This is a genomic window from Streptomyces sp. NPDC018964, from assembly GCF_044390325.1.
GTDB lineage: Bacteria > Actinomycetota > Actinomycetes > Streptomycetales > Streptomycetaceae > Streptomyces.
Genome location: NZ_JBIRYZ010000016.1, coordinates 57,672 through 113,112, shown reverse-complemented (window position 1 = coordinate 113,112; position 55,441 = coordinate 57,672). Strand labels below are relative to the sequence as shown.

Here is a 55,441-nt window from a genome sequence, read left to right as displayed (position 1 = left end):
TGTGCCTGCCCGCCGCCCCGCCAGGCCGGAACGACGACGTGCCGGGCCGTACGGGCCGCCTGCTCGGCCCCCGCGTCCGAACGGATCATATGCAGGCACATGTCGATTCCCGACGCTATTCCCGCCGACGTGAGGATCTGCCCGGTGTCGGCGAACAGTACGGAGGGATCCACGTCGACGGCCGGGTACATGCGCGCGAGCTCGTCCGTCCACCGCCAGTGAGTCGTCGCGCGTACCCCGTCGAGCAGCCCGGCGGCGGCCAGGGTGAACGCGCCCACGCAGATCGAGGCGATGCGGTTGCCCCGGGCGGCGGCCCGGAGCGCTTCGCACACCTCTTCGTCCGGTGCCTCGTGGAACCGTGCCGTGCCCGGAACGATGACGAGGTCGGCCTCGACCACCGCGTCGAGATCGTACGGGGTGCGGATCTCGCTCTCACCCCAGCCGTTCACGGTGGTGAGGGACCGGCCCTGCGCGCAGAGGCGTACCTCGTGCCGAGGGGCGGCAGACGTCTTCATCCACTCGGTCGTAGCGTCGCGGTCCGCGCTGTTGGATCCGTTGAACTGCTCCGCGGTGTTCGCCATGCCGAAGACCTGGCCCGGAGTCATCAGCTCGAATCCGATGGCTTGATCAAGAGCCAGCACCGTGACGACTATGGCCATGGCCAGATCTTAACGAATTGCGGCATTCCGTCTGCTTGAAGGTGCGGACCGGCGCGCACAGACTGCAGTCAAAACCGTTCGAGTGATGTCTCACCCCCCGAACGCCTGCTCGTGAAAAAGGAATGTCCGCCATGCCCAGAGAGACCGACACGCCCTCCGACATAGCATCGATCGTGGTGTCCCTGACGGCAGAAGCCACCGTCCTGGAGGCTCGTGTCCGCGTTCTCCTGGAGGAGCTTCAAGAGGTCAGCGCTCAGACAAGACGGGTCTACGACTCTCTGCACGCTCTGAGCGGCTCGCCGGCCGGCGGGAGCGCGCACGGCGAGTGACCCACTGTCGGCGCCCGGTCGGACCGGGAGTGCCCGGCACCTCGTCGAGGCCCGTCCGTCCTCCGCCGGTCGACGGAAGCGATCCACGACCCTTCTGAAGGGTGACCACACGTGCTCCCGGACCACAGGCGCCGGACGGCGTCCCACTGTGTGGTGCAGGGGGATCTCCGCGGTCGAGTGCGCGGGTTCCGCTCCCCCGGGTGCGCCGTCTGCCGGTGTCCGCTCCCCGCTCGCCTGGCAGATCACCGTGCAACTGTCCGGAACGAACGGGTAGTTCGGATTCAGGGGGTGCACGGTGGCCCTGTCCCGGCACGACCTGCTTCGCCTGCCTGGAGGGCACTACTGCCGTGGTGGCTCAGTAGGCCTTGTACGGCAGGAACTTGCCGTTCAGAGTGATGCCGACCCGGTCGCCCGCTTCGTCTTCATGACGAACGACGTCCATACGGAAGTCGATGGCGCTCATTATCCCGTCGCCGAACTCCTCCTGGATGAGTTCTTTGAGGGTTGTGCCGTAGACGCTGACAATCTCGTAGATCCGGTAGATCAGCGGGTCGGCCGGAACGGCCGCGTCGAGCGAGCCGCGCATCGGTGGTACCTGCAGCAGTGTGACCGCTTCAGGAGGCAGCTCGAAGATGTCGGCCACTTTGGCGGCTTGGTCGGCATCGAAGGCCATCTGTCCGAGGCAGGCCGCGGTGGCCCATTCCTTGCTGGCGCCGACCTGTTCGGCGACCCAGAGCCACTTGATGCCCTTGCGGTTCTTCGTCTCGACGATCAGCTCGGTGATGTCGTGCCTGTTCATCGTGTGTCCCTCTCCTCCGAGCAGTAGGGGTCACGCCCGGACGGCGGCCAGCTGTTCCACTGCCTCCTCGGTGGACCAGACGGCGCTGGCGAGGAAGCGGAAGTTGGTGACGGCGGCGGCGTACCCGTCTCCTTCGGGGAGTCGGGGCCCGGCCGTCGCGTCGTGCACGACAACCACCTCGAAGCCCTGCTCGAGCAGTTCCCGCATGTGCCCCTCCGTGCACAGGTTGGCCGCCATGCCGGCGAGGATCACCTGCTGGACACCGCGCTTGCGCAGCTGAAGAACCAGATCGTTCGACTCGGGTCCCACGATCTTGTGCGGGGAGGTGATGACCGTCTCGCCGTCGAGGATGTGTCCCTTGTACTCCTCGAGGAAGTCCGCTCCGGAGTCCGTGAAGCCGTCGAGGGTGAGCGGCCCGGTGCGGTTGAACATACCCACACTGTGCATGAACTGCTCCAGCGGGCCGCCGAACCGCCATTCCTCGTCCGAGGGATAGAAGTAGTGCGGGGAGACGAGGACCTTGATGCCGGCCTGCTTGGCCGCGGCGAAGAGCTGCCCGATGTGGGCGACTGTGCCGTTCTCGATGATGTTGGGGCCGAAGACCTCCCAGGTGGCACCCGCGGGGCTCAAGAAATCGATCTGCGGGTCGGTGACGACCAGGGCCGAGCGCGTGAGGTCGAGGGTGAAACCGCTGTGGGGAAGGGCCGGGCTGTACGGCTCTGCGGATCGGACGGCATCGGACATGACGAGTACTCCTCGTACTGCGGGGCATGGGAACGCCTCGATCATATGTGACCAGTCGTCTATAAATTCTCCTCAGGAAACCGTCCGCCAGAACTGACGGAAAATCGTCTACGCGTCGCGGGCGACCGGGGTGCCGAGGAGCCGTGGCACGACCACAGCGGCGAACCGGTCGTACGGATCCCGCCGCTGCAGGATGCGCCCCTGCATGACGGCGCCTTCCCACGCCTCGATGAGCGCCGCGGCGAGGTCCTCCGCGGTCCCGTGACCGTCGGGGAAGCCGACGCCGGCTTCTCGCAGGCACGCGGAGATCCGTGCGGTCCAGCGGTCCATGATGTGCGCCAGTTTCGCTCTTGCCTTCACACTGTGGTCGGCGATCTCAAGCGCCAGGTTGCCCACCAGGCAGCCGACCGTGAAGTCGCGTCGCGCGTTGTCTTCCGTCATGGCCCGGAAGAAGGCGGAGACGCGATCCAAAGGAGCCAGCGACTCGTCCTGCAAGTGCTTGCCGAAGTCCCGCTCGATGGAGACCCAGTAGTGTTCCAGCACCGCGACCGCGAAGTCGTCCTTGCTGGAGTAGTAACTGTAGAAGGAGCCCTTCGGCACGCCGGCGTGGTCGGTGATCTCCTTGACGCCGCACCCGTTGAAGCCGTTCGCACGGATGAGTTCGAGCCCTGCGGTGAGGAGGCGCACACGGACCTGGGGATTGGATGGACGCGGCATTCACCGATGATAACCAGTCGGCCGGTCGGCGATAACGGCCCCGGGGCGGTTCGCCCGTTTCGGGGTTGAGTCACCGGGATGGCTAGGATCACACTGTTGGATATTGGGTCGCGCTGTGTCTACTTGACGGCAACGGGCCCGTCGTCGCAGGGAAAACCGCTGGCCGGTCCAGATGCGAGAGCGTCAGTGTCGACGGCGTCACGCCGGACTCGGTCTTCATGCTGGTGCAATGGGGTGTGATGTCCGCTTCATCCATGAGTTCGGTGTGTTTCCAGGTTCCCGGTGAGATCGCGTGGTCGGTGAAGCATCTGCCCGACGACGTGCAGCGGCTGACCGCCTTGCTCCAGTACTTCGAGCAGTCCGTCGGGCCCGGTGAGACGCGGACACTTCTTGAGGACGGGCGGGTCGTCCGGCAGTCGTCACCCCCAGCCTCGCCGCCCGACGCTGAGACCGGGCGGCGTGCCTCCGCGGCCCCGGCCCGGGAAACCCCGCACGACACGGACGAACTCGGCCGGCGTCCCGGTGACGCCGCGCAGGGCCCGTCCCCGGTCGTACGCATGGCGCTCGCTCAGGACGCGCGCGTCCAGGAACTGAACCGGAAGATCCTCCGCGAGGAGGTGGACCGGCTCCGGGCGGCCGATCTCCGGTACGCGCGCCTGCGGGCCGTACTCGCCTCGTACGACTCTCCCGCGTCACCTGACGAGGCGGTATCCTCCGACGGCACGGAGACCGGCCGGGCCGCCGGCGGCCCGCCCCGGTCGGTGGAACCCGCCGGGTTCCAAACGGTCCTCGCCGGCCTGGACGGCTTCGGGGTGTACCGGACGGACACCGGTCCCTCGGGGACCGCGTGGAAGGAACCGTAGCCGACCGAGTCCGGTGTCAATCCCTCACCAGAGGTTCCGGGTGACTGCGGAACGATACCTTCCTTGCGTTCTTCCCCGACGGAGACCGCGGCGGCCTCCGGCATGCTCGACCGGGAACTCCGGGAACGACCGGCGGCCGATCGGCGGACGGCGCACCGTGGCCCGTGAATCGCGGCCGCCCGTCTTCGCGGCGGCGCTGCGGATGCCGTCGGACATGCCCAGGGCGCGGATCAGCGCTCTCCTGGGATTCTCCGACCAGGCCGTCCTGAGCCGCTGCGCACGGCGCTGGTGGGGATGCCCGCCCACCGGCGTGAGGCCGTGAAGGGGCGGACCCTTCCGGCGTCGTGGGAACGTCCCGGCCGGCGGCCGCGGGGGACACGGCCCCGCTGACCGGACGGGCCACCGGCACGGACCGGGCGCCGCCCCGCGCCGGGCGGCCCTTCTCCCCCGCCCGCGCCGGTCACGCCGCGGTGTGCTCCTCCCCGGGCAGGGACAGGCCCAGCCGGATCTGGCTCTCCGCCGTGGCCACGATCGTCTCCTCGACGCCCCGGGGATTCCAGCCCAGTACGGACCGGGCCTTGTCGTTGCTGATGACGGGGATCCGGCCGTCCAGGACCGCGGCCTCCCGCAGAGCCGGTTCGCTCCTCGCCTCCTCGCGCATCTGCTCGATGGTCAGTTCCGCGGAGGGCAGCACACCGGCCGCGGCGGGGAAGTGCTCGCGCAGGATCCGGGCCATGCCGAGGAAACTGATCGACGGTCCGCCGACGGCGATGAAGCGCTCACCCGCCGCCTCGGGATGCAGCATCGCGCGCAGATGCAGGTCCACCACGTCACGGACGTCGACGACACCGAAGTACATGAGCGGTACGACCGGCATCCCCCCGGTCAGCATCAGCCTGACCAGACCGGCCGAGCCGGACGGCCGGTCGGTCAGCTGCGGACCGAAGACGCCGGTGGGATTGACGACCGTCAGCTCCACGCCCCCGTGCGTGCGCACGTGGTCCCAGGCCGCGCGCTCGGCGAGGACCTTGGACTTGTGATAGGCGGGCAGGCCCACGGTGTCCGGGTCGGTCCAGTCCTCCTCCGTGTAGTGGTCGCCGGGCTTCACCGTGTACCCGACCGCCGCGTAGGACGAGGTCATCACGACGCGGGGGACACCGGCCCGGCGAGCCGCGGAGACGACCCGCAGCGCACCGTCACGGGCCGGGCGGACGAGTTCGTCCTCGGTCTCGGGCGGGGTGAGCGGGAAGGGCGAGGCGTGGTGCAGCACATGGTCGACACCGTCCATCACCTCGGCCCAGCCGCGGTCGGCGCCGAGGTCGGCGACGGCGAACTCCAGCCGGTCCGCCGGATCGACCCCGGCCTGACGGAGCGCCGCCCGGACCCCGTCCCGCTGTCCGGAGTCCCGGACCGTGACGCGGGTGCGGTATCCCTCGCCCACCAGCCGGGCGACGGAGTGGCCGCCGACGAAGCCGGTGCCCCCCGTGACGAGTACGGTCCCGCGCTCCGCGGAGGAAACGGTGTGTTCCGGTGTGGTCATCGTGTGATCCTTCATCGGGTGAAACGGTCCATCAGGCGTACGGCGTCCTCGGCGGCGCGCTCCTCGGCGGCTGTGTCCCCCCGGTGGCGGGCGTCCCACAGGTCCGCCTTGCGGCGCAGGTAGGCCAGGCGCAGCCGGAGCTGTTCGATCTCGGCGGCCAGTTCGTCGGCCCGTGAGGTGAACAGGTCCCGCTGTTCGGCGGCCGCGGCGTCACCACGGGCGAGCAGGTCCAGGTAGCGGCGCATCCCGCTGACGGTCACCCCCGCGGAACGCAGGCAGGCCAGCGCCACCACACGTTCCGCCGTCGCCGGACCGTACCGGCGATGGCCACTGGACTCGTCGCGCGCGACCTCACCCAGCAGACCGATCTTCTCGTAGTAGCGGAGCGTGGGCTCGGTGAAACCCGACCGGCGAGCCATCTCCTGGATGGTCAGATCCATGCCGTGTCCTGTCCTTACTGCTGCCGTACGAAGAGCATCCGACAGTTGAAGCGCTTGAAGTCAACCCGGTACCCGGAGGGTGTGGCGCATGCCCCGCCCACGGGACAGTGGAACGGCCGGGCACGGCTCGCGGACGGCCGGACGGGCACGGATCTCCTCGACGGCTGCGGCCGGCCCCCTGGACACCGACGGCATCGGCGTCCAGGGGCCGGCCCCGCGGTTGTCCGGACGTCCGTCATGGACGCCGCGCGGATCGACCGCCGTGACCGGTCTGGAGCTGATGACCGCGCTGCACCCGCCGACGCGCGCCTCCGAGCCCGACGCCGACGGCAAGCGGCACTCCGGGCACAACCCCGGCTCGTCGGGCAAGGACCCGGTCGACCCGGCGCCGTGCGAGGCCCCTGACGGCCACCCGGTCCTCGAGGACCTGCCCCGGTTCCATGTCCGCGGTCCGGCGGAGAAGCCGTTCGAGGAGGCGTACGACCGGGCACGGCCGATGACCGATGCCGAGTGCACCCTTCGGCACCTGGTCGGCATCGACGTGAACACGGCCTTCGCCGTCGGCGCGAACGGTCTGAACGTCGGCCTCGGAGCCCCGACGCATGTCAAGGCCCCCGCGTTCGATGCGAAGCTGCCCGGCTCGTGGCTGGTCGACCTGTCGAGGGCGAAGGCCGGCAAGGAGTGGGGGAGGCTCGCTGCCGCCTTCCCCGTTTCACGCCGAAGGGCGAGCGCCCCGAGGGCCCGGCCTGGTACGCGACGCCCACCGTCGCCTACACGGTGGAGCTCGGCTACGAGGTGCAACCGGCCGAGGCATGGGTCCGGTATGAGAACGGCCGTCACCTGGACGGCTGGTACCAGCGGCTCCGGGACGCCTGCCTGGCCACGATGGCCGGCCTCGGTGTCGACGCCATCGGTCCGAGGCGGTGCCTTCAGACGACCGGCAGGAGGGACAGCGATCGGAGGCCGGTGTGACTCTCGGTTCCCGGTGTCGCGGTGTAGACCACGAGCCGCTGGGACTGGTCGGGGTCCACCAGCGTCTGGCAGTGCAGTTCGAGCGTCCCGGCTTCCGGGTGCCGGAAGCGTTTGGAGGCGCAGTACGGCCCCAGCACGGGGCGTTCACGCCAGATGGCGGCGAACTCGGGGCTCTCCCTGTTCAGTGCGTCCACGAGCTCGGCGGCACGCGAGTCACGCCCGTCGCGGGAGTAGGTGCTGTGGAGGTCCGCCACCATCAGGCGGCTCTGCTCGGCGTGGTCGCCCTCGGGGTGGACGAGGCGGGCATCCGGTTCCGTGAACCAGCGGTAGTGGGAACTGCGCGCCAGTCCGGTGTAGGCCGTCTGGTCACCCAGCAGCGCCACCGCAGGGCGCGTCTGCCTCATTGTCTCGCCCAGGCCGTTCATCACCTGGGCCGGAGTGTCCGCGAGCCGGTCGAGGATGCGCGTCATTCCCGGAGTGATGTGGTCGCCGCGCCGTGCACGGCGTGGCAGCGCATGACCGGCGAGCTGGAAGAGCAGATCGCGTTCCTCCAGCGACAGGCGCAGTCCGCGGGCGATGGCGGCGAGCATCTGCTCCGAGGGGTTGGGGCCTCGCGGCTGTTCCAGCCGCCTGTAGTGATCAACCGATACGTCGCAGAGTGCCGCGACCTCCTCTCGGCGCAGCCCTCTGGTACGTCTGCGGCGTCCGCGGGGCAACTCGACGTCCTCAGGCCGGAGGGCCTCGCGGCGGGCCCGCAGGAAGGCGGCCAGCACTGCCCGGTCTGCCATGGTCGTCCTTTCGCGAGAACCCGCCGTCCCGGACGGGACGCGCCGGAGCGCGATCGTCCGGGACCGGCCTGCGCACGGAGAGGGCTTCCGCGACGCGCACTCCGCCGCGACCACGGATGCCGCTCAGTGAGTCAACGTCGTGAACGTTACGACCAGGCTCCCTCATTCCCCGCGAACAGTGTGTTCTTCGATGTGATGCCGACGTGTCGCGTCAGCGGGTGATCGCCTTGGTCTCGAGGAACTCTTCAAGACCGGCGCGGCCCATCTCCCGGCCGTTGCCGGACTGCTTGTACCCGCCGAACGGGGCCTGGAAGTTGTGCCGTCCACCGTTGACGTCGACTTGACCGACGCGCAGACGCCGGGCGATTGCCACGGCATGGTCCTCGTCGCCGGTCACCGCGGCGTTGAGCCCGTAGATCGTGCCGTTGGCGATCTCGACGGCGTCATCGTCGTCGTCGTAGGGGATGACGACGAGGACGGGGCCGAAGATCTCCTCCTGGGCGATGGCCGACTCGGGGTCGACGTCGGAGAAGATCGTGGGTTTGACGTAGGCGCCCGTCCCGAAGCCCTCCGGGCGGCCGGGGCCGCCTGCCACGAGCATGGCGCCGTCGGCGATGCCACGCCGGATGTAGTCGTCGACGCGCCGGCGCTGGGTCTCCGAGGCGAGCGGGCCGATCCGCGTGGCCTCGTCGGCGGGATCGCCGACCACGTACTCCTGGGCCGCCGTCCGCAGTTTGTCGACCACCGTCTCCTGAAGACTCCTGGGCACGAGCATGCGCACGTAGGCGCCACAGGCCTGACCGGCGTTGGCCCAGGCGACGGCCAGCCCGCGAGTCACGGCGGAGTCGAGGTCGGCCTCGGGCAGGACGATGTGGGCCGCCTTGCCCCCCAGTTCGAGTGCGACCCGCTTCACCGTTCCGGAGGCGGCGACGGAAACGCTCCTGCCGGCGCGGGTGGACCCGGTGAAGGAGATCATGTCGATCTTCGGATGACGGGAGAGAGCCTCGCCGACTACCGGGCCGGTCCCCTGTACCACATTGAACACACCGTCCGGGACACCCGCCTCAGTGACGATCTCGGCGAACATCCGGGCGCTGAGGGGAGAGATCTCCGAGGGCTTGAGGACGACACTGTTGCCCGCCAGCATCGCGGGGACCACCTTCGTCACCAGCTGCTGCAGCGGGAAGTTCCACGGGGTGATGGCCCCCACCACGCCGATGGGCTCGCGGACGACGAGCGAGTTCTCGATCACTTCCGTCCACTCGAACCGCTCGGCCGATGCGACCGCCGCCAAGGTCGACGCGACCGGGAATCCCACCTGCGCCTGCCGGGAGAAGGTTATCGGGGCGCCCATCTCCAGGGTGATGGTGGCCGCCAGTTCCTCGCTCCGCTTCTGCAAGCCCTCGGCCAGGTTCCGCATCACGTCCGCGCGGTGCCGTGGGGGCGTCGCCGCCCACCCGGGGTAGGCGGCGAGCGCGGCGTCCACCGCCATGTTCACGTCCTCGACCGTGCCCTCGTACACCTGGGCGATCACCGATTCGTCTGCGGGGTTCACCACGTCGATCAACGGCCCGGACCCGCGGACAGCGCGGCCGTCGATCCAGTGGGACGGATCCGGGAATGGAGTCTTGACGCTTTCGTTCATGCCGCCAAGAGAACATCGCTCGTCGCAGGACATCCATGCCTTCCCATGCCCATGATCCAGGTCACGCGGCAGCGAGGCCCTCCACCTTGATCGTGGACACCTCGACCGGGCGGCCGGTGGATGAACCCGGTTCCGTCCTCGAAGCGGATGTATCCCCCGCAGGCCGCCCGAGTTCTTTTACCTCCGCCCGGGCCGCCTCCTTCCACACGGTGACGGCCCGCTCGTCGCGCTCGACAACCCCGCGTGCGGGGACCTGCGGGCTGAAGCCGAGCCGGTGCATCAGCCTCGTCACGCACGGGACGCCGTAGGAGACGTGGAACTTCCGGCCGGTCGGCATGGCCACCCGCGCCGCGGTCCACACCTGGTCCTCCACCCAGCCGTGCGCGGCCGGACCCTGCTCCGGATAACCCGGCGAGCTTCTCCGGGCAGCGCGGCGACGGACGGCATCGCGACCCGCTCGGGCCGCGCGAGGCCAGAGCCTCACGACCATCGAGCCCGCCCTCCCCCGGCTCGGGTACTTCAGACGCCGTGTCCTCCGGCTCCCGCCTCATGACCGCGGCAGTCGGCCGGACGGCTGTACGCCAGGAGCGCGCCGGCCGAAGTCGTCGATCCGCGCACCCTGGAAGCACGGGTGAAGGGCTACAGAACCGAACGTTCGGAGGGCGGCCCGCCGTCCAGCGCGATGCGACAGTCCGGGACAACGCTGCCTCTGTGGACGGGCCCGGCACCGGCCGCTAGGGAAGTGAGGGAGCGACGCGGTCGGCCGAACGCTCGAACGCCCGGAGCTTGTCCGGTGCCAGCACGTAGTACAGGTCCTTGACACGGTCGCCGCTCACCGTGAGGGACACGAGCGCGCGAAGAGTCCCGCCCTGGAAGACCAGTACCACCGGCCGGCCGTTCGCCTCGGCGTACCGGTACTCGGCCCCGGGGACGAACTTCTCGGAGAAGGCCGCGATCTGTGCGACGCGGTGCACACCCGTCACCACGATCTGTGCCACCCCCCGCATCCCGTTGCCGTCGGAGTAGGAGGCGGCATCGGCCGAGAGCAGCTTCTCCAGCGTGGCGATGTCGCCCGTCTGGGCGGCGGTGACGAAGGCCTCCAGCAGCCGCCGGTGCACCTTCTCGTCGACCGGCTGCGTCTCCCTGCGCTCCGCCGCCAACCGCTTCCTGGACCGGCTGACGATCTGACGGACGTTGTCCTGCTTCAGATGGAGTACGTCCGCGATCTGGTCGTACGGATAGTCGAACGCCTCCCGCAGTACGTACGCGGCCCGCTCCACCGGCTTCAGCTTCTCCAGCAGGAGCAGCACGGCCAGCTCGACGGCCTGCCCCCGCTCGGCCCCGACCTGGGGGTCCACCCCGGTGTCGACCGGTTCGGGCAGCCACGGGCCGATGTACGCCTCACGGCGGACCCGTGCGGACTGTGCCACGTTGATCGCCAGGCGGGCGGCGACCGTTCCGAGGAACTTCCCCGGATCGGTCACCACGCTTCGGTCGGTGCCCTGCCAGCGCAGCCAAGCCTCCTGGACGACGTCTTCCGCCTCGGACACGCTGCCCAGGATGCGGTAGGCGATGCCGAACATCCGCGGCTTGTGACGGAGGAACTCGGTCGTCGCCAGGGCAAGTGAGTCATCGGTCGGCTGGTAGGGCGTGTCCATGATGCCGATGCCTCCGCGAATAGCAGCCTCACAGTGCGAGCAGCGGGAACGTCCGGCTCGCTCAGGAACGGCCCGCTTACCGCGATCCTAGCCCCGGGAACCTTTCGGCCTCCGGCAGGGCGATCTCCTCGACGAACGCCCCGGCACGGTTTCGTGGCTGCCGGCGTCATGCCGGGAGAGGCCGACTGCCTCCCGGCGTTCGTCCCTCTCCGCGGTGGCCATGTGTGCGGGATGCCCGGCGGGGAGGGGACCCGGGCCCGGCCGGTCACGGAGACGGCCGCCGGGGAGAATGTCACAGCGGACGGGGAAACCGCGGACCAGGAACGAGTGGCGCGGAGGCGCGTCAAGTCGTTCCGGATCAAGAAGGTGTCGTGACGGGCCCGACGGTGCTCCTCCAAAGTGTTTACCCTGGGCGGCGCAACAGTGTCACTGTTGGATCGAGATACCGTGTGTCATGGTGATTGACGCTGGATAGCGGCATACCACTATTTTCTCCCTATATGGAAAGAACGACTGCACATGACCGACAGCCGTGTCGTCTGGCTGCCACGGAAGGTCGACGACGAATCGTTCGGCGGGTCCCTCGACGTCCATTACTGGGACGGCGGCGACGTGTTCCCCTCCGATCCGGCGAAGGTGGGCTTCCTCGCTCCTCCGCTCGAGCCCGGCCGGGAGCGAACCGTCCTGAAGCGCATACTTCCGCGCGTCGGCGGAATCGAAGTCCTGCAACTGCTCAGTTCCGGTTACGAGTACCTGCGCCCCTTCCTTCCCCTGCTGCCTGCGGGCGCCCGGGTGGCGACCGGACGGGGCGTGCACGGCCAGGCCACGGCCGAGCACGCCACGGCACTGCTGCTGGCGATGACGCGCGGCCTGGACGTCTTCCAGCGCCGGCAGCAGCGGGGTGAGTGGCGGCCTTCCCGCTTCTCCACCCTTCTCGGGAAGACCGTCCTGGTGCTGGGGCAGGGGGCGGTGGGGGGTGCCGTCGCGAGTCGGCTGGCCCCGTTCGGGTGCCACGTCGTACGTGTGGCGCGTTCCGCGCGGGACACTTCGGAGGGCCGCGTCCACGCGATCGCCGAACTCCACGACCTGCTTCCCGAGGCGGACGCCGTCGTGGTGTGTGTTCCGCTGGCGGCGGGGACCCGCGGCCTGCTCGGTTCCACCGAACTGTCCCTGCTGCCCGACGGCGCCGTCGTCGTCAATGTGGCCCGCGGCGAAATCGTGGACACCCCGGCCCTCGTCGAAGAGGTCGCGACGGGGCGGCTGCGGGCCGGGCTGGACGTCACGGCACCGGAGCCCTTGCCGTCCGGTCACCCCCTTTGGGGACTGCCCGGCGCCCTGGTGACACCGCACACCGCGGCTTTCACGGACGCCTTCGACGCCGCCTCGGCCGCCTTCCTGAGCCGGCAAGTTCACCGCTACGCGAGAGGTGAGGCGCTGTTGAACGCCCTCACGCTCCCCGAGGCCGCGGAAGAAACGCCCTGACGGACGACACGGCACGAGCCCGGCACACGGGTCCCCCGGTCGGGCCGGCCGCACCGCGGAATCCCCGCGGCATCGCGGAAAGAGTCGGCCGAGACACGCGAACCGGCGCCCGGCTCGTAGGTTCTCTCCCTTCCACACGCTGGATGGCGAACATCCGCGAGTCGGCCCTCGAAGGTCTCGACACCGCGGCCCGCGGGAGCAAGCACGGCGGCCGGCCACCCGCCATCATCGACGACATGCTCCACACCGTGCTCCGGCGACGGGCGAACGGCGAGTCCGTCGAGCGGATTCAGCCCGGCCTGATCACCCCCACCGGCAAGCGCAAGGGACAGAACCCCTCGGCCGCCGGCATCCACCGCGCGCTCACCGGGCACGCCAAGCACGAGGCGTACCCCGAAGCCGGCGAACAGGCCCACGCCGACTTCGCCGCCCTCCGGTCCGACGTCCCCGGACCCCGCCTCGCTTCCGATCACGTCCGTCGTTCCAGGGGCCGGACCGTCGGTGTTTGTCCGAGGGCGACACTCCCTCCAACCACCGAGAACGTAGAACCGCCAGTGTGTTGACACGGCGAGGGACGGCATACATAACATGTATCTAGAGGATGTCACAGTACGTCATGCCACGAGACCAGTGCCGAGCGCGTCTTGAGGTGCCTTGCGCAGTGAGGGGAAACGCATGTCCGGAGGCGGACAATACCTTGTCCGCCTCCGGACATGCGATCCACCGAGGGGGGTGCGTCCAGTGATCCGTCAAGAAGAGTGTGCGCGGTACAGGCCACGTCCCGCCCGCTGGATGCGCGAGGTGCCGACCAGCCGGTCGAGCGTGCTGCGCACGGCGTTGATGCTCCCGGCGTCGGTGTCCCGGCCGAGTGCGGCGGCGACGTCACGCGCCCGGACGGCAGTTCCGCCGGTGCCCGCGAAGAACTCCATGATCTGTTCGGTGAGCCTGCCGTACTTCCCCTGTTCCTGTGCGGTCCTCTCGGACCCGCGCCGGACGGGACGCACACGTTCCGGTGCGCCTTCGTGTGCCCCTGTCCGGTCATCGGCCACGGCCGGTGCGGCCGCCGGGGAGGCGGGTTCAGCCGAGCCGGCCGGCTCGGCCACGGGTGCGTCCACCACGGGGCCGGACGCCGCGGGGCGGGATGTCGCGGGGAGAGCCGTCTCCATCAGTCCCTGCAGCGCCGCCAAGGCCTGCTGCACCGACCCCAGATGCGCCGTCACCGCGGCCAACTCGCGTTCGAGAGCCTGCCGCTGGGCCTCCAGACGGTGCAGTTCCTCCTGCAGGTTCTCCGCGGTGATCTCAATGTTCCGTGTCTTGTGGGTTACCGCGACCATGTGTCCCTCTCATCCTGAACCCTTCCTACCGCGCATCCGCACGCTTCGTTTCCGCGCCCGTTCAGCCACAGAAGTGAACCTTGTGCACAATACGCAGTAGCTCATCCGGGATATAGATTAGTACGGCGGTCGGTACACAACCGATGGGCAGCGTGACACACGTGCGTGGTTGCTGCACAGTGAGATCCGCACTTTGCCCGAGATCGTGGCGGATCCGGTAGGGGATGCCGCGCAGCCGGACCCTCATGACTCCGGGAAACGCGGCTCGGCTGACACTCCATACCGGTCATTGTCGGCACCGCTTGCTGTGAAACGCAATGGGATCCGAAAGCGCGGCGGGCGTCATGGGTCTCCGACGAGGCACCCGGCGCACGGGATCCTCCGGACGCGGTACGTGCCCGAGCCGCGAGGGACGCACGGGGAGCCCGGACCCGGCACCAGGGGATCCGGCGTGACGGCCTTGAGTATCACGTTCGCCTGTTCCTCCGCGTGAGCCGATGGATGCCACTGTTGCTTCGGCATCTTTATCATGCTTCCGACGTGTTGTACCCTTCCCGTCGACGACGCGTTGTCGTAATGGGAGCTTTTACGTGCATCGTCCGCCCCTTGCCGGGCCGAGTCGGGCAGGAGTCATGACAACCTTGTGTTCGGCGTCATACACTCATGGAGTGCTCGACTCCCGATGCCGGAGTTCTCACGAGGAGGGCGGCTCCATCGCCTTCGCGGCGTTCTCCCGCCCCGTCCGCAGCAGTCCGAGTTCGGCCTCCGTGAAGGAGGCGTCGAACCCTCCGCGGGACCGCCGGGACGCCGCGTGCGCCCTGGACACCAGCCGCCTCTCCTCCGCGGTGAGACCGTCGATGCTGGAGGCCGCCCTGATCCAGGCGGGCAGCGCGGACAGCCCCTCGCGCTTGGCGAACGTGATCGCCTGCTCGCCGCTGAGGGCCCAGCTCAGTATCCAGAAGCGGCGGTGTGCCACCTTCTGGTGATCGTTCCAGCGCGCCCGGTTGGCCTCCGACACCCGCTGCTTCTGCCGGAGTCTCTTCGCGGCGTTCGCCGGATCGCTCCACCAGGCCCGGTTGCCCTCCGAGATGCGTTGTCGGCGCACCTTCTTCTTCTCCGTGTTCGCGGGGTCGTTCCACCAGGCCCGGGACACGTCCGCCGCGCGCCGGCGCCGGAACCGCTCCCCGGGGGGCACGGAGTCGTCGTGGTCCGTGTGCTCGGGCAAGGAGACCTCCGCTCGCTCGGATGCCCGGCGTTCACCGCACGAGGGGGTGAGCGGCGGGCGAAACGATGTGGATGGAGAATTCCGCTCCCGGATCGATCGGGTCAGGTCGATCGGTCCGGGCGGTCCGGGGCGAGTCATGCCCCGGACCGGTTTTCTCGGGCGGACGCTCACGGCCGCCCGGCGAAGGCGGACGGGCCGGTGGTTCAGTCCTTCGGGTGCGTGCCGATCGTCACGGCGACCGGGCCGTGGGCCGTGCCGGGGCGTGTGGCGCCCATCGTGTTGCGGGCCAGGGCCTGGGCCACGGTGTGTGCCTTGGTCACGGCGCGGTCGGCGACGGGGCCGGCGTACATCCGCCCCACGGTCGCGGTCCACAGCGACAGCCAGCGGTCGAAGTGCTCCTGGCGGAAAGGGGAGACCGCGTGCAGCGCACGGTGGGGCCGCAGGGCGTTCCTTCGGTACACACCGGGGGTGAGCAGGGAACTCTCCCAGAAGTCGGTCATGATCCGGAGGTGACCGGGCCAGTCGATGTCGACCGCCCGGGTGAAGAGCGGGCCGATGAGGGGGTCGGCGACCACCCGGCCGTAGAAGGCGCGCACCAGGGAGTCGATGTCCTCGCGGGTGCGGATGTCGTCGGGGGCGGGTGCGGCCGCCGGGCCGGAGCCCGGCTGTTCGGCACCGGTCATGACAGTCCTCCGAACACGAGCGCGGCGAGCTTGAGCACTTCGCCGACGACGTACAGCACGTGCGGGCGGGACGGTGGAGGCGTCCGGCCTGCGATGATCCGCCGGGCGGGCGGCACGGCCGCCGCCCGCCCGTGCGGTGACGGTTACTTGCTGAGCCAGAGGTCGGGGCCGAAGACCTCGTAGTGGATGCCGGCGGGGTGCAGGCCCTTGTCGAGGAGGCTGCCCCGGACGGCCCGCATGAAGGGCAGGGGGCCGCAGAGGTAGGCGGTGGCGTCCTCGGGCAGAGCGAGGTCGGTGAGGTCGGCGCGGCCGCCGCGGACGTGCGGGAGGGCCGACTCCGCGGCCCCGGACTCGTACCACAGGTGCAGCGAGGCGCCGGGAAGACGGGAGGCCAGTTCGGTGTGCTCGACGCGGTGGGCGTGGTGGGCGGGCGAACGGTCCGCGTGGACGACGGTGACCTGGCGGGAAGAGGAGGAGCGGGCCAGGTGGTCGAGCATGGAGAGCATGGGAGTGATGCCGATGCCGGCGGAGGCCAGCACGACCGGGCCGTCGCCGTCGGGGAGGACCAGGTCGCCGAAGGGGAGGGAGACCCGCAGGACGTCGCCGGCACGGGCATGGGTGTGGAGCCAGGTGGAGACCTCGCCGTCGGGGGCCGAACCGTCGGCGGCGCGTTCCCGCTTCACGGTGATGCGCCAGGTCTTGCGGTCGGGAGCGGTGGAGAGGCTGTACTGGCGTATCTGCCGGGCTCCGTCGGGGAGTTCCACCTGGACGCTGACGTACTGCCCGGGCAGGAAGGGCCGGGTGGGCAGGCCGTCGGGGCGGCGCAGGACGAAGGAGGCGGAGTCGGCGGACTCCTCGGTGCGCTCGGCGATCTCCATCTCGCGCCAGACGTCGCCGTTGCCGACCTGCGCCTCGGCGTACAGGCGCGCCTCCATCGCGATGAGGGCGTTGGCCATCAGCCAGTAGACCTCGTCCCAGGCGGCGGCCACCTCGGGGGTGACGGCGTCGCCGAGCACCTCGGCGACGGCGCCGAGGAGGTGGCGGCCGACGAGCGTGTACTGATCGGGGGTGATGCCCAGCGACGCGTGCTTGTGGGCGATGCGGCCGAGGATCGCGTCCGGGCGCTCATCGGGGCGTTCCACCAGGACGGTGGCGAAGGCCGCGACCGCGCCGGCGAGGGCCTCGCGCTGGGCTCCGCTGGCCTGGTTGGCGCGGTTGAACAGGGTCCGCAGCAGTTCCGGGCGCTCTTCGAACATGTGGCGGTAGAACAGCTCGGTGATCGTGCTCAGGTGAGCGCCCACGGCCGGGAGCGTGGCCCGGACGACGGGGGTCGACTGCGCGGAGAGCATGAGGAGCTCCTATCTCGCATCCAAGATGCCAATTAAAGGGAGAAGCTGATGGTGATCGACAGTGTGAAACGCGACCAGGTGGTGTGCCACGGTTTTCAGCTGTTCGGGACGCCGAGGGACAGGAGGACGGGGCCGGTGGGGGAGGTGACGAGGTCGTTCACGACGAGTCGGTCCAGTGAGGTGTAGAAGGCCTCCTGAGCCTCGCGCAGGGCCCGCCGCAGCCGGCACCCCCCGGCCAGCGGGCAGGGGGCGTCGCCCTCGCACGTGACCGTCTCGCGGCCCCCTTCCAGGGCCCGGACCAGGCGGCCCACTCCGATGTGCCGGCCCGTCCCGGTCAGGGTCAGACCGCCGTTGCGTCCTCGGCGGGCCTCGACCACACCGAGGTGCTGGAGGTGCGCGATGGCCTTCGCCATGTGCGTGTAGGGCACCCGCATGGCTTCGGCGATCTCCCGGGTGGTCAGCAGCTCGCCGTCGTCGACGACGGCGAGGCGCATCACCGCACGGAGCGCCAGATCCGTGTACTTGGTCAGTCGCACGGTCACATCGTAGCTAACTTGCTTTTTGGATTCATATTTAAAGAGTGTGGTGTGCGTCTCTTCCCCGGTTCCGCGACGGATGGTGTCACAGTGGCATGTTCCGTCCGGTCCATGGATGTGACGCTGAACAAAAACTTCCGGGATGCGGCGGACCTCGCCGAAGTCCGGACGAGGCGAAGAGGGAGCAGCCGTGCCCGCGCACTTCGACACGTCGGCCGACACTGCGGCAGCACACCCGAATCCTGACGGAAAATGGCTGGTGGGGCTGGGGACGTCCGTCCATGACGGCCTCGTGTGGCACTACTACCTCATCGACCGGGCCGCCGATGCCGCGGCCGCCGCGGACGAGGCCCTGCGGCGCGCCCGGCTGGAGGCGCACCGGCTGCCGCGGGGCGGAGGCGAGCCGGTCGCCTACGAGATCCGTCGCATGCGCCAGGACCTGTTCGGACAGTGGGTGCTCCTACGTCCCCGCCCGGACGACACTGTCCTTGCCGCCTGCGGGTGAACACTGTTTGCTCGACACGGACATCTCGTAACGGTCCGGTCCGGGCCGCTCGCCCGGCGGGCACGCGTCGGCCGCTTCGGGGCGGGCTCCCGGGATCACCCGGCCGGCCGCCAGCCGAGGGCGGGGCCGAGGCGTTCGGCGATGTCGGTGAGGATCTGTGCGTGGTCCTCGTGGTCGAAGGTGAAGGGCAGGGCGAACGCGACCTCGTTCACCTCACGGTAGACGGGGTGGGCGTGGAGCCGTTCGGCGACCAGCTGGCTGGGCCCGACCAGGTCGGGCGCGAACAGCAGGCGTTCGGGTCCCTGCGGGGCGGCGGTCCGCGGCAGCCGGATGCGGGCGTACGCCTCGTACTTCGCGCGCTGCTCCCCGGTGGCGGTGTCGGTCGGGATGACGACCATGCTCTGGGAGACCCGCGCCCGGTCACCGTCGGGGTGGTGGGCGCGGAACTCGCGGACGTGGGAGAGCTGGATGGCGGCGAAGTCCGGCTCCGGGCGGCCCGGTACCGGGTCCGCGTCGGCCTTGACGACGCTGCCGGTGAGGAAGTTCATCGCGTGCCGTCCCGCCCATCGGGCCGAGCCGAGGCTGCCGCCGCCGTACCACATGCGCCGACCGAGGCCGGGAGAGTGCGGCTGGACGCGGCCGGAGTAGGACTCGAGGCCCTCGGTGCCGCGGAAATCGGTGACCGGTTCGCCGCGCACGCAGTCCAGCAGCCGGCGCACGCGCTCGTAGCCGAACCGTTCGGCGTCCGCGGTGTCGGGGTGCAGCGCGTTCTTGACCCGCTCGTACTGCGCCGGCCGGCCGGCGCTCACTCCGGGATGCAGACGACCACCGGACAGCAGGTCCACGGTGGCCAGGTCCTCGGCCAGGCGCAGAGGGTTCTCCCATGCCAGCGGGATGACCGCGATGCCCAGCTCGATGCGGGTGGTGCGCTGGGAGGCCGCCGCGAGCACCGCGACGGGGGAGGAGATGCCGAACTGCAGGTGGCGGTTGCGTACCCACGCGCTGTCGAAACCGAGCCGCTCGCCCAGCTCGATGAGCCGCAGGGTCGATTCGTGGCCCTGGCGGGGATCCGCCTCGTCGAACAGCCCGATGGTGAGGAAACCCAGCTTGCGGAGCTGCTTCGAGAGCATGACGATCTGCCTTTCCCCTGGTGCGACGCACACGGTGCGCACCGTGCCGCTGGTTGCGTGGCGACACGGCAACGTGGGAAAACGCCCCACTGTCGCACACAGGATAGTGGTTCCGGCCATGGCCGGAGAGCGTCGGTCCGTTCATGCCGCGCCTGCCGGGGTTGTCAAGTCTCCTTGAAAGTGCAAACGTTGAACGGGAACTGACATGGTGGGTCCGCAGCGGACCACCGTGCTCCCCCACTGCCAGGAGTGTGACGTGCGCCTTCTCCGTTCACGCCGGATCCTCCCGCCCGCGGCCGCCGCGGCGGCCCTGCTCACCCTCGTGACCGGGCCGCAGGCGGCCGCCGACACGTTCCCGTCCGGCCGCCTGTACACGGGGTCCGGTCGGTCCGGCACCGTGATGGACATCGATTACTCCGACCCCGGCGTCTGCCGGGCGCTGCCGGCCCCGGCGTGGTCGTACGACGTCCTCGCGGAGAACGACGTCGACCTCTTCTTCCGCCCCGGCTGCCGCACGGGGGCACCCGGCGAGGACGGCGACCTGTACTACCGCGTCGGAACCCTGGGCACGGGGGACTTCCCCTGGGCGGTGGCGAGTTACCGCGTGCGTCCCGCCGGCCAGTAGGCACCGCGCCCGGCCTCTTCCCGCCCGGCGCGCGTGCTCGAGCGTCCGGAGGCGTCGTCCGCCCAGGTCACCGGGCCGCTCGGTGAGGCACTCGCCCGGAACGGGCTCGCGGTGCTGCCGACCGGTGACCGTACCGGCCGCAGTGGGCCGAAGAGCCGTCCGGCGTACCGCTGGTTCGCCGGCACCGGACAACGCTGCCGGTTCCCGGCGCCGGCGGACCGCGTCCGCCCGGGACCGGTGATGTCCTCACCGGTCCCGGGCGGACGCGGTTCCTCACTGTCTACACTGTGCACACGGTTGGAACGGCCGACGGTACCGGTCCGGCCGACGCGTCGGCCGGTTCGCACTCGCGCTCCTGGCTCGGGGACGTCCCGATCGCCTGAGGCGCGCGTTCCGCTCACCGGCGGGACGGGGAGGATCCGGCCCACCGGCACACACTGTTATGTTCGCACCGGCCATACGGTGCCCCAATTCTCCAGGATCCGGACCTTGAGTGCCTTCATCGCGCCCCCGACGCCCACCTACGCCGAAGCCGACACGAGGACCAGGGCGGCCAAGCTCGTCAGCGACCTCCTCAGCCCCGGTCACCTGGTGATCGCTCTGCTCCTCGCCGTCGGCTGGAGCAGCACCGGTGGCCCGGCCGGCCTCGGGTGGGGTCTGCTGGCGGCGGTGTTCTGCGGGTTCGTGCCCCTCGGGATCATCCGGGCGGGCGTGCGGCGCGGCACGCTCACGGACAAGCACGTACGCGTCCGCAGCCAGCGCGTGATGCCCCTGAGCGCCGGGCTGGTGTCGGTACTGGCCGGCCTGGCGCTGCTCGCCGTGCTCGGGGCACCGGGCGACGTGTCCGCCGTCGTGATCGCGATGCTCGCGGGCCTGGTCAGTGTCCTGACGGTCACGTTCTGGTGGCAGGTCTCCGTGCACAGCGCCGTCGCGGCGGGCACGGTGACCGTCCTCCTGCTGTGCCACGGCTGGCGGATGCTGCCCCTGGCCGCGCTCGTCGTCGTGGTGGGGTGGTCCCGGCTGGTGCTGAAGGCGCACACGGTGGTCCAGCTGATCTGCGGGGCCGCCCTGGGAGGGGTGAGCTGTCTCTTCTTCCAGGTCGCACGCTGACACCGGCTCCGCGTCGTTCTCCACCAGCCGTCGCGGAGCCGGTGCCGCGGCGGGTCCGCGGGCGGCAGGGAGCGTCCGCCCGCGGACCACTGTCCGAACCCGGCTCCGCGACTGTCCCACGAGTGGCCGCGGAGCCGTTCGGACGGATCCGGCGGGCGTCACGACCGTTACCCGCCCGCCGGATCGTCCCCGGCCGGGATGACCCCGGGTTCCCGGCCGGGAGCACCTGTCAGGAGGAGGCTGTCCTGCGGGCGATCAGGGCGACCGCGGCCAGGGAGTCGCGATGGGCGCGGAAGACCCTGCGCATCTCCCGGACGCGGTCGCGTGCGGCGGGGTCGGAGATGATGTTCCGGGCGAGTCGGGCCGCTCCCAGCGGACCCTCGTCGGCCACCACCCGCCGGGGTTCCAGCAGGGCCATGGGCGCGGTCTCGGCCCGCTCGACCGTCAGCCCGTGGCGGGACAGCAGTGCCGTCCACTCACGCACCGTCAGGGGGCGGGCGTTGACCTTCAGCGGCCGGGCCAGCGACCGGCGGATGTCCTGCTTCACCCCGTCCGCCAAGTCGTCCGGGAGAAGAGCGACTTCGTGCACGGCGTACCTCCCCCCGGTGCGCAGCACCCGGTGGACCTCCGCGACGACGGCGTCCTTCGCCGTGTCGCTCCGCATGGTCAGCATCGCCTCGCCGACGACCACGTCGGCGCTCCCGGCGTCGAGGCCTGTGGCGGCCGCGTCCGCGACGCGTACGCTCCCCCGCCCCCGCAGAACACGCTCCAGAGTGCTCGTCGTGAGGGCGTCCCGCTCCACACCCGTGTAGGAACGCGGTCCCTGCGCCACGATCGCCGAGGCGGTGGTCCCGGTGCCCGGCGCGATCTCCACCACGTCGAGTCCGGACAGGTCGCCGAGAGCGGTGAGCATGGTGCGGGTGAGTTCCGCTCCCCCGGGCCGGAGCACCCGTTTGCCCAGCGACCTCAGCAGCGCGTATCCGGGAAGGGGGCCGGTGTGCGGACCGGGGCGGTTCTCGGGGACGGCCATGGTCGGGTCCTCCGCGTACTGGAAAGTGAGGGCTCCACGGGAGAGCGGCACCAGAGTACAACGGTGTGATCCGATTTCACATTCTCTTGTCGGCCACGTCCACCGGGGAAAGGTCCGGACGGGAGATCCGTGCCGCCCGCCGAAGGGTGGATGAGGGCGGGCGACACGGACCGGATCCGCGGAGTCGGGGCCTCGGCTCCGCGGAGACTCGGGCGGGACCGCCGGTCGGCGGTCCCGTGGGTTTCCCGGTGGGTCCACTCAGACAGTGTTACTCGATTTCCGGAATGGTGTTGACGTCCGTCCGTCATGTGTCGCACGCCCGGTGGCCGTGGCACGGCCCGCAGACGCCCGGTGGGGTCGGGAGCGCGGGGCACACGTGCTCCGCGGTCACCGACGCCGTCCACGAGATCCGCCGGCGAAGTGGGGGACGCCGCCGGGGAAGGGGACGCCTCATCCGCGTACCGCGGCGGTGGCGTGGTCCCACAGCCGGTCGGCCGCTTCGGTGTCCACGGCGTGGTCGGCCACCCCGCCGGGGCGTTCGTCGTCGGCGGTCACGACCGGGGCCTCCTGGTTGTCCTCGAAGTAGCGGCCGGTCACCCCCTCCACCAGCGGCGACGCGGCGAGCAGGACGGACGTGGCGGCTCCCTGCCCGGGGTTCTTGTAGTAGGGCTGCGGAATGATGTCGCCGTTCTCGTCGATGGCCCCCAACGCGCGCATGGTGGCGTCGTCGACGTGGCGCTGGAGGTTGGTGCTGATCCAGCCGGGGTTGAGGGCGTTGGCGGTGATGCCGTCCCCGGCCCAGCGGCGGGCACCCACGGCCAGCAGCACGTCCGCCGTCTTCGACTGCCCGTAGGCCGCCCAGCGGTCGTAGGGACGCCGCTCGAACTGCGGGTCCTCGAAGTCGAACGGCGTGCCCCGGTGCGCGCCGGAACTGACGACCACCAGACGGGCGGCACCGGAGGCGCGCAGCGCACCGTGGAGGGCGGTGGCCAGGGCGAAGTGCCCCAGGTGGTTGACGGCCAGCTGCATCTCCCAGCCCTGGGCGGTGACCTGGCGGGTCGGGAGCGCCATCACACCCGCGTTGGCCACGAGGATGTCCAGGGGACCCTGCCAGGCTTTCGCGAAGGCGTCGACGGAGCCGAGGTCCGCCAGATCCAGGAACCGGACCTCGACGGGACCGGAACCGGACCCGAGGGAGAGGCCGCGGAGGGCCTCCTGCGCCGCCCGCGGGTCACGTACGGCGGCGGTGACCTCCGCCCCGGCGGCGGCCAGTGCCCGGGTCGTCTCCAGGCCGATTCCCGAGGCGCCGCCGGTGACGACGGCGCGTCGGCCGGAGAGGTCGACACCGGCGAGGACCTCGGTGGCGGTGGCGTGGGAGTGGAAGGGGGTGCTCAGGAGGGCCGAGTCGTGCATGGATCCACCTCGTCGAGGGGTCGGGGGAACAACGTACGAGCCACGCTACGACCGCCGATCCACCTTTCCTATAATGCAAACTCCAGTTTTCTTGCTCGATCGTCCAAGATGTGCCAGGTTCGAGGGGAGCCGCCGGGACAGGGAGGGGAGGTGGGTCATGGACCCGCTGGAGGACGTGCTCGATCTCCTCGACGTCCGTGGTCACGTGTCCGCGGGCTTCGTGGCGGGCGGGGACTGGGCGGTGGGATTCGCTCCGCCGTCCGGGGTGAAGTTCAACACCGTCCGGAAAGGACGGTGTTGTCTGACGGTCGGGGAATCGGTCCGTGTCCCCCTCGCCGAGGGCGACTGCTTCCTGCTCACCCGGCCGGTGTCCTTCGTGCTCGGCAGCGCCTGGGACAGGACACCGGTGGACGCGGAACCGTTGTTCACGGCTGCCGGGGACACCACGGTGCGGGTGGGGAGCGGTGACGACACCGTGCTGGTGGGCGGAGGCTTCTCGTTCGGGGACCGGGCGCGGACGCTGCTGCTGGACTTCCTGCCCCCGCTCATCCACATCCCCGCCGACACTCCCCAGGCCGACGCCGTGCGATGGGCGCTGACGCAGATCGCGCGTGAGCTGAACCACCGTTCCCCGGGATCCCGCCTGGTGGTAGAGCACCTGGCCGTGGTCATGCTCGTACACGTGCTGAGGCTGCACCTGACCCGGGAGACCGCTGCCGGGCCGGGCTGGCCGGCCGGGCTGGCGGACCCGGTGGTGGCGCCGGTGCTCTCGGCCGTGCACGACCGCCCGGCCCACCCGTGGACCGTCGCCGAACTCGCCGCTGTCGCGCGGGTGAGCCGTTCCGCGCTGGCCGCGCGGTTCAAGGACGTGGTCGGCCGGCCCCCGCTCGACTACCTGACCCGCTGGCGCATCGAACTGGCGTCCCGCGATCTCAGGCAGGGAAGGGAACCGCTCGCGACGATCGCCCGCAGGGTCGGCTACGGGTCCGAGAGCGCGCTGAGCACGGCCTTCAAGAGGGTGACCGGCGTCTCGCCCAGCGACTACCGCGGCGCGGGCCGGGCACGGCGCGGATCCTGAGCCGGACCGGCACCACCATGGCCCCGCGCCCGGTACGTTCCGTGCTCCCCGGCCACGGAACGCGCACACGACCCGCCGGAAAGCACATGTGATCGTCGTGAAGCGGCCCGAGGGCGCGCCGTGCCGGGCAGGAGGGCCGTGTCCGGGACCGGTCGCCGAGAGCGGACCGCTGTGGCCCCGGGCTCCGCCGATCCGGAACACGTGCGGGGCGCCGCGTTCCCGTCCCCGGGGACGATCGGCCGACTGATCCCCGGCCCCCTGCGACGCATACGCCTCACGGGCCGTGCGAGGGCATGGCGCTCGCGCCGGTGCCGTCCGCGGGCGGTCCCCGGGACGCGACGTGCCGACGACGGAAAGCGACGGGCGGGGTGACACGCGCGGCGGGCCGGCCGCCGCGACGACGGGCCGGCCGACTCGCCGGTGACGGGACGGAGCCCTGGGTCAGGCGGTTTTGAGAGCCTTGCGCAGGGTCTGCACGGCCTGCTCGATCGCGGCTGTGGCCGCGCGGGTGCCGCGTACGGTGTTGAGCATCATGAAGTCGTGCAGGATGCCGTTGTAGCGCACGCTCGTGGTGGGCACGCCGGCCTCGGTGAGCTTACGGGCGTACGCCTCGCCCTCGTCGCGCAGCACGTCGTTCTCGTCGACGATGACCAGCGCCGGGGGCAGTCCCGCGAGGTCCTCCACGGTGGCGCGCAGCGGGGACGCGGTGATCTCCGCCCGCTGGGCCGGATCGGTCGTGTAGCAGTCCCAGAACCACGCCATGGCCTTCGCCGTCAGGAAGGGCCCGTCGGCGAAGACGCGGTAGCTCTCGGTGTCCTGGGCCGCGTCGGTCACCGGGTAGTACAGGGACTGGTGGACGAACGTGACGTCCCCCCGCTGCTTGGCCATGATGGCCAGCGCGGCGGCCATGTTGCCGCCCACCGAGTCGCCCGCCACCGCCATGCGCGAGCTGTCGAGTCCGTGCCCGGCACCCTCCCGCGTGATCCACCGGGCGGTGGCGTACGCCTGCTCGACGGCCACGGGGTAGCGGGCCTCCGGCGAACGGTCGTACTCGACGAAGGCGACGGCGACGCCGGCACCCGTGGCGAGTTCGCGGACGAGGCGGTCGTGGGTGGCGGCGTCGCCCAGCACCCAGCCGCCCCCGTGCACGTACAGGACCACCGGCAGGTCGCCGTCGGCGCCGACGGGCCTGACGATCCTGACGCGGACGTCACCGACCTCGGCGGGCACGGTCACCCACTCCTCGTCCACGTCGGGCTTGTCGACCGGCCCGGCCTGCGCTTCGTCGAGCACCCTGCGGGCGCCCTCCGGGCCGAGTTCGTACAGGAAGGGGGGCTGCGAGGTGGCGTCGGCGAATTCCTGTGCCGCCTGCTCGAGAACCGGTTTGCTCATGACGGAGACTCCTGTGCGTGAATATGGACGTATTGCGTCCGGCGGTCGGCGCATCACCGGACGGACCGACGGGTGTCCGGCCGCCCTCGTGGGCCGTCCGGCGGCATGCCGACCGCCTGCCCGGTCCGTACCGGGGGGCGTCACCACTCGTGAGGACGGAGGCTCGAAAGCGATTCCACAGAAGATGACCGGAGACGGAAGGAACATGTGACACACGTCGCCCGGTTTTTCGTCCCCGACCGTCGGACGACGTGCCCGCCCGGACCGCGAGGAGCGGAACACTGTTACCACGGGCCGCCGGACCGCGCGCGTGCGTGACCGTGCTTCTCGGACAGGGCCCACCGTGTCACACGTCCTCGTTTCCCCTGTTCCTTGTCGGTGAGTCCGCGGCGACAGGAACGACGGGTGGCCACTGCGGAACGGCGGTCCGCCACTCGGTTCCCGTGGGAGGAACCGGCGGGGCCGGCCTGTGAGCGGCGATCGGACCGGCCGAAGCGGGCGTGTCCGTGCTCGTGGTCGGCGAGCGGTTCGTCCGGCCTCCCCCACCACGCGTCGGCGTTCCCCTGGTAACCGGACGTGCCGTGACGTACATTCACTGGTGTCACACCATCCCAGACGGTTTCGGCCGGGCCGTACGCAAGTCCGTCTCCCGGCAGGCATGTTCTCCGCACGAAGGACCTGCATTCATGCCCGCAATCCTGATCCACGGCGTTCCGGACACCCACCGTGTGTGGGACGGTGTCCGCGCGCATCTGTCCCGCAGTGATGTGGAGGCATGGGACCTGCCCGGTTTCGGCACGGCCCGACCCGACGGCTTCGATTCCTCCAAAGAGGAGTACGTGCGCTGGCTCATCGCACGCCTCGAGCGGGTCGGCGAGCCGGTGGACCTGGTCGGTCACGACTGGGGCTGCATCCTGACCGCCCGGGTGGCCTCCCTGCGGCCGGACCTGGTCCGGACCTGGGCGGGCGGCAACGGGCCGATCAGCTCCCGCTACGTCTGGCATCCCCTGGCCAGGATCTGGCAGGACCCGGAAGAGGGCGACCGGTTCATGGCCGGGCTCGAGGCGGAGTCCTTCGCCGCCGATCTGGCCGCGGGCTTCGACGTCCCCGCCGCCGCGGCCGCGGAGATGGCCCGCCACGTGGACACCGGGATGAAGGACAGCATCCTCAGGCTCTACCGCTCCGCCGTCACCGTCGGAGCCGAGTGGGAAGCGGATCTGGCGAAGGCCACCGCTCCCGGTCTGGTCTTCTGGGGCGCGCTGGATCCGGCCTGCCAGATCGAGTTCGCGGACAGCCTGGGCGCGGCGATCGGCGCCCGCGTTCTCAGGCTCGACTGCAACCACTGGACCGTCCTGCAGCGGCCGGCCGAGGTCGCCGCCGCCCTGGAGCAGCACTGGAAGGAGGCCGAGGTCGGCTGAGCCTTCCGTGCCGCCGGCGGTCGTCTCTCGTCGCTCTCCACCCGGGAACGTGATCGCGGTACGAGGCACGGGGCGCTTTTCAGTCCCGCCGGCCGACGGACACCGTCTTCCGGTACGTGACTTCGTACTGCGGCCGGCCGGCTGTTCCCTCGTGCGCCGGCGACGCCGACCCCGTCGCCGCTTCCCGGCCGGAAGGACACCGGGGAGCGGCGGCCCGGGACCGCCCGTGTCCAGCGGGACCGGGGCGGTCCCGGTGAACATGACGGGTGTCTCATGACGGCCGCTCGCTGCTCGCCACGTCCTCACCGGGAGACGCACACGGACGGGGAGCACCCGGAACGGCGGGAGCGGTACGCTCCCGGCGGGTGCGACGGCGGTCAGCCGAGTCGCACGGGAAGGGTGACGAGGCCGTGGATGAGCAGGCTGGGGTGCCACGCCGGTTTCCCGGCCCCCTCGCCGAGGCGCAGTCCCGGGAAGCGGGCGAGCAGCCGTTCCAGCGCGATCCGAGCCTCCGTCCGGGCCAGGGGCGCGCCCAGGCAGTAGTGGATGCCGTGGCCGAAGGCCAGATGCCCCCTGGTCTCGCGGGTGATGTCGAGCCGGTCGGGGTCCGCGAAGCGCTCCCCGTCCCGGTTGGCGGCCAGGAGCGAGACCATCACCAGTGCGCCCCGCGGGATCCGCGCTCCGCCGAGTTCCAGCGGTTCGGCGGCCACCCGGTGGGTGGCGACGTGCACGGGGCCGTCGTAGCGCAGCAGTTCCTCGATCGCCCCGGGCAGCAGTGACGGATCGGCGCGCAGCCGACCGAGCTGCTCGGGGGCGGACAGCAGGGCGAACACGCCGTTGCCGATCAGGTTCACCGTGGTGTCGTGCCCCGCGATGACCATCAGCACCCCCATGGCGATCAGCTCGTCGCGGGAGAGGCGGTCGCCCTGGTCCGACACCTGCGCCAGCGCGCTCATCAGGTCGTCGGCGGGATCGGCCCGCTTGCGTTCGATCAGCCCGTCGAGGTACGCGACGATGCCGTCGGAGGCCCTGACCAGGTCTGCTCCGGGAGCGGACGAGACGATGACACGGGTCCACTCCAGCAGCAGGTGTCTGTCCGCCGCGTCGATACCGAGCATCTCGCAGATCACGGCGATGGGAAGCGGTTGTGCCAGCGCCTTGACGAGGTCCACGTCCGAGTCGGCCGGCAGCTCGGCCATGGCGTCCAGCAGGCCGTCGGTGATCTCCTCGATCCGGGGGCGCAGCCGGGCCACGGTCCTGGGGGTGAACGCCTTGTTCACAAGGGCGCGCAGACGGGTGTGATCCGGCGGGTCCGTGTTGAGCATGTGGGATTCCAGCAGCCTGGCGCCGGCGTGCAGATAGGGGGAGGCGGAATCCATCTGCCGGCCCAGTGCCTCTGTGGCGGCCTTCGCGTCCTTGAGCAGCCGGGGGTCGGTGAGCGCGGCGCGGCAGTCCTCGTACCGGGTGACGAGCCAGCCGGTGACGCCCCGCGGTGTGGTCACCTCCCGGACCGGAGACTCCTGCCGGAGAGCGGCGGCGAGACGGTGGGGGTCGTCGAAGACGTCCTGCCCGAGCGTGAAAGGTCCGGGAGCGGGCGTGGTTGCCGGCAGGGGCATAGGTCTCCTCGGTGGTTGACGGGAACGTCGTGCCGACGAAGGACGCCACTTCCGTGAAGGCGGTGTCACACTGTGCGTCGTGCCGTCGGCTGCCGGGGTGGTCCGTGCGGTGTGGCCACGACATGGCCTCGTGTCACCATAACAATGGTGTGAAGGGTGGGGTCAGGGCGCTTTTGCGTCATCCGCGCGGTGTTCCCCGGACCCGCCGGTGGGCGGACGGGCCTGAGGACGGACCGGTCCGACGGTGTCCGTGACCGCGGCAGCGGGTTCCGGAAAAGCGGAGCATCGGGTTCACGGCTGCGGCGGACGCGTCCCATCGGTATCGAAAGGACCGGCCGGGTGGCCGGCGTGCCCACGCGCCGGTGGGCGGTGCCTGCCTTGGGCACGCGCTCCGTGCGGTGCCGCCCGGCCGGGGCGTGGTGCCCGGCCGGGCGGCGCCGTCTCAGCGGCGTGTCGGGCCGCAGGGGGACAGAACTCGCTGGACGGCCTCGGCCATGGCGCTCTCGCCCCGGGCGTTGGGGTGGGCCGGGGCCGCGGGGGTCTGAGGGACGAGGCTTTCGATCCACTGTTCGCCGGCCGGAGCGCACATGTCGTGTCCGACGGTCGGGGTGTAGGTGTCGGCGTAGGCCGCCCCACCGCGCTTGGCGCGCTGCTTCAGCATGGCGTTGAGCGCCTTGTTCGTGTCCCGCAGGTAGGCGAAGTCACCCGCGGCGAAGGGCACGGACGCACTCGTGCAGCCGACCCCGCTGTCCGGGAAGAGCGAGGGGTAGCCGACGACGACGACCTTCGCCCGGGGAGCCCGCTCGCGTACCTCCTTCAGCACCTGGGTGACCTTGGGGCCGGTGGCGTCGATGACCTCCTGGAGTTCGTCGGTGCCGCCGCCGGTGAAGTGGGTGCGGCACGGCGCACCGGTCGGGTCGGTGGGGGTCAGCTGGGCGCAGGTCCCCAGTACCGTGGTGAAGCCCACGTCGTTGCCGCCGATGCTGACGGTGACCAGGTCCGTGTCCCCGTCGAGCGCGTCGAACTGCGGAGCACCACCGTTCTGACCGGTGCTCAGGTCCGCCGTGGTGGCTCCGGCGCAGCTCACATCGGTCAGCCGGGCTCCCCGGGACGCGGCGACGAGGGAGGGATAGTTGTTGCTGGAACGGGCGCATGCGGCATCGACCTGGGTGGGAACTCCGGGTGCGGACGCGTAGGAGTCGCCGAGCGCCACGTAGTCGGGAGTGCGTGCCGGGGACGGCGCCGCCGCCGCGGGCGAGGCGCTCATCGTCGTGAGGGCGACGACTCCGGCCGTCAGTACGGTGCTGAACAGGCAGGCACGCCGACGCGGTAAGGACTTGCTGCTCTTCTCCACGTTTTTCCTCTCCGGGAGGCGCCGTACCGGCGGCGCCGAGAAGGGTGGTGAACGTGTCTCACCTTTCCGGCGGCGTGGCGCCGGTGTGCGCGCTGAACTCGTTCAGCGCTCCTGGAGACCAACAGACCATATATGTCGGGTGAGTTGTGGTGCCAGCACCGTTTGTCCGCGGATGACATGACGTCCCGGAGGCCATCGTGCGGCCGGTGTCCCGGTGGACCGCGGGCGCAGCGGTCACGCCGGCCGGGACCATGACGGTACGGCCGGGAAATCGTCAGGGGCCCTCCGCGCCGTACGGTGTGGAGGGCCCCTGGCGTCTCCGTGCCGGACGTCAGTCGGCCGTCCAGTACTGGTTGGCCGCCGCGACCGTCTGGAAGTTGACCGCGATGACCTGCGAGGCGGCGATGAGGCTGTCCGCCTTCTCGGCGTAGTCCCCGCGCAACCGATCGCGGACCTCTGCCGACGGCTGTGTCGCCTTGACACCGACACGTGACATTTTGACAGCGAGTTCCCATCCTTCCTGCGGTGTGTCGGTACGCAGGCTGGGCAGCCATGTCTCGCTCATATCGGACTCCTGTCGGATCGGTGGCTACAAGAACAAAGGGGGAAGTGGTGTTCCGGACCGTGTCGCCGACGCGCCGGTGTCCTCAGGAACGGGCGGCTGACAGCGGGTCGACGGCGAACGCCGTGGTGTCCGGGAACGCCTTGGCCCTGGTCGGGTGACGAGCGGCATCCGTGCCACCCCGCCAGGTGGTGATCGTACGACAGTGAAGGGCCTGCCGTGTTCGCGCGTGCGGAAGCGTCCTGTCCTCAGGACGCCGTGGCAGATGCCGCACGGGGGACCCGGTCGTCTCGGCGAGCTGGGCCGTCGTCCGTCAGCGGGTCCTGCCGAGGAGCCTCGTGAGGACGTCGTCGAGGTCGAGTCGATGGTGTTCGTGACCGGCCGGGACCCTCCGGTAGGTCTCCGACAGGAAACGGCAGAGGCTCTTCGTGGTCAGCAGGATCAGTGCCTGCCCCGAGTCGTTGCGGAGCTCCATGCCCACGTAGTCCGAGCCGCACGGAATGATTCTGACATCGCCTTCGCCGGACGTGACGCGTCGGCCCTCCTCCAGCAGGCTCCGCGCGAAGGTCCACGTGGTGGGGGCGTGTCCGCTGTGCACCGCGGGAAACCGGACCCGTACCGCGTAGGGGTCGGAGCAGTCGTAGAGGAAGCGGGCCGTGAGGGGGGACGTCGCCTTGTCGGAGCACACGAGGAAGGCTTCCACGGCCTCTTCCACAAGACGGCCGCGCGCATGTGGGACGCGGATCGGGAGTGTTTCGTCGGATGGGCTCATGGAATGTCTCCGAAGTGGTCGGAAGCCGAGGGGACGGCGGACGGAGGAGCGGGGCCCGAGGTCCGGGCGGCTTCGGCCCGTCACGGCCGGAAGGCGCGCCGGCTCGTTGCGGGCCCGGGCACCCGCGCTACGCACCGCTGCGGCTCCGGCCCCGGCCCCGGCGTTCGGCGGCCGACCGGGACCCGGGGGCCGCCACGGCGGTGCCGCCGTACCCGTCGGTTCCACTCATCGGTCGCGGCCCGGCAGGCCCTGTTCTGTTCGGTGTCATGGCCTTCGTCACTGTCCTCGGAGACGCTCGTGCGCGAGGTGCGGCCCACGACTTCCCACCGACGCCGGCCGGTCCTGCTCTACACCCGAGAAGACAAGGCGCTCACCCTGTTTGTGACAGCGCGTACCGGAAGGGGACCCCGGTCTCCGCGAGGGCGGGAGCGGACCGCGCCTCTGACACCGTATGTGTCAGCCCGTCCCGCCAGTGACACTGTCTTCATCGTATCGCCATGATGCAGTGTTGTTCGTCACAGCTTTTCTCGCGGCACACCCGTACGGCCCCGGGCCGTGCGTGGACAGGAGGACAGTCGGCGTCCGACCGCACCTGACGGGGCTGGTTCCCCCGCTGGCCGCCACCCTTTCGGTCCCGTCGGTCCCGCAGCCCACAAGCCCAGGTCAGGCGGCATTTCAGGAAAGGGCACGGGACTGACGGGACTGTGACGTCCAGTTGTCTCCATCAGGCGCGCGCCTGTGCGCGCGGACAGCGAAGCGTAGGACCACCGCTGATTGGCTCATATACGGTACCTTCGGTCCCGTCAGTCCCGTCGCTTGCCGGTATCAGCCATCTGACCTGGGCTTATGGAATGCGGGACCGAGCGGGGAACGCCCACGGCGCGGGACCGGAACCGCCCGTCCTCGTCCGCCCTGCCGCGTCCTGTTCTCCACGGGACCAGCGGGATCCGAACTTTTGATGCGCGAGGCCGAATGTGCCGTGGGCGAGCCCTGTGCGCTGTTGTTCCGTACGCTAGTCTCTGTGCCGTAAGTGAGATCCTCAGTCCCGTCAGTCCCGTCAGCCACGGACCGGCCAGGCTGGAGCAGCTGCCGAAGGCTGAGCAGGAAGGCTCGAAGAACCCGAAGGACGTCCAGTGCCCGGCCCGGTTCCGACTCGCTCTACGGCCACCGCGGAGCCCGCGGACAGTCGCGCTGCGGCCCTCCGGCGCGTGCGCGACGGGTGGCCCGTTCACCCCCTTGCTCCCGGAACGTGTCCGTGTGTCCCAGCGGAAAAGTGGTGCCACGGTTTCCATGCTGCCACCGTTTCGAGTGAACGCATCGAGACATGGTGGTCCGACCCGCACGGGCAGCCCGGTCCGGCCGACGACGAGCGGACGCTGCGCGTGCGTACCCCGTCCGGAGGACCACACGTCCGGTACCACGACCCGAACCCGGAAATCCGCTACCGCTCCTCCACCGGCTCCAGCCCCGAGGCGGCCCCGGCCCGGCAGCCCGCGGCCCTCCCCCGCCGGCCGGCCCGGGACCCCGAGCTCGACCGCGCCGCCTTCACCGCCGGAGGACTCCTGCCCGGTGGACACCTCGGTGAAGGGGAAGCACGGGAACCGCTGCTTGAGGCAGCCGAGGCCGCGCGTCCGCACCAGCAGCGCCGCGACGCGGCGATCATCGAGTCCGCTCCGTCCACTGGCGCCCCGCGCCCGTTCCCTCCTCGAGGACCCTCATGAGCAGCGCCGAGCCCGCACGCTTCGACGCCGTGGCCGCAGCCGAACAGATCCGCCGGCAGCAGAGTTCCCACCTCGGCCCGACAGCCGGTCAAGGGGTGGTCCCGACCCAGGCCACCGCCGCCGTGCCGCCCGGCGGGCGGACGTCCGGGCTCCTCCCCGACGAGCTCACCGACCGGGGCAACGCGAAGCTGTTCGCGCGCCTGTACAGCGACCGGTTCCGCCACGTCGAAGGGCTGGGCTGGTTCTCCTGGGACCAGTACCGCTGGCGGCGCACCGGAGGGCAGAAAGCGGCGGTGTGGGCGGCCGGCGACATGGCCGAGCAGATGCCCCGCACCGACCCGAGCGGCCTGTTCAGTGACCGGGACCTGGCCGCCCACCGCAGGCGCACCCAGTCCACCGCGGGCATGAAGGCCCTGCTGCAGCAGGCTCAGGCCGCCCCCGGACTGAGCCTGGATCCGGACGTGCTGGACGGCGACATCTACGCCCTGTGCACTCCCAGCGGCGTCGTCGACCTCAGGAACGGCGAGCTGCGCAAACCCGACCCGCTCACCGACATGCACGCGCGCGCCACCACCGTGGGTCCGCAGCCCATGCCGATCCCGAGGTGGGAGGCGTTCTTGCGCGACACCTTCGGCGACGACGACAAGGGCAAGGAGGCCACCGACTTCCTGCACCTGCTCCTGGGCTACTCCGTCACCGGTGACGTCGGCGCGCAGGTCCTGCCCTTCCTCTACGGCTCCGGGGCCAACGGCAAAAGCGTCCTGCTGGATGTGATGATGCAGGTCCTGGGCGACTACGCGAACGCTGCCCCGCCGGGTTTCCTGATGGAGAAGGGCAAGTTCACCGAGCACTCGACCGAGCTGACCGAGCTGCACGGCCGTCGCATCGTGGTGTGCAGCGAACTCAAGCCCAACGACAAGTTCAACGAGGCCCGCGTGAAGCTCCTCACCGGCGGCGACAAGATCACCGCCCGGCGCATGCGGCAGGATTTCTTCACCTTCACGCCCACCCACAAACTCTGGCTCCTGGGCAACCACCGTCCCGAGGTCGGGACGGGCGGCTACGCCTTCTGGCGCCGCATGCGTCTGATCCCCTTCGAGCGCAAGGTCCCCGACGAGCGCAAGATCGACAATCTGGCCGCCGAACTGGTCCGCGACGAAGGGCCGGGCATCCTGCACTGGCTGATCGAAGGCGCATGCCGTTACCTGGCCACCCGCGACTCCCTCACCGGACCCGCCTCCGTGCGCCTGGCCACCGAGGCCTACGAGAAGACCGAGGACCACATCGGCCGTTTCATCGGCGAACGCTGCACCCGGGGAGGCGACGGCCACCCCAACCCCGACCTGCGCGTCGAACAGAAACTGCTGTACGAGACCTACGGCCGCTGGTGTTCGGACGAGGGCATCCGCCCGGCCACCAGCCGTGCCTTCGCCAGTCGCGTCCGGCAGGAGCTCGGCCTGTCCTCCCCGGCCGAGATGATCAAGAACAACGACAGGAAGCTCTATCCCGGCCTGGCGCTGCTCGCCGACGCCGACCAGCAGGAAACGGGGGCAGCGGCCCCCGCGACGGACCAGAACAGAACCGCATGATGACGCAGAGTAGCCTGTGGCATCCGGTCAGCGGGCCTTACCATGGACACCACGGCCTCATACCGAGCGGGACGTGGTACAAGACGAGCGGTGCGCACCACGCACCCGCAGGCCGGAGGCCGGCTGAAGAGAACCAGGAGGGTCCGCGGCCATGAGCTCGTTGCTGAGCGACAGCCAGCTCACCGGTGAAGCAGAAGTCGTGTGGTTGGAGAGCCCTGACGAGCTCGACTACGTCCGCCAGGCCCTGGACAAGGTCAACACCCGGCGCGGCAAGCCCCGTTATGAACGCGACGGCCGCATCGTCGGTTACACCAATCTCACCACGGACGCCGACCGTGACCCCGACAGCGGCCTCTTCGCCCGTCGTACCTTCTTCCTCCTGCCTCACGACCGCCCCAACAACCCCACCGGCCCCTATGAAGTGGGGGCCCCGGGAGAAGCCGTCGACCCCCGGACCATCGAGCCCGGCAGGGTCGGCGCGAAGACCCCCCGCTCCCAGAAGGGCCATTCCGGGGAGGTAACGCCGGCCGGCCGGTAGTGCCCCGGCCGTGACGCGTCCGCATCGTTCGATCGGTGCCGGGCCCACGGCCGAGCGGCCCTGACGAGTTCACGGCCGTCCGGCAGACCGTCCCGGAGAGTCACGGCTCCGGCCGGGACGAGTGCCGGCTGCCGCGTCCGGGCAGGCACGAGGCAGCGCAGGGCAGGCGCGGAGCAAGGCGGGGCAGGCGCGAGGCGGGGCGGGGTTCAGTCGGCCGTGGTGAGCAGGGTGAACACCGCCGAGAAGTCCTGGTCGCCGAGCCCTTCCTCGGTCATCCGCGCGTACAGTTCCCGGGCCCTGGAGGTCACCGGCAGGGGCACCGCGTGGGCCGCGGCCGTGGCGAGCGCGAGGTCGAGGTCCTTGCGCATCAGCGCGCCCCTGAAGCCCGGCCGGAAACCGTTCTCCGCCGGGCTGGTCCCCACCACTCCCGGCACCGGCGGCCGGGTGCGCAGCGCCCAGCAGTCGCCCGAACTCGCGCTCACCACGTCGAAGAGCAGCCTGGGGTCGACGCCGAGGCTCCGGGCGAGCGCGTAGCTCTCGGCGACGGCGACCATCGAGGCGCCCGCGATGATCTGGTTGGCCAGCTTCACGGACACGCCCGCGCCGTGGTCACCGCAGTGCACGATGGTGTGTCCCAGTACGGCGAGCAGCGGCTCCAGTTCGGCCAGGGTGCCGGCGTCGCCGCCCACCATCACGGTGAGGGTGCCGTCGACGGCTCCGGCGCTGGAGCCGCTGACCGGCGCGTCCAGCATGCGCACGCCGTGCCGCGCGGCCAGACCGGCCAGCTCCCTGCTGGTCGGCGGGTCGATGGTGCTCATGTCGATCAGCGTGCTTCCGGGGGGCATCTCCTCGAGGGCGCCCTCGGGGCCGGTGAGGGCCTCGCGGACGTGCGGGCCGTCGGGCAGCATCGTGATCACCACCTGGGCCCCGACCGCCGCCTTCCGTGCGGAGGGGGCGGCTTGCGCGCCGACGGCGACGAGGGCGTCGACCGCCTCGGGCAGCCGGTCGTACACGGCGAGGCGGTACCCCGCCGCGATCAGCCGCTCCGCCATCGGACGGCCCATGGTGCCGAGGCCGATGAAGGCCACCGGGATGCCGGCTTCGGACATGGTGCTTCCCTTCGAGAGACGTCAACTCGCCGCCAGAGGGCAGGAGTTGATGCGTTTTGTGGTTGAATGGGTTGTTTTTATGGATGTTCTTGACGATCTCTGGCTCGTTCCCCTGGGCGAGGGGCCGCTCGGTGCGGGTGGCCGCGTGACGCTCGTGTGCTGCCCCTACGCCGGTGCCGCCCCGACGGCGTTCCTCCCGCTGGCCCGGACGCTGGCCGCGGACCGGCTGCCCGTCACCGTGGTCGCCGCCCAGCTGCCGGGCCGCGGGCGGCGCGTCCGCGAACCCTTCGCGCCGTCCCTGCACGCCCTCGCCGGGCCGCTGGCCGCGGCCGTGGCGCACCTGCCCGGACCCCTCGTGCTGTACGGGCACAGCATGGGTGCCCTGCTCGCCCACGCCGTGGCCGCCGCACTGCCCAGCGCCCCCGCCGAACTGGTCGTCTCCGGCTCCCGGCCGCCTGGCGCGCCCCTGCCCGAGGGGGTACGGCCCTGGGCGGACCGCACCGACGAGGACCTGGTTGCCGGGCTGGTCCGGCTGGGGGCTCCGGCCGAGCCGTTCGCCGATCCCGAGATCCGGGCCCTGGCACTGCCGGTCCTGCGGGCCGACCTGCGGGCCGCCGCGCTGCACCGGCCCGCCCCCGGCCCTCCCCCCGCCTGCCCCGTCACCGCGGTGGCCGGACTGCGCGACGAGGAGGCTCCGCCCGAGGCGGTGGCCGGCTGGGCCGCGTACACGGCGGGCGGCTTCAGCCGGCACACCCTGGACGGCGGCCACTTCCTGGTGGAGGAGTGCCTGCCCGGGCTGGCCGGCCTCCTCGGGGAGGTCATCCGTCGGACGGCTCCAGCCAGATGATGTCGCCGAGGGTCACGGCCAGGTGCGTCATCGAGCTGTTCTCGGTGGCGCCGTGCCAGTGCTCCTCGCCGGGCGGGCACGCCACCACGTCGCCGGCCCGCACCAGCACCGGCTCCTGCCCGCGCACCTGCACGTGGCCCTCACCCTCGGTGATGTAGAGCAGCTGGCCCCCGGTGTGCCGGTGCCAGTGGTTGCGGACGCCCTCCTCGAAGCGGACCAGCAGCACGCTGGAGGTGTGCTGCTCCTCGGAGGGGAAGAGGTCGGTCAGCTGGGCCTCGCCCGAGAAGACCTTCCGGTACTTCTCCGGCAGCGGTTCCAGCGAGTCGGTGTACTCGGCGGGGGTGTTGACGATCATGGTGTCAGTTGTCCTTTCGGGTGAAGGGTCAGGTGAGGCGGGCGGTGAGGCGGGTGGCGAGGCCCGAAGGGGTCGGGTCCTCCAGCAGGTCCGCCAGGCCCAGTCCGCCGCCGAACCGCTCGCGCAGGCGCGCGAGCATCCGTACGGCCGCCAGTGAGGTGCCGCCGACGGCGAAGAAGTCGTCCCCGGGGCCCGCCGGCCGGCCCAGCAGGTCCGTCCACAGGGCGGTGACGGCGGCGAGTGTCTCCGGGTCGGCGGGCGAGGGGTCCGCGGTACCGGCACCGGGCGGGGTCGTCGAGCCGTCCGTGCCCGCGGGTGTGCCGGCGGCGGGCGCGCCGCGCCGTACCTCCAGCTCGACCCGCGGCCGGTCGTCGCCGAGGAAGGCGTCCAGGGCCTGCCGCAGCCGTTCGTCGGGGCCCGGAGGCGGTACGGACACCAGCGGCGCGGGGTGCGCGGCGTCCGGTCCCGGCGGGGTCCGCCCGGCGGGTCCGTCCCGCCGGACCGCGTACACGTTGCGGTATCCGGTGCCGCGCAGCGCGGGCACGCTCTCCACCCGGCAGTCGTAACCGGCCGCCGTCAGCAGGGCGACCAGGGCCGTCACGTCGGCCTCGTGGTGGACCTCCATGACGATCTGCCGGATGCGCCTCCAGTCGCTCCCGTCCAGCGAGCCGAGGATGTCCGCCTCCGCGCCTTCGGCGTCCAGCTTCAGCAGGTCCACCGTGGCGCCACCGAGGCGTGCCAGCACCTCGTGCAGTGCGGTCACCGTCACGCGGGCCGGACGGGCACCGCGCATCCGGGTGACGGCGATCTCCCCGGCGAGCCGGGTGCCGGCCTCGGTTCCGGTGCCGGCGGCGGCGTCGATGGCCGCGCTGATGGCGGCGTGGTCGCCGGTGCCGTCCGCGTACAGGCCGGAGTAGACCGTCGCGCCCGGGTACACCGTCATGGTCGCGGTGCCGTCGGCGCCGCCGACGGCCCAGGGCAGCACCACGACGGGCAGACCGAGTCCGGTGACGTTGGCGGCCAGGGCGGTGAAGGCGTCGGGGGACGGCTCGAAGGCGTAGACGGTCGCCCCGGGGTGGGTGCGCGCCATGTACAGCGAGCACAGGCCGATGTTCGCACCGATGTCGATGATCAGGGGCCGCTCCGGCATCCGGAACCCGCCGGCGGCGTAGACGCGGTCCTCGAAGATCTCCTTCAGGAGGTAGTCCGTCTCATAGGTGTTCAGCTCGTAGAGGGGTGTGCCGTCGGGCAGGGTCCGGTGCGGCAGCCCGTACGGGTTGTCCTCGACCCATACGGTGGCCCGCAGCCGGCCGTCCTCGGGGGCGGCCCGGACCTCGGCGGCGTGGACGCCGTTCTGCAGGCGCAGGAACTCCTCGATCCGGTCGGCGGTGCGCGCCGTGTGGAGCGCGCGGGTGCGGGTGCGGTCGATCAGGCCCTGCGGGGTGAGGGGGGAGGAGGTGCGGGAGTACGTCATGGTGTGCCTCCTTCGGAGGGTGACGGGGTGAACGCGGCCGCCGGGACGACGTAGACCTCTTCCGTGAACACGTCGTCGGCGTCGGCGGCGTCCGTGGAGCCGGTCCGGCCGTGTGTGCGCAGGAAGTCCAGGGCGGGCCCGTTGCGTCCGGTCCGGCGGAACCTCACGCGGAGCGCGTCGACGTCGCCGTCCTCGGCGATCTCCGCGAACAGGGCCTCGGTCACGCCCCGTTCCAGGGCCCGGCAGCTCATCGCGAAGGACTCCACGCGGACCCCGCCGTCGTCCGTCCTGGTGGTGACGGCGGTGGCGATGGTGCCGTAGTCGCCGAACCGGTCGCGCAGGGTGGCCGTCCAGGCGTCGGTTCCGCCGCGGGCCAGCAGGGCGGAAACGTCCCCGCTCGGCACCGTGGCCGAGGTGAACTGGTTGGTGCGGGACAGCAGTTGGGTGATGCGCGGCAGTTCGGCCGGGTCCGCGCGGCGGGCCACGACGACGGTGCCGAGTCGTTCGTTGAGTCGGGAGGTGTCCGCCAGGCCGGCGGCCGCCTCCCGGCGCAGGGCGTCGGCCCGGTAGCCGTCGTTGCGGGTGCGGTCCTCGGCGGTGGAGAAGAACCGGTCCAGCTCCCAGCAGCCGCCCAGCACGGCTTGCGGGTCGGATCCGGGGTCCACGTGCAGCACGGTGACGCCGGGCAGGGACTCGGCGACCTCGGCGCACACGTACGGGTTGTCGTCGACGAGGACGAAGCTGTCGACCCCGAGCCGCAGTTCCTCGGCGAGGGAGACGAGGTTCCGCGACTTCGGCTCCCAGTTGATCCGCGCGGCGACGAAGTGCCGGCGGGCGATCGCCAGGTCGTCGGCCCGCTCGGCGAAGACCCGCTCCACGCTGTCCGGGTCGTTGCGGCTGCACAGGGCGAGGACGAAGCCCTCGTCGTGCTTGCGCCGCAGGAAGCGCTGGACGCCCAGGAACCGGGGGGTGATCTCCAGGTCGGCGGGCTCGCGGTCACCGCAGGCGCCGCCCCACAGGGTGTCGTCGCAGTCGACGGCGATCACCTTGCGGGGGCGGGCGAGGAGGGAGTGCGCCACCCGGGTCAGGCCGATCGCCAGTGCGGCGAACGCCTCCTCCGTGTACGGGATGTGGGCGATGTCGGCGGACTCGGTGTCGTGCACGTCCAGGCCGTCGTGGGCGGCGAACCACTCCTCGGCGTCGATCACCGCGAGGCCCGGCACCCGGGCGAGACCGGTGAGCAGCCGGGAGGCGGCAGGGTCGGCGGGATCAGCGGCATCGGCGGGCTGGGGTCCGGGTGGTCCGGGGCACACGACGAAGACCGTGGGTGTTCCGTGCCTGGCGGCGAACTCCTTCGCCGCCGCGACGAACGCGTCGGCCTGACCGGCCGGGGTGGCCGCTTCGTCCGCACCGTCGGCGGTGCCTCCCGCCCAGTCCGCGGTCCTGATCAGCCCGACGTTGAGGCCGCCGGTGTCGCGGGCGAAGTGGCTGGACGGGGAGAGCAGTTGTTCGGCGAGCTGACCGTACGGCGCGGCCTCCACGAGGTGCGGGGCACCTGTGTGCTCCAGCGCGTCGCGCAGCAGCGGCAGCAGCGGTTCGACGGTGAAGGTCGCGGCCACGGTGATCACGTCACGGGTCGTGGGCCCGGGTGAGTCAGGCATCTGTTCCCCTCGGTTGACTTCGCGTGGCGGCCGTCGCGCAGCATGCGGCCGCACCACGGACTCACAAAAAGTTGGCACTGCCAATCTAATCCGGCGGGGGCACCCCCGCAACGTTGCGCTTGCGGCGAAGATGACCGTCCGGCACGTATGCGGCTTATGTTCTACGGATGAACCCGTGGGGGAACCAGGGGACTTGACGGGTCGTCCGGTTCGGTCGCGTGCCCGGACCTGTACCGCGGGCAGCGGCGTGGCCGGCGAAGGTCCCGGCGCGGTCGCTCACGAGGGCTCCGGCGGGGGGTGATCAGGCCGGCCTTCCTCAGCACGTCCGGGTGCCGGGAGATCTCCGGAGCCGTCGTACCGGTCACCCGGGCCGGCTCACTCGTGGTGTACGCGCCGCGCGCCGGGCAGCGGCTGATGCGCAGCCCGACCGGGTGGGCGAGCGCCGTCGTCCGCGGGGCGAGCCGCTCGGCCGACGGCGGCGAGGCCGGGCCGGTGCCGTACGGCGGGGCGCGGCGGGTGAAATCGAGCGGCCGCGTCCACCAACTGCTCGTCGGGCGGCCTGTCGAGCAGGTCCAGGGCCTCGGCGAGGGTGGAGCCGGGCAGTGCGGTGCGGCCGGTGACACCGGCGAGCGGCATGGACAGGTCCGGGAAGGCCGCCCGCCGCAGGAAGCCGGCCTCGCGCATCCGGTCGGCCGGACGGGAGTCGAACCGGGCGGCGGCTCCGGGCGTCCAGGTCCCCGGTTCCGGGGGGTGACCCGGTTCGGGCGACGCGTGCGGCGCCGTGCCGAGCCCGGCCAGGGGCGAGGGTACGGCGGCGGCCCTCTCCCGTCGCAGCCCGCGATGCCGAGGTGCACGCTCATGTCCCCACGGCGCACCGCGCCGTCGACGGGCACGGCCTCGGCGGAAGCCGGCGCCGCTCCGCGGCGGCCGCGGCTCGTGCGGCCCGCGGCCCCCGATTCCCGGTGCGGCCGCGGAGCCGTACGCCGATCACCGACCGTGGCCGCCGGTCACCGGCCATCGGCCACCGGTCCCTGACCGGTCCGCGACTCGGGCCGTGGGCGGATCAGCCCGCCAGCAGGTGGTCGCGGCCGAACATGGACGCCGCGGCCCGTGCGGTCGGTGTGCCGGAGTCCAGGTCCGCGCCGGCCAGCCGCAGTACCGTCACCACGTCGTCCGCGCCCTTGAACAGGGCGCCCGCGATGGGAGCCTGGTCCCGGGCGTTGCGCAGGTCCGGGTCGGCGCCGAGCCGGATCAGGGCCCGTACCGTGTCGGCGTGGCCGTGGTAGGCGGCAAGCATGAGGAGGGTGTTGCCGGCCGGATCGCGCGTGTCCACCGGCAGGCCGTGCTCCACGAACTCCAGCAGCTGCTTGGTGCTGCCCTCGCGGGCCAGGTCCATCGCGATGGCCACGACGCGTTCCGTCTGCTCGGGAGTCAGTCCACCGCCGTTCACGCGTACCTCCTGCTCTCATGCGGTCGTGCTGCTCGATGCCCCGCGCGGGCACGCGACCGTGCCCGCGCGGGGGTGGTACGGGCGTATCGAGTCCGCCCGGACGGCCTGGCTCAGAGGGTGCCGGCGGCCAGTGCCTCGATCGCCTTGCGGACGCCCTCGCCGTAGGCCGGGTCCGCCTGGGTGCAGTTGGCGATGTGCCGCTCGACGGTCCGCTGCGACGCCCCGTCGATGGCGCGCGCCGTGTTCTCGAAGAGCACCTGCTGCTGCTCGGGGCTCATCAGGCGGAACAGGTCGCCGGGCTGCTCGAAGTAGTTGTCGTCGTCCGCGCGGAAGTCGAAGCGGTCGGCGACGGCGCCCACGGCCTGGCTCGGCTCGCGGTAGGCCGGCTGCTCCTGCCAGCGCCCGTAGGAGTTGGGCTCGATGCCCGGGGTGGCTCCCTGGTTGCCGTCGACGCGCATGGAGCCGTCGCGGTGGTAGGAGTTGACCGGGTTCCTCGGCCGGTTGACGGGGATCTGGTGGTGGTTGACACCGAGGCGGTAGCGCTGGGCGTCACCGTAGGAGAACAACCGGCCCTGCAGCATCCGGTCGGGGGAGAAGCCGATGCCCGGAACCACGTTCGCCGGGGTGAAGGCGGCCTGCTCCACGTCCGCGAAGTAGTTGTCGGGGTTGCGGTTGAGCTCCCACTCACCGACCTCGATCAGCGGGTAGTCCTTCTTCGACCAGACCTTGGTGAGGTCGAAGGGGTGGAAGCGGTAGTTCTCCGCGTCGACCTCCGGCATGACCTGGATGAACAGCTTCCACTTCGGGAAGTCGCCCCTCTCGATCGCGTCGAAGAGGTCGCGCTGGTGCGACTCGCGGTCCTTGCCGATGAGCGCCCCGGCCTCGGCGTCGGTGAGGTTCTTGATGCCCTGCTGGGTGCGGTGGTGGAACTTGACCCAGAACCGCTCGCCCTCGGCGTTGACCAGGCTGTAGGTGTGCGAGCCGAAGCCGTGCATGTGCCGGTACGACGCGGGGATGCCGCGGTCCGACATCACGATCGTGACCTGGTGCAGGGCCTCGGGGAGGTTGGTCCAGAAGTCCCAGTTGTTCTCGGCGTCGCGCAGGTTGGTGCGCGGGTCGCGCTTCACCGCGTGGTTGAGGTCCGGGAACTTCAGCGGGTCGCGGAAGAAGAACACCGGGGTGTTGTTCCCCACGAGGTCCCAGTTGCCCTCCTCCGTGTAGAACTTCACGGCGAAGCCGCGGATGTCGCGCTCGGCGTCGGCCGCGCCGCGCTCGCCGGCGACGGTGGAGAACCGCACGAACAGCTCGGTCCGCTTGCCGATCTCCGAGAAGATCTTCGCGCTCGTGTACCGCGTGATGTCATGGGTCACCGTGAAGGTGCCGAACGCACCCGAACCCTTGGCGTGCATGCGACGCTCCGGGATCACCTCACGGTCGAAGTGCGCGAGCTTCTCCAGGAACCACACGTCCTGCAGGAGCATCGGGCCGCGCGGACCGGACGTCATGGAATTCTGGTTGTCGGGCACCGGTGCACCGGCGACCGTGGTCAACGGCTTCTGGTTGTTCTCGGGCAAGGCATGCTCCTCGGTGACGGTTCTTCAGTTGCGTTCGAGGGCCCGGCGGTCCTGGCCGGCCGAGTGTCCGCGCGGGCTGCCCCGCCGCTCGCATCAGCCCACACAGTACATTGGACCTGATCTAAGCCAAAGCAACATCCAGACAAAGATTGCTTCTTGTGCGGATGGCCGTCGCTGTTACGCTCGGCCGCGTGAGTGATCTCCTGAGGCGGCTCCGGCAAGGCGGTTGGCGGCTGACCGCGCAGCGGCGCGTCGTGGCCGAGGTTCTCGACGGGGACCACATCCACCTGACGGCCCACGAGGTGCATGCGCGCGCGGTGGAGCGGCTGCCCGAGATCTCCCGGGCGACGGTCTACAGCATCCTGGGCGAACTGGTGAGCCGGGGCGAGCTCCTGGAGGTCTCGACCAGCGACCGGGCCAAGCGCTACGACCCCAACGCGCACCGCCCCCATCACCATCTGGTCTGCGTCCGCTGCGGCGCGATGCGCGACGTGCCGCCCGCACGCGGCCTCCCCGCGGAGCCGCCGGAGCGGGAACGCTTCGGTTACACGGTCCTCGACGTCGAGTTGACGTACCGGGGCCTCTGCCCGCACTGCACCGCCTGACGGCGGGTCGTCCCGCTCCCCCCACCTCACTTTCCCGCGCGCACCGTCGTCTCCCGCGGCCGGTGCGCGCGCGGCGTGCCATGGCCGCGCACGCCCCGCCCCCGTGCATCCCGTCCGCATCTCTTGCAGGCCTCGCCGCGAGCCCATATTGTTGGCACTGCCACTAACTGGTCGCGGAAAGCGACCCCCGTGGAGGTGCGGAGGCGGGCCGAGGCCTGCCCGGAACGCGAAGCCTCGTCGCGGGATCCAGGCAACACCAGGAGCAGTGAATGAGCGAAGCGACCGTTCCCGGATACCGCTACGGTGACTCCACACTTCCGGCATCGCCGGTGTCCGTAGAGGAACTCGACAAGCTGAAGGCGGCGGTGCTGTTCGGCGAGGCCGACGAGGCCGCGCTGCGGCAGGCCTGGGACGTGCTGAAGGACCGGGTCGAGGAGGTGCTCGACGTCTGGTACGGATTCGTCGGGGCGAACAAGCACCTCGTGGCGTACTTCTCCACTCCGGAGGGAGAGCCCGTCGGCGAGTACCTCGCCGCGGTGCGTCACCGCTTCGGCAAGTGGATCGAGGACACCTGCACGCGGCCCTACGACGCCGAGTGGCTCGCGTACCAGCAGGAGATCGCCGTGCGGCACACACCGGCGAAGAAGAACCGCACCGACCACGTGCGCTCGGTGCCCAACGTGTCGATGCGCTACATGGTGGCCTTCATCTACCCCATCACCGCCACCATACGGCCGTTCCTGGCCGCCGCCGGCCACAGCGAGGAGGAGGTGGAGGCCATGTACCAGGCGTGGTTCAAGTCCGTCACCCTCCAGGTCGCCCTGTGGACCCGGCCGTACCTGACCGAGGGCTGGTAGGTCCCGCACCCCGTCGGCACGCGCCTCCCGCACCACCGGTCCGGCCGTCGCCGGAGTGGTGGTGCGGGCCGTGACCGCCCCCGGCCGGGGTCCGTGACTCACCAGCCCAGGGCCCGTGGCTCACCAGCCCGGGGGCTTCACCGTGCCCATGACCCGGTCGACGGCGATCTCGATGACCACACGCTCGGGATTGACCCGCGGCTGCCGGTAGCGCTCGGCGTACCGTCGTTCGGCCTCGGCGACCGACTCCGCGTCGTCGCGGACCACGGCCGTGCCCTCCAGGGTGCACCAACGGCGGCCGTCGACCTGGCTGACGGACACGCGGGCGCCCGGGCCCGCGGCGACGACGTTGCGGACCTTCTTGCTGTGCACGCTGCTGATCACCCGGGCGACCCGGGTCCCGGGATCGTAGGTGACACCGACCGGGACCTGATGCGGGGTGCCGTCGGGGCGCAGGGTGGTCAGGAAGCAGATGCGGCGCTCCTGCCAGAACGCGTCGTCGGACGGGGGCGGGTCTGCGGCGGGCACTGGATCTCCTTGCGCGAGCGGCGCGGCTACGGGGGACGGGAGGGGGACGGCACTGCCGTGCCCCCACATCGTACGGAGTGCCCCGGCCGGCCGGGTCCCACGGGAATCCGTCGTTCGTCACAGCCCGCACCGTGAACCGGACCCCGCGGTCCGTCGTGGAGCAGTCGCCACGCGCATACGGTCATCGCGGGCATCGCGGTGGCCCTGGTGGCCGCGGGCGGCGCCGCGATGTTCTTCCCGCGCGAGAAGAAGGCGGCCGCCGGGGAGTGACCGGCAGCTGATCCGACGGACGGGTCCGGCACACGCGCCGAGTGTGCCGGACCCGTCATGTTTTCCGCTGGATCACGGACGAAGGAGTGGGGTATTCGTCGGCCCCTTCCTCGTGCGGAGGAAATGGGTCCATGCCGCGCGAGGACCGTCTCCGCGGGAGTCGGGGGGCGTGCCGCGGACACGGCTCCGTCCGAACTCTCCGGCACCCTTCCGAGCGGCCAGGACCCGGGACCGCTCAGCACCGGGCCCTGACCTGCTCGGCCTTCGTCTCCCGGAACAAAGGCCGATGAGGGCGTGCGCGTGACCGCCGGCCGCGGAGGGAACGACTGGGCAGTCAACGCCATCCGGCCGCCCGGGAAACACGGACGGCGCGGGCCCACACCCGCACAACGCCGCGCACCGCGCATCGGTTCACCCCGGCCGGCGGACATTTCGGCGCGTTGCGAGGCCGCCGCCGCCGCGGGCCGGCCGTGGACAACACGCTGAGCAAGCATCGGACAAGGAAAACCGGTCGACGGGCTTGTACACGACAAGAAAAAACAATTCGGCGGGTGATGTGCCATCGGACGTCACAAATGTCCGCTCGCCGCGGCCGGGTTCAGGGCTTGTCAGGGCCGATCGCGGCCCATATATTGGCACTGCCAAGTAATAACGTCACAGCTACCGTGTTGCGGGTCGCCGGGACGTGTCCCGGCGATGCAGGTGGAAGGCGAACGGACGCAAGTGAACGCACGTCATGGGCAGGACACGTGCTACAGCGTGCTCGGCCCCCTCGAGGTACGACGCGACGGGGAACTCCTCGACCTGGGGCCCCGTCAGCGCAGAGTGCTGCTCATCCGGCTCCTGATCGAGAACGGCAGGCCCGTCTCCCTGACGGAGCTGGCCAAGTCCCTGTGGCAGGGTGACCGGCCGATGGCGGCGGTGTCCTCCATCCGCGCCCACGTCAGCCGGCTGCGCTCGGTGCTGGAACCGGTCCGCAGGGTGAGGCCGACGGTGCTCGTCAGCGGTCCGGCGGGTTACTCCCTGCACGTGCCGCAGGAGGCCCGGGACACCACCGAGTTCGACGAGGCGGTGAGCAGGGCGCGGGAAGCCCTCGGGCAGGGGCGGCTCGCCCAGGCGCGCCGCGAGATAGAGACGGGGCTCGCCCTGTGGCGCGGTACCGCTCTCGGGGAAGCCGCCGACCACGCCTTCGCGCAGCGGGAGAGGACCCGCCTCGGCTCGGCCCGCCAGGACGCGAGGGAACTGCGGACCACTATCCTGATCCACCAGGGTGACAAGGAGCGGGCGGTCCAGGCGGCCGAGGAGCTCGTGGCCACGGCGCCCCTCCGGGAGGCCTCCTGGTCCCTCCTCATGCGCGCCCTGTACACGGCCGGACGGCCCGTGGACTCGCTCCGTCAGTACGAACACTTTCGGACCATGCTGGCCCGGGAACTGGGCCTCGACCCCTCCCCCGGCCTGCGGGACCTGCACACCGCCATCCTGCGGCACGACACCGGCGTCCTCGGCACCCCCCGGCTGGCCGGGACCGTCACCGCGTCGTCGCCCGCGCACCCGCCCGCCCCGATGCCCCTGGTGGGGCGGGCCCGGGAACTCTCCGAGCTGCGGGGGCTGCTGGAGAGCGCCGCGGCGCACCGCACCCGGTGGGCCGTCGTCTCCGGCGAGCAGGGCACCGGCAAGTCCAGGCTGCTGGACGAGGTCGCCGCGCAGGCCGCCCGGTCCGGGCTCACCGTGGTCAGGGCCGACCACGCCCAGGAGCCGGCCGGCGACGGCACGGCCCTCCGGTCCCCGGTCGTACGGCTGCTGGAATCCCTGTACGCGCCCGGTGCGGACGCCGTGGCCGGGGACGCCGCCGACGGGCGGCCGCCGTCCGCTCCCGAAGAGGAGACCGGACGGGCACCGGTGCTGTGCGTGGTCGACGACCTCGACCGGGCGACGCCCGCCGTCCACGACATGCTGCGCCGGTTCGCCCCGGCACTGCGGGACGCTCCCCTCGCCGTCGTCTGCGCCGTGGCCGACACACAACTCCCCCCGGTCAGCGCCCTGCTCGCGGAGCTGGCCCGCCTCGACACCACGTGGCTGCACCTCGGCCCCCTGGACAGCGAGGACGTGGCCGAGCTGCTCTCGGCCCGCGAGGAGGACGCCGGTCCGGAACCGGCGGCGGCGCTGCACCGGCGCAGCGCGGGCAACCCCTTCGTGCTGAACGAGCTGCTGAAGCTGCCGCCCTGGCAGCGGACGGGGCCGTCGGCGACGGTGCCGGCGGCCGTCCGCAGCATCATCCAGGCCCGGTTGTCCCCGCTTCCCGCCCCGGCCAGGTCGATGCTCGCGCACGCCGCCGCCGACGGTGGACGCCTTGATGTGGAACTCGCCGCGGACATCCAGGGCGTCGAGCGTGAACGGCTGCTGCCGCTGATCGACGACGCGGTGACGGCCAGGCTGCTCGTCTGGCACGCCGATCAGGAATCGGCGGCGGACGGGCACTACCGGGTGCCCGAACTCGTCGCCGATGTACTGCTCGGCGCGCTGGCCCCGTCCTCCCGGCAGTTGCTGCACACCGCTGTCGCCCGTGCGCTGTCCGGCCGGCCGGACAGCGACCCGGTGCGCCTCGCGGGCCATCTGAAGGCGGCGGGGCCGATGGCGCCGGTCATGGTCTCGCCGCCGGCCCGCCGTTCGAAACCCGACCACCGTGACTGAAACGACCGTATCCGCCGCACCACCTGCCACCGCCTCGAAGGACGCGCACGGGGCCAGAGGGGAATTACATGTCCGATCAGCAGCAGAGTCCGGGCGGGACGTCCGCCCCCGGGGAGGGCGCCGCCCGCTCCCCCGATGCCGGGTCCGTGGCGGCCCGGCTCACCGGCAGCGGGAACACCCGCGCCGCTACCACGAGTTCGGCTCCGGCCTCGAGGGAGGAGGAGGGGGCCGGGAGCGGGCGCACCCGGCCCGGCGACACGTCCACGTCCGTCCCGCGCGCGCGGGACGGTGACACCGCGACCTCGACCGCGCCGGTGCCGTCCCGTCCGCGGACGCGGGCGCGGGCGGGTGAGGAGTCCGGCACCGCGGAAGGTGAGACCGCGGTTGCGGCTCCGGCGCGTGCGGAAGGAACCGGAGCGGGTTCGAGGGCGTCCTCCGCCGCCGGCCGGGCGGCCGGTGCCCCCGACGGCCGTACCGAGGGGGCGGCGGCGTCCGCGTCGGCGGGCTCGGGCGGCGCCCCCTCGGACCCCGACGAGGGCGACCCCGGCCGGCCCAGGAAGCCCATGCTGGCCGGTGCCGCCATGGCGGGCGCGCTCCTCATCGCCGTCCCCCTGCTGATGATGGCGACCGGCGGCGACGAGGACGACGAGAAGAAGGTCAGCACCGACAGCGTCTCCGACACCGTCATCGACGGCGGGGGCTCCCCGGCGGGCGCCTTCGTGGCCGAGTCGCCGTCCCCGGTGAAGAAGAAGGAGCCGAAGGAGAAGACCGAGGAGAAGCCGAAGGAGAAGCCGAAGGCGGCCGGGGAGCCCTCCGTCGCGGAACCGCCCTCCGCGCCCCCGGCCTCCGGCACGGCGGGCACGAAGAGCGAGAAGAGCGAGAAGAGCGCGGGCAAGAAGGCGCCGTCGTCCCTGCCGGCCGTCCTGACGAAGGTTCTGATCAGGAACAACACGAACGGCACGTGCGTGGACATCCCCAACTTCGCCAGCGGTACCGTCGACGGCCCGATCATCCACGCCGACTGCAACGGCGCGCCGGACGACAACCAGCTGTGGAACCTGGAGAAGCGGTACTCCGGTGCCGGGCCGGGGGGCGTGCCCCTGTTCCAGATCCGCAACGTGATGGACAGCATGTGCCTGGACCTGCCCGGCTACGGAAGTGTCGGCAGCGAGACGAAGGTGACGGAGTTCCCGTGCGACGGCACCAAGGGCGACAACCAGCTGTGGTGGCTGGACAAGCAGCCCGACGGGAAGTTCTGGATCCGCAACGCCGCCGGCAACAACATGTGCCTGGACTCCTACGGCGTCGATGACGAGCGGCGCGACCTGGTGATCACACCGTGCGCCCCGGAGAACCAGAACAACCACGAGTGGGCGATCGCCCGCCCCTGATCCCTCGGTTCCGTCCCGCGGGGCCCGGCCGGCCGGGCCCCGCGGTGTCCTCACCTCGTGTCCGGCGTGCCCGCTCCCGTGCCTACCGCCGATGCCACGGCGGCGTCCCGGCCCAGCGGCTCCTCCAGGCGCCGCAGGTCGTCGAGTCCGGCGGGGCGCAGGCCCGGTGCGGACGGGACCCACTCCTCGTCGCCCTCCTCGTCGGCCCACCGCACCGCGGCCGTGGCGGCCCGCAGCGCGTCCCCCGTGACGAGCTGGGCCACCGGGGCGGAGGAGCTCAGGAACAGCACCTCGCTGCCGTCGGGCAGCCGGTCCAGCAGGTCGGTCACCGGCATCACCTCGTGCGGCGGCAGCCCGTCCTGGGCCAGGTGCGGTGCGGGGGAGAAGACCGGCACGGCGGGCGTTCCGTCGGGTGCCTCGGACAGGGCCGGCTCGCCGGCGCCGTCGACGCACACGGCCACCTCGGTGCCCGCGAGGGCGAGGGCGAGCAGTCCCTCCCGGTCGTAGCCCGTGGCCACGATGCGGGCCGCGGCGTCCGCGGTGCTGACGGGCGGTTCCCAGCCGTAGGCGTCCGGGGAGGGCCGGTAGTCGGGGTTCCCCTCCCACTCGACGATCTCGCCCCGCAGATCACTGCGCCAGCGGCCGAGAATCGCCCAGGCGGGCGGCAGCTCGCCGTCGACGCCGCTCCAGTGCCGGTCGATCACCGACAGCCAGTGGTCGGGGGCCAGCCGGGCGGCGTCCACGAAGTCCTCGGGCGGCTCCCGGAACCCCTCCTGCCCCTTCAGGACGGCCGTGGGACCGCCCTGCACGGCGGAGCCGTCCTCGGGCGCGGAGCCGTCCTCGGGCGCGGAACCGTCCTCGGGCGCGGAACCGGGCCGGTCCGCGGGGGCGGGGCCCGACTCCGTGGGGACGGGCCGGACGGCCGTGGGCTCGTCGCCCGGTGATGCGGTGGGGCTGGTCATGTGGGCAACTCCTGCTGTGCGTACGGGATCTCTGACACGTCGGGGCTCATCCGGCCGTAGCCGTAGCCGTGGCCTCGGCCCCGGTCTCGGCCTCTGTCTCGGCGGTCTCGCTCGGCTGTGCGGACCGGGCCGGCACGTCGCCGCCGGTCGTGGCCGGGCGTACGGGAGCGGGCGGCGGATCCTGCGGTGCCGCCGCCGTCTCCTCCCGCTGTACGGACGTCTCCTGGACGGCGGTGCGCAGCGCGTCGGTGTCCACCGTCATGCCGACCGGCCCCGAGGGGTTGAGGTAGAGCACATGGCCGTCCGGCATGCGCTCCAGCAGGTGCGGTACGGACATGAGCGCATAGCCGTAGCGGCCGCCGACGTGCAGATGGGTGGGCGAGGTGAACACGGGGACGACGGCCTCCCCGTCGGGTGAGGTCGCGGACAGCGGACCGCCCCCGGGGGCCAGCAGTACGGCCACCTCCGCCCCGGCCAGCGCCCGCGGGACCGCGTCCCCGGGGCCGTAGCCGGTGGCCGCCAGCTGGACCGCCTCGTCCACCGGGTCCGTCGGTGCCGGCCATCCCAGGGCCTGGGGCGAGGGCCGGTACTCCTCGTTCGGACGCCATTCCTCGATCTCGCCGTCCAGCCCGGACCGCCACTGGCCGACCAGCGCCCAGTTCGGTGGCTCGCCCTCACCGGCCCACGCCGGATCGACCATGCCCAGCCAGTGGTCGGGAGCCTGGCGCGCGGCCTCCTTGATCTCGTCGGGGACGGGGGGACCGGCGTCCTCCCGTGCCTCGGCTTCGTCGGTGACGGTGTCGTCGCTGTTCATGTGTCCTCGGGTGGTCAGGTGCGTTCGTTCACTGTCCGGCGGATGTTCTGCTCCACGGACGGGGAGGGTTCGAGCCCTCGCGCGCGGAACCATGCGGTGATCAGACGCCGCAGGTCCTCCACGGTGAGCGGCTCGTCCGTACCGTCGGGGACGACGGCGGGGCCGAGCGCCACCAGGAGGTCCAGGACGTCCTCCACGGTTGCCCGGTGGGCCAGGAACCATTCCGCCTCGCCGGTGTCCTCGGGGACCGGCGATCCGTCCGGCAGCCGGCCGCCGACCGGCCAGTCCATGGCGTCCAGGGCGTGTTCGTCGGGGAACCGGCCCCCGACGGCGACATGGGTGCGCAGTTCGGCCTCCGTCAGCGGCGCGATGCGCCAGTAACGGCCCCAGTCGTCGCCGTAGTCGAGGTCGGTGGACTCCGGAACGCCCCGCGCGCGCAGCTCGTCCAGGACCGGTTGCGCGGCCCGCATGATCTCGTGCAGCGAGTGGTGGCGGACCGGGAGCATCTCGGCCATCAGCGCGAGCCGGACGAGGCCCAGGTCGATGTCCAGGCCCCACTGCTCGCGCATCGCCACGGCCTGCCGCATCAGCCGATACGTGGTGCCCGAGGTCCCGGACCGCACCAGGGCGCCCGTGGCCTCGGCGGCGAACGGCAGGGGTGTGCCCATGGCGATGTCCCAGCGGCCGGCCCCGGGGATCCACGGCAGGCCGTCGTCGGGCATCAGGGCGCGTTCGGCGTCGCTGAGCGGCGGACGTACCTGGTCCCGGGTGGTCGTCACGCGCAGCGTCCGTTCCAGTGCGGCGAGCTGGGCCCGCTGTCCGGGGCTCAGGGCCGGTTCCTGCGCCCGCAGCGCGGCCCAGGCGCTGAAGGGCTGCGAGGGAAGCCGGAAAGCGCGTTCCTCCTGGACGTGCGGGGGGTTGCGGCGGGAGATGCCGAGCAGGTCGGAGATCACCGTCTCGGCCGTCCACAGCAGGAACATCCGCTCCCTGAGGTTGCCTGATTCGACGACGGCCCGGATCCGCTCGGGTTCCACGCCGACCGCCCCGTCGAGCGTGGGGTCGGCGGAGCCCAGCTCCCGCCGGCGGTCCGCGGCGACGACCCGTTCCCACACCTCGCGCACCATCACGCCGATCTGGTCGTTGACCGCCGGGTGCTCGCCGAGGTACCAGCCCAGCCGCTCCTCGAAGCGCTCCGCCTCCTCCCGGTAGCGCAGGCGCGCCCGGACCCAGTCCGGGACGCGCGCGGTGCCCCGGGGGGTGTGCCGGGCCGCCATGTCCCGCAGCCGGCGCCGGACGGCGGGGGGCGCGGTGGTCACCGCCCGGGCCACCTCGCGCAGCCGTGCCGTGGCCGGGTCCTCGGCCGCCTGCCGGGGGTCCGGCCGTCCCGCGGTCCAGCGTTCCCCGTCGCGGACGAGGAGCGCCGGCGGGGTGTCCGGGTTCGGGGACGGATCGCCGTGCACCGTGACGGTCCCGTCCGGGCCGGCCACGGCCACCGTCACGCCGAGGGCTCGTGCGAGTGCGGTCACCAGGGGTTCCCAGGGCGGTTCCGCCGCCGGGTCCGCCGGCTCCTCGACGAGCAGCCGGAGGTGCTGTGCGGGAGTCGGCGTCACCTCGGCCGCGGGCAGCACGTCCCCGAGCAGCGCCCCCTGGGCGCGCTGGGAGGCGGTGAGCGCGACGCCGAGCCGGTCCAGGAGGGACAGCGGCAGATCGCGCGTCGCCTCCAGCGGGGGAAGCGGCACACCGGCGAGGTCGTCGTCGGTGACGGTGCGGCCCAGCCAGTCGCCGAAGGCGGCGACCGGGTCCGCGCCCGTGGCCGCCGGCAGGCTGGCCGCCGTGTGGCTCAGGGCCGTCAGGAGGGCGGTGACCAGGTGCGGGCCCGCGTGCCCCGGTGAGGGGTGCAGGGTGTGGACGACGCCGTCGAGTACGGCGGTGCCGGGGCCGGTGCGGCGGTAGCCACCGCGAGCCGGGGCCTGCGGACCCGCGGGGTCGGCGAGGTCGGCCGTGCGGTCCGGGGCCTGCGGACCCGCGGAGTCGACGGGGTCGGCCGTGCGGTCCGGGGCCTGCGGACCCGCGGAGTCGACGGGGTCGGCCGGGCGGTCCGGGGCCTGCAAGCCCGCGGGGTCGGCGAGGTCGGCCGGGCGGTCCGGGTGGGGGGCGGTGCTCTCCTCGGTGTCCGTCGGGCGGGCGGTGTTGTGGTAGGCCCGTTCCGGGTAGGCGGGCATCTCCTCCAGCGAGTAGACGGCGTACTCCTGCCCGTACTCCTCGTCGGTCGCGATCTCGCGGCGCGTGATGCGGACCGCCGTACCGGGCGGGTAGAGGATCTCGTCCTCCTCGATCCACGCCGAGAAGGGCGAGACGACGCGGGCCGTCGAGTACCCGACGGAGGCGATCATGGCGTGCCGGTCCTGCGCGTCGTCCAGGTCGTCGCGCATGAAGTTGACCGCCAGGGCCCGGTCCTCGGTGGTGCTGCGGAAGCGCGGCAGGTAGAGCGTGGCCCCGTCCACGAGGGGTGTGCCGGGTGCGGGGCCGTCCAGGGGGCCGGGCAGCCAGCCGCCCCACCACACGGGGCCGTTCACCGCCGGCAGGATCTCCAGCGCCTCGACCGCCATGTCGACGTGCAGGGCCAGCGCCTCGAGGACGCGGTCGGCGATACGGTCCGTGCGGCGCCGGAACCCGGCGAGGGCCGCCGCCGGCGCGTCCGGGTCCGCTTCGATGAGGTCATTGAGAACGTCGTCCAGTTCCGGGTCGGCGCGCAGGAGTTCGGGCAGGGCCGACTCCTCGCCGAAGGCCTCGTCGCGGACGATGGACCACACCTTGTGGCGGATCAGCCAGCGGTTGACGGACTCGCCGAGGCGGGTGCCCGTCAGGTAGGTCTTGAACAGCTTGTGGTCGAGGCCGGTGTAGAGGTGCAGCGCGATCAGGTGGCCGTCGCTCAGGGCGTGCAGCGCCCGCCGGCCCTCCTCGCCGAAACGCGCCAGCCATTGCACGGCGCTCTCGGTGCGTTCCGCGACGTGCCGGGGGGCGTGGCCCCCGGTCAGGGCCGCGTGCAGCGAGAGACGGATGTCCTGGGGTACGGCGACGCCGTGGTGCGTGGTGAAACGGCCCCGGCGTTCGTACACCTGGTGGTGGGGCAGCGCGGTGTGCACCGCGAAGGCCTGCCGGGCCCACCGGTGCAGGCGTGCCCCGTCGTGGGTGACGGCGGCGTGTTCCGCCGTGTCGCCCATGCCCACCAGGTGG

General features: G+C 71.6%; 51 protein-coding genes and 2 pseudogenes (2 of these 53 only partly in view). 18 read left to right on the top strand and 35 right to left on the bottom strand.

The window, feature by feature from the left end:
- Positions 1-659, bottom strand: the 5' portion of a protein-coding gene (locus ACH5AO_RS25180) for a GlxA family transcriptional regulator (RefSeq protein WP_398928276.1). 367 nt of this gene lie to the left of the window's left edge; the window shows 659 of its 1,026 coding nt (coding positions 1-659); the start codon lies at positions 657-659; its stop codon lies beyond the left edge, outside the window.
- A 131-nt stretch (positions 660-790) separates the two neighbouring features.
- On the opposite strand from ACH5AO_RS25180, the gene ACH5AO_RS25175 reads away from it, so the two are divergent.
- Positions 791-988 carry a hypothetical protein gene (locus ACH5AO_RS25175; protein WP_398928274.1) on the top strand — a complete coding sequence of 66 codons (198 nt, stop codon included), beginning with the start codon at positions 791-793 and terminating at the stop codon, positions 986-988.
- 355 nt (positions 989-1,343) lie between these two features.
- On the opposite strand, the gene cynS is transcribed toward ACH5AO_RS25175, so the two are convergent.
- The 3 genes from cynS to ACH5AO_RS25160 all read right to left on the bottom strand — a co-directional run bounded on the left by cynS (position 1,344) and on the right by ACH5AO_RS25160 (position 3,248).
- The gene (gene cynS, locus ACH5AO_RS25170) at positions 1,344-1,787 is read right to left on the bottom strand and encodes a cyanase (protein WP_398928273.1); all 444 of its coding nucleotides are present in this window, start codon (positions 1,785-1,787) and stop codon (positions 1,344-1,346) included.
- A gap of 30 nt (positions 1,788-1,817) precedes the next feature.
- A complete protein-coding gene (locus tag ACH5AO_RS25165; protein WP_398928272.1) occupies positions 1,818-2,531 on the bottom strand; it encodes a cysteine hydrolase in 714 nt (237 codons plus the stop codon).
- A gap of 108 nt (positions 2,532-2,639) precedes the next feature.
- Positions 2,640-3,248 (bottom strand): TetR family transcriptional regulator C-terminal domain-containing protein, encoded by a 609-nt coding sequence (locus ACH5AO_RS25160; protein WP_398928271.1) that lies wholly within the window; start codon positions 3,246-3,248, stop codon positions 2,640-2,642.
- Between the two features lie 254 nt (positions 3,249-3,502).
- Here ACH5AO_RS25160 and ACH5AO_RS25155 point away from each other — a divergent pair, with 254 nt between their 5' ends.
- The gene (locus ACH5AO_RS25155) at positions 3,503-4,111 is read left to right on the top strand and encodes a hypothetical protein (protein ID WP_398928270.1); all 609 of its coding nucleotides are present in this window, start codon (positions 3,503-3,505) and stop codon (positions 4,109-4,111) included.
- A gap of 460 nt (positions 4,112-4,571) precedes the next feature.
- Here the strand turns inward: ACH5AO_RS25155 and ACH5AO_RS25150 are convergent, their stop codons facing one another.
- The gene (locus ACH5AO_RS25150; protein ID WP_398928269.1) at positions 4,572-5,651 is read right to left on the bottom strand and encodes an NAD-dependent epimerase/dehydratase family protein; all 1,080 of its coding nucleotides are present in this window, start codon (positions 5,649-5,651) and stop codon (positions 4,572-4,574) included.
- Positions 5,652-5,662: 11 nt separating this feature from the next.
- Positions 5,663-6,091 carry a MerR family transcriptional regulator gene (locus tag ACH5AO_RS25145; protein WP_398928268.1) on the bottom strand — a complete coding sequence of 143 codons (429 nt, stop codon included), beginning with the start codon at positions 6,089-6,091 and terminating at the stop codon, positions 5,663-5,665.
- Between the two features lie 241 nt (positions 6,092-6,332).
- Here ACH5AO_RS25145 and ACH5AO_RS25140 point away from each other — a divergent pair.
- Positions 6,333-7,000 (top strand): annotated as a pseudogene (locus ACH5AO_RS25140) (transcriptional regulator); the annotation flags it as partial.
- Between the two features lie 20 nt (positions 7,001-7,020).
- On the opposite strand, the gene ACH5AO_RS25135 reads toward ACH5AO_RS25140, so the two are convergent.
- From ACH5AO_RS25135 to ACH5AO_RS25125, 3 genes are all read right to left on the bottom strand, one after another.
- Positions 7,021-7,851, bottom strand: coding sequence for a helix-turn-helix transcriptional regulator (locus ACH5AO_RS25135; RefSeq protein WP_398928266.1), 831 nt, complete (start codon positions 7,849-7,851; stop codon positions 7,021-7,023).
- A 211-nt stretch (positions 7,852-8,062) separates the two neighbouring features.
- The gene (locus tag ACH5AO_RS25130; RefSeq protein ID WP_398928264.1) at positions 8,063-9,529 is read right to left on the bottom strand and encodes an aldehyde dehydrogenase family protein; all 1,467 of its coding nucleotides are present in this window, start codon (positions 9,527-9,529) and stop codon (positions 8,063-8,065) included.
- A gap of 28 nt (positions 9,530-9,557) precedes the next feature.
- Entirely contained in the window at positions 9,558-9,857 is a 300-nt protein-coding gene (locus ACH5AO_RS25125; protein ID WP_398928262.1) for a winged helix-turn-helix domain-containing protein, read from the bottom strand.
- A gap of 151 nt (positions 9,858-10,008) precedes the next feature.
- Here ACH5AO_RS25125 and ACH5AO_RS25120 point away from each other — a divergent pair.
- Positions 10,009-10,205: pseudogene (locus tag ACH5AO_RS25120) on the top strand (DUF6009 family protein); the annotation flags it as partial.
- Positions 10,206-10,230: 25 nt separating this feature from the next.
- On the opposite strand, the gene ACH5AO_RS25115 reads toward ACH5AO_RS25120, so the two are convergent.
- A complete protein-coding gene (locus tag ACH5AO_RS25115; protein WP_398928260.1) occupies positions 10,231-11,154 on the bottom strand; it encodes a sigma-70 family RNA polymerase sigma factor in 924 nt (307 codons plus the stop codon).
- Between the two features lie 519 nt (positions 11,155-11,673).
- Between ACH5AO_RS25115 and ACH5AO_RS25110 the strand changes: the two genes are divergently transcribed.
- Together ACH5AO_RS25110 and ACH5AO_RS25105 are read left to right on the top strand one after the other, a co-directional pair.
- Entirely contained in the window at positions 11,674-12,636 is a 963-nt protein-coding gene (locus tag ACH5AO_RS25110) for an NAD(P)-dependent oxidoreductase (protein WP_398928258.1), read from the top strand.
- Positions 12,637-12,779: 143 nt separating this feature from the next.
- On the top strand, positions 12,780-13,199 hold the full coding sequence (locus tag ACH5AO_RS25105; RefSeq protein ID WP_398928256.1) for a hypothetical protein: 420 nt from the start codon (positions 12,780-12,782) through the stop codon (positions 13,197-13,199).
- A gap of 186 nt (positions 13,200-13,385) precedes the next feature.
- Here the strand turns inward: ACH5AO_RS25105 and ACH5AO_RS25100 are convergent, their stop codons facing one another.
- The 5 genes from ACH5AO_RS25100 to ACH5AO_RS25080 form a co-directional block, all read right to left on the bottom strand.
- The gene (locus ACH5AO_RS25100) at positions 13,386-13,970 is read right to left on the bottom strand and encodes a hypothetical protein (protein ID WP_398928254.1); all 585 of its coding nucleotides are present in this window, start codon (positions 13,968-13,970) and stop codon (positions 13,386-13,388) included.
- Positions 13,971-14,664: 694 nt separating this feature from the next.
- Positions 14,665-15,195: a hypothetical protein gene (locus tag ACH5AO_RS25095; RefSeq protein ID WP_398928252.1), complete on the bottom strand. Its 531-nt coding sequence runs from the start codon at positions 15,193-15,195 to the stop codon at positions 14,665-14,667.
- A 203-nt stretch (positions 15,196-15,398) separates the two neighbouring features.
- Entirely contained in the window at positions 15,399-15,878 is a 480-nt protein-coding gene (locus ACH5AO_RS25090; RefSeq protein WP_398928250.1) for a group III truncated hemoglobin, read from the bottom strand.
- A 143-nt stretch (positions 15,879-16,021) separates the two neighbouring features.
- Entirely contained in the window at positions 16,022-17,227 is a 1,206-nt protein-coding gene (locus tag ACH5AO_RS25085) for a globin domain-containing protein (protein ID WP_398928248.1), read from the bottom strand.
- A 95-nt stretch (positions 17,228-17,322) separates the two neighbouring features.
- A complete protein-coding gene (locus ACH5AO_RS25080) occupies positions 17,323-17,763 on the bottom strand; it encodes an RrF2 family transcriptional regulator (RefSeq protein ID WP_398928246.1) in 441 nt (146 codons plus the stop codon).
- Between the two features lie 259 nt (positions 17,764-18,022).
- On the opposite strand from ACH5AO_RS25080, the gene ACH5AO_RS25075 reads away from it, so the two are divergent.
- Positions 18,023-18,268 carry a hypothetical protein gene (locus ACH5AO_RS25075; RefSeq protein WP_398928244.1) on the top strand — a complete coding sequence of 82 codons (246 nt, stop codon included), beginning with the start codon at positions 18,023-18,025 and terminating at the stop codon, positions 18,266-18,268.
- Between the two features lie 95 nt (positions 18,269-18,363).
- Here the strand turns inward: ACH5AO_RS25075 and ACH5AO_RS25070 are convergent, their stop codons facing one another.
- On the bottom strand, positions 18,364-19,398 hold the full coding sequence (locus tag ACH5AO_RS25070; RefSeq protein ID WP_398928242.1) for an LLM class flavin-dependent oxidoreductase: 1,035 nt from the start codon (positions 19,396-19,398) through the stop codon (positions 18,364-18,366).
- 256 nt (positions 19,399-19,654) lie between these two features.
- Here ACH5AO_RS25070 and ACH5AO_RS25065 point away from each other — a divergent pair, with 256 nt between their 5' ends.
- Both ACH5AO_RS25065 and ACH5AO_RS25060 read left to right on the top strand, forming a co-directional pair.
- Entirely contained in the window at positions 19,655-20,023 is a 369-nt protein-coding gene (locus ACH5AO_RS25065) for a hypothetical protein (RefSeq protein ID WP_398928240.1), read from the top strand.
- A gap of 489 nt (positions 20,024-20,512) precedes the next feature.
- Complete coding sequence (locus tag ACH5AO_RS25060; protein WP_398928238.1) at positions 20,513-21,133, top strand: hypothetical protein; 621 nt, start codon at positions 20,513-20,515, stop codon at positions 21,131-21,133.
- Between the two features lie 229 nt (positions 21,134-21,362).
- Here ACH5AO_RS25060 and ACH5AO_RS25055 read toward each other — a convergent pair whose 3' ends face one another.
- Together ACH5AO_RS25055 and ACH5AO_RS25050 are read right to left on the bottom strand one after the other, a co-directional pair.
- Positions 21,363-22,163: a class I SAM-dependent methyltransferase gene (locus ACH5AO_RS25055; RefSeq protein WP_398928236.1), complete on the bottom strand. Its 801-nt coding sequence runs from the start codon at positions 22,161-22,163 to the stop codon at positions 21,363-21,365.
- Positions 22,164-22,613: 450 nt separating this feature from the next.
- Positions 22,614-23,576 carry an SDR family NAD(P)-dependent oxidoreductase gene (locus tag ACH5AO_RS25050; protein WP_398928234.1) on the bottom strand — a complete coding sequence of 321 codons (963 nt, stop codon included), beginning with the start codon at positions 23,574-23,576 and terminating at the stop codon, positions 22,614-22,616.
- A gap of 157 nt (positions 23,577-23,733) precedes the next feature.
- Between ACH5AO_RS25050 and ACH5AO_RS25045 the strand changes: the two genes are divergently transcribed.
- Complete coding sequence (locus ACH5AO_RS25045; protein WP_398928232.1) at positions 23,734-24,654, top strand: AraC family transcriptional regulator; 921 nt, start codon at positions 23,734-23,736, stop codon at positions 24,652-24,654.
- A gap of 441 nt (positions 24,655-25,095) precedes the next feature.
- Here ACH5AO_RS25045 and ACH5AO_RS25040 read toward each other — a convergent pair whose 3' ends face one another.
- Positions 25,096-26,046 (bottom strand): alpha/beta hydrolase, encoded by a 951-nt coding sequence (locus ACH5AO_RS25040; RefSeq protein ID WP_398928230.1) that lies wholly within the window; start codon positions 26,044-26,046, stop codon positions 25,096-25,098.
- Between the two features lie 686 nt (positions 26,047-26,732).
- Here ACH5AO_RS25040 and ACH5AO_RS25035 point away from each other — a divergent pair.
- Positions 26,733-27,464: an alpha/beta fold hydrolase gene (locus ACH5AO_RS25035; RefSeq protein ID WP_398928228.1), complete on the top strand. Its 732-nt coding sequence runs from the start codon at positions 26,733-26,735 to the stop codon at positions 27,462-27,464.
- A 377-nt stretch (positions 27,465-27,841) separates the two neighbouring features.
- Here ACH5AO_RS25035 and ACH5AO_RS25030 read toward each other — a convergent pair whose 3' ends face one another.
- The 4 genes from ACH5AO_RS25030 to ACH5AO_RS25015 all read right to left on the bottom strand — a co-directional run bounded on the left by ACH5AO_RS25030 (position 27,842) and on the right by ACH5AO_RS25015 (position 31,699).
- Positions 27,842-29,080, bottom strand: a complete 1,239-nt coding sequence (locus ACH5AO_RS25030; RefSeq protein ID WP_398928226.1) for a cytochrome P450 — start codon at positions 29,078-29,080, stop codon at positions 27,842-27,844.
- Positions 29,081-29,522: 442 nt separating this feature from the next.
- On the bottom strand, positions 29,523-30,434 hold the full coding sequence (locus tag ACH5AO_RS25025) for an SGNH/GDSL hydrolase family protein (RefSeq protein WP_398928224.1): 912 nt from the start codon (positions 30,432-30,434) through the stop codon (positions 29,523-29,525).
- A 331-nt stretch (positions 30,435-30,765) separates the two neighbouring features.
- Entirely contained in the window at positions 30,766-30,999 is a 234-nt protein-coding gene (locus tag ACH5AO_RS25020; protein ID WP_398928222.1) for a hexameric tyrosine-coordinated heme protein, read from the bottom strand.
- A gap of 310 nt (positions 31,000-31,309) precedes the next feature.
- Entirely contained in the window at positions 31,310-31,699 is a 390-nt protein-coding gene (locus ACH5AO_RS25015) for an SsgA family sporulation/cell division regulator (protein WP_398928220.1), read from the bottom strand.
- 1,786 nt (positions 31,700-33,485) lie between these two features.
- On the opposite strand from ACH5AO_RS25015, the gene ACH5AO_RS25010 reads away from it, so the two are divergent.
- Together ACH5AO_RS25010 and ACH5AO_RS25005 are read left to right on the top strand one after the other, a co-directional pair.
- Entirely contained in the window at positions 33,486-35,078 is a 1,593-nt protein-coding gene (locus tag ACH5AO_RS25010) for a phage/plasmid primase, P4 family (RefSeq protein WP_398928218.1), read from the top strand.
- Positions 35,079-35,229: 151 nt separating this feature from the next.
- Positions 35,230-35,616, top strand: a complete 387-nt coding sequence (locus ACH5AO_RS25005; RefSeq protein WP_398928216.1) for a DUF6009 family protein — start codon at positions 35,230-35,232, stop codon at positions 35,614-35,616.
- A gap of 206 nt (positions 35,617-35,822) precedes the next feature.
- Here the strand turns inward: ACH5AO_RS25005 and mmsB are convergent, their stop codons facing one another.
- Positions 35,823-36,725 (bottom strand): 3-hydroxyisobutyrate dehydrogenase, encoded by a 903-nt coding sequence (mmsB, locus tag ACH5AO_RS25000; RefSeq protein ID WP_398928214.1) that lies wholly within the window; start codon positions 36,723-36,725, stop codon positions 35,823-35,825.
- 145 nt (positions 36,726-36,870) lie between these two features.
- Between mmsB and ACH5AO_RS24995 the strand changes: the two genes are divergently transcribed.
- The gene (locus tag ACH5AO_RS24995) at positions 36,871-37,572 is read left to right on the top strand and encodes a thioesterase II family protein (protein WP_398928212.1); all 702 of its coding nucleotides are present in this window, start codon (positions 36,871-36,873) and stop codon (positions 37,570-37,572) included.
- On the opposite strand, the gene ACH5AO_RS24990 is transcribed toward ACH5AO_RS24995, so the two are convergent.
- The 6 genes from ACH5AO_RS24990 to ACH5AO_RS24965 form a co-directional block, all read right to left on the bottom strand.
- Positions 37,544-37,927, bottom strand: coding sequence for a cupin domain-containing protein (locus tag ACH5AO_RS24990; protein ID WP_398928210.1), 384 nt, complete (start codon positions 37,925-37,927; stop codon positions 37,544-37,546). The two genes, ACH5AO_RS24995 and ACH5AO_RS24990, sit on opposite strands and share 29 nt — an antisense overlap.
- Positions 37,928-37,955: 28 nt before the next feature.
- Positions 37,956-39,401, bottom strand: coding sequence for an FkbM family methyltransferase (locus ACH5AO_RS24985; protein ID WP_398928209.1), 1,446 nt, complete (start codon positions 39,399-39,401; stop codon positions 37,956-37,958).
- Positions 39,398-41,062 (bottom strand): HAD-IIIC family phosphatase, encoded by a 1,665-nt coding sequence (locus ACH5AO_RS24980; protein ID WP_398928207.1) that lies wholly within the window; start codon positions 41,060-41,062, stop codon positions 39,398-39,400. The genes ACH5AO_RS24985 and ACH5AO_RS24980 overlap by 4 nt, the downstream gene beginning before the upstream one ends.
- 375 nt (positions 41,063-41,437) lie before the next feature.
- Positions 41,438-41,860, bottom strand: a complete 423-nt coding sequence (locus ACH5AO_RS24975; protein WP_398928330.1) for a DUF5937 family protein — start codon at positions 41,858-41,860, stop codon at positions 41,438-41,440.
- A gap of 265 nt (positions 41,861-42,125) precedes the next feature.
- On the bottom strand, positions 42,126-42,458 hold the full coding sequence (locus tag ACH5AO_RS24970) for an ankyrin repeat domain-containing protein (protein WP_398928328.1): 333 nt from the start codon (positions 42,456-42,458) through the stop codon (positions 42,126-42,128).
- A 164-nt stretch (positions 42,459-42,622) separates the two neighbouring features.
- A complete protein-coding gene (locus tag ACH5AO_RS24965) occupies positions 42,623-44,086 on the bottom strand; it encodes a catalase (protein WP_398928205.1) in 1,464 nt (487 codons plus the stop codon).
- A 191-nt stretch (positions 44,087-44,277) separates the two neighbouring features.
- Between ACH5AO_RS24965 and ACH5AO_RS24960 the strand changes: the two genes are divergently transcribed.
- Positions 44,278-44,691: a Fur family transcriptional regulator gene (locus ACH5AO_RS24960; RefSeq protein ID WP_398928203.1), complete on the top strand. Its 414-nt coding sequence runs from the start codon at positions 44,278-44,280 to the stop codon at positions 44,689-44,691.
- A 269-nt stretch (positions 44,692-44,960) separates the two neighbouring features.
- On the top strand, positions 44,961-45,548 hold the full coding sequence (locus tag ACH5AO_RS24955; protein WP_398928201.1) for a protoglobin domain-containing protein: 588 nt from the start codon (positions 44,961-44,963) through the stop codon (positions 45,546-45,548).
- 120 nt (positions 45,549-45,668) lie between these two features.
- On the opposite strand, the gene ACH5AO_RS24950 is transcribed toward ACH5AO_RS24955, so the two are convergent.
- On the bottom strand, positions 45,669-46,076 hold the full coding sequence (locus ACH5AO_RS24950; RefSeq protein WP_398928199.1) for a pyridoxamine 5'-phosphate oxidase family protein: 408 nt from the start codon (positions 46,074-46,076) through the stop codon (positions 45,669-45,671).
- Between the two features lie 993 nt (positions 46,077-47,069).
- Here ACH5AO_RS24950 and ACH5AO_RS24945 point away from each other — a divergent pair.
- Positions 47,070-49,037, top strand: coding sequence for a BTAD domain-containing putative transcriptional regulator (locus ACH5AO_RS24945; RefSeq protein WP_398928197.1), 1,968 nt, complete (start codon positions 47,070-47,072; stop codon positions 49,035-49,037).
- Between the two features lie 76 nt (positions 49,038-49,113).
- On the opposite strand, the gene ACH5AO_RS24940 is transcribed toward ACH5AO_RS24945, so the two are convergent.
- Positions 49,114-49,620: a hypothetical protein gene (locus ACH5AO_RS24940; RefSeq protein ID WP_398928195.1), complete on the bottom strand. Its 507-nt coding sequence runs from the start codon at positions 49,618-49,620 to the stop codon at positions 49,114-49,116.
- Between ACH5AO_RS24940 and ACH5AO_RS24935 the strand changes: the two genes are divergently transcribed.
- Positions 49,601-50,428, top strand: coding sequence for an RICIN domain-containing protein (locus ACH5AO_RS24935; RefSeq protein WP_398928193.1), 828 nt, complete (start codon positions 49,601-49,603; stop codon positions 50,426-50,428). The two genes, ACH5AO_RS24940 and ACH5AO_RS24935, sit on opposite strands and share 20 nt — an antisense overlap.
- 50 nt (positions 50,429-50,478) lie before the next feature.
- Here the strand turns inward: ACH5AO_RS24935 and ACH5AO_RS24930 are convergent, their stop codons facing one another.
- The 3 genes in view from ACH5AO_RS24930 to ACH5AO_RS24920 are tightly spaced (at most 46 nt apart) and all read right to left on the bottom strand, a layout consistent with a single transcriptional unit that may run on beyond the window.
- A complete protein-coding gene (locus tag ACH5AO_RS24930; protein WP_398928191.1) occupies positions 50,479-51,390 on the bottom strand; it encodes a type VII secretion system-associated protein in 912 nt (303 codons plus the stop codon).
- A 46-nt stretch (positions 51,391-51,436) separates the two neighbouring features.
- Complete coding sequence (locus tag ACH5AO_RS24925; protein ID WP_398928189.1) at positions 51,437-52,204, bottom strand: type VII secretion system-associated protein; 768 nt, start codon at positions 52,202-52,204, stop codon at positions 51,437-51,439.
- A gap of 14 nt (positions 52,205-52,218) precedes the next feature.
- Positions 52,219-55,441, bottom strand: the 3' end of a protein-coding gene (locus ACH5AO_RS24920) for a lonely Cys domain-containing protein (RefSeq protein ID WP_398928187.1). It continues 35,450 nt past the right edge of the window; the window shows 3,223 of its 38,673 coding nt (coding positions 35,451-38,673); the start codon falls outside the window, past its right edge; it ends in the stop codon at positions 52,219-52,221.

What these genes read in the sequence shown, in the direction of transcription:
- ACH5AO_RS25175 (WP_398928274.1), top strand. Translation starts at nt 791, where the DNA reads ATGCCCAGAGAGACCGACACGCCCTCCGACATAGCATCGATCGTGGTG.
- cynS (WP_398928273.1), bottom strand. Translation starts at nt 1,787, where the DNA reads ATGAACAGGCACGACATCACCGAGCTGATCGTCGAGACGAAGAACCGC.
- ACH5AO_RS25165 (WP_398928272.1), bottom strand. Translation starts at nt 2,531, where the DNA reads ATGTCCGATGCCGTCCGATCCGCAGAGCCGTACAGCCCGGCCCTTCCC.
- ACH5AO_RS25160 (WP_398928271.1), bottom strand. Translation starts at nt 3,248, where the DNA reads ATGCCGCGTCCATCCAATCCCCAGGTCCGTGTGCGCCTCCTCACCGCA.
- ACH5AO_RS25155 (WP_398928270.1), top strand. Translation starts at nt 3,503, where the DNA reads ATGAGTTCGGTGTGTTTCCAGGTTCCCGGTGAGATCGCGTGGTCGGTG.
- ACH5AO_RS25150 (WP_398928269.1), bottom strand. Translation starts at nt 5,651, where the DNA reads ATGACCACACCGGAACACACCGTTTCCTCCGCGGAGCGCGGGACCGTA.
- ACH5AO_RS25145 (WP_398928268.1), bottom strand. Translation starts at nt 6,091, where the DNA reads ATGGATCTGACCATCCAGGAGATGGCTCGCCGGTCGGGTTTCACCGAG.
- ACH5AO_RS25135 (WP_398928266.1), bottom strand. Translation starts at nt 7,851, where the DNA reads ATGGCAGACCGGGCAGTGCTGGCCGCCTTCCTGCGGGCCCGCCGCGAG.
- ACH5AO_RS25130 (WP_398928264.1), bottom strand. Translation starts at nt 9,529, where the DNA reads ATGTCCTGCGACGAGCGATGTTCTCTTGGCGGCATGAACGAAAGCGTC.
- ACH5AO_RS25115 (WP_398928260.1), bottom strand. Translation starts at nt 11,154, where the DNA reads ATGGACACGCCCTACCAGCCGACCGATGACTCACTTGCCCTGGCGACG.
- ACH5AO_RS25110 (WP_398928258.1), top strand. Translation starts at nt 11,674, where the DNA reads ATGACCGACAGCCGTGTCGTCTGGCTGCCACGGAAGGTCGACGACGAA.
- ACH5AO_RS25105 (WP_398928256.1), top strand. Translation starts at nt 12,780, where the DNA reads ATGGCGAACATCCGCGAGTCGGCCCTCGAAGGTCTCGACACCGCGGCC.
- ACH5AO_RS25100 (WP_398928254.1), bottom strand. Translation starts at nt 13,970, where the DNA reads ATGGTCGCGGTAACCCACAAGACACGGAACATTGAGATCACCGCGGAG.
- ACH5AO_RS25090 (WP_398928250.1), bottom strand. Translation starts at nt 15,878, where the DNA reads ATGACCGGTGCCGAACAGCCGGGCTCCGGCCCGGCGGCCGCACCCGCC.
- ACH5AO_RS25085 (WP_398928248.1), bottom strand. Translation starts at nt 17,227, where the DNA reads ATGCTCTCCGCGCAGTCGACCCCCGTCGTCCGGGCCACGCTCCCGGCC.
- ACH5AO_RS25070 (WP_398928242.1), bottom strand. Translation starts at nt 19,398, where the DNA reads ATGCTCTCGAAGCAGCTCCGCAAGCTGGGTTTCCTCACCATCGGGCTG.
- ACH5AO_RS25055 (WP_398928236.1), bottom strand. Translation starts at nt 22,163, where the DNA reads ATGGCCGTCCCCGAGAACCGCCCCGGTCCGCACACCGGCCCCCTTCCC.
- ACH5AO_RS25050 (WP_398928234.1), bottom strand. Translation starts at nt 23,576, where the DNA reads ATGCACGACTCGGCCCTCCTGAGCACCCCCTTCCACTCCCACGCCACC.
- ACH5AO_RS25045 (WP_398928232.1), top strand. Translation starts at nt 23,734, where the DNA reads ATGGACCCGCTGGAGGACGTGCTCGATCTCCTCGACGTCCGTGGTCAC.
- ACH5AO_RS25040 (WP_398928230.1), bottom strand. Translation starts at nt 26,046, where the DNA reads ATGAGCAAACCGGTTCTCGAGCAGGCGGCACAGGAATTCGCCGACGCC.
- ACH5AO_RS25035 (WP_398928228.1), top strand. Translation starts at nt 26,733, where the DNA reads ATGCCCGCAATCCTGATCCACGGCGTTCCGGACACCCACCGTGTGTGG.
- ACH5AO_RS25030 (WP_398928226.1), bottom strand. Translation starts at nt 29,080, where the DNA reads ATGCCCCTGCCGGCAACCACGCCCGCTCCCGGACCTTTCACGCTCGGG.
- ACH5AO_RS25020 (WP_398928222.1), bottom strand. Translation starts at nt 30,999, where the DNA reads ATGAGCGAGACATGGCTGCCCAGCCTGCGTACCGACACACCGCAGGAA.
- ACH5AO_RS25010 (WP_398928218.1), top strand. Translation starts at nt 33,486, where the DNA reads ATGAGCAGCGCCGAGCCCGCACGCTTCGACGCCGTGGCCGCAGCCGAA.
- ACH5AO_RS25005 (WP_398928216.1), top strand. Translation starts at nt 35,230, where the DNA reads ATGAGCTCGTTGCTGAGCGACAGCCAGCTCACCGGTGAAGCAGAAGTC.
- mmsB (WP_398928214.1), bottom strand. Translation starts at nt 36,725, where the DNA reads ATGTCCGAAGCCGGCATCCCGGTGGCCTTCATCGGCCTCGGCACCATG.
- ACH5AO_RS24990 (WP_398928210.1), bottom strand. Translation starts at nt 37,927, where the DNA reads ATGATCGTCAACACCCCCGCCGAGTACACCGACTCGCTGGAACCGCTG.
- ACH5AO_RS24985 (WP_398928209.1), bottom strand. Translation starts at nt 39,401, where the DNA reads ATGACGTACTCCCGCACCTCCTCCCCCCTCACCCCGCAGGGCCTGATC.
- ACH5AO_RS24980 (WP_398928207.1), bottom strand. Translation starts at nt 41,062, where the DNA reads ATGCCTGACTCACCCGGGCCCACGACCCGTGACGTGATCACCGTGGCC.
- ACH5AO_RS24970 (WP_398928328.1), bottom strand. Translation starts at nt 42,458, where the DNA reads ATGGACCTGGCCCGCGAGGGCAGCACCAAGCAGCTGCTGGAGTTCGTG.
- ACH5AO_RS24955 (WP_398928201.1), top strand. Translation starts at nt 44,961, where the DNA reads ATGAGCGAAGCGACCGTTCCCGGATACCGCTACGGTGACTCCACACTT.
- ACH5AO_RS24935 (WP_398928193.1), top strand. Translation starts at nt 49,601, where the DNA reads ATGCTGGCCGGTGCCGCCATGGCGGGCGCGCTCCTCATCGCCGTCCCC.
- ACH5AO_RS24940 (WP_398928195.1), bottom strand. Translation starts at nt 49,620, where the DNA reads ATGGCGGCACCGGCCAGCATGGGCTTCCTGGGCCGGCCGGGGTCGCCC.
- ACH5AO_RS24930 (WP_398928191.1), bottom strand. Translation starts at nt 51,390, where the DNA reads ATGACCAGCCCCACCGCATCACCGGGCGACGAGCCCACGGCCGTCCGG.
- ACH5AO_RS24925 (WP_398928189.1), bottom strand. Translation starts at nt 52,204, where the DNA reads ATGAACAGCGACGACACCGTCACCGACGAAGCCGAGGCACGGGAGGAC.